The 57,671-nt window shown below is 60.0% G+C and carries 48 protein-coding genes and 1 pseudogene (1 of these 49 running past the window's edge); 25 read left to right on the top strand and 24 right to left on the bottom strand.

Annotated elements, in window-relative coordinates; genetic code table 11:
* Nucleotides 1–124: 124 nt before the first annotated feature.
* From gspG to B0B13_RS12535, 9 genes are all read left to right on the top strand, one after another.
* Nucleotides 125–589, top strand: a complete 465-nt coding sequence (gene gspG / locus B0B13_RS12575; RefSeq protein WP_076796730.1) for a type II secretion system major pseudopilin GspG — start codon at nucleotides 125–127, stop codon at nucleotides 587–589.
* Nucleotides 537–1,148: a GspH/FimT family pseudopilin gene (locus B0B13_RS12570; RefSeq protein WP_076797324.1), complete on the top strand. Its 612-nt coding sequence runs from the start codon at nucleotides 537–539 to the stop codon at nucleotides 1,146–1,148. The genes gspG and B0B13_RS12570 overlap by 53 nt, the downstream gene beginning before the upstream one ends.
* A complete protein-coding gene (gspI, locus tag B0B13_RS12565) occupies nucleotides 1,120–1,530 on the top strand; it encodes a type II secretion system minor pseudopilin GspI (protein ID WP_076785841.1) in 411 nt (136 codons plus the stop codon). Before B0B13_RS12570 ends, gspI begins: the two co-directional genes overlap by 29 nt.
* Entirely contained in the window at nucleotides 1,508–2,167 is a 660-nt protein-coding gene (locus B0B13_RS12560) for a PulJ/GspJ family protein (protein WP_076785840.1), read from the top strand. The genes gspI and B0B13_RS12560 overlap by 23 nt, the downstream gene beginning before the upstream one ends.
* The gene (gene gspK / locus B0B13_RS12555) at nucleotides 2,164–3,297 is read left to right on the top strand and encodes a type II secretion system minor pseudopilin GspK (RefSeq protein WP_076796729.1); all 1,134 of its coding nucleotides are present in this window, start codon (nucleotides 2,164–2,166) and stop codon (nucleotides 3,295–3,297) included. The genes B0B13_RS12560 and gspK overlap by 4 nt, the downstream gene beginning before the upstream one ends.
* A gap of 67 nt (nucleotides 3,298–3,364) precedes the next feature.
* The gene (gspL, locus tag B0B13_RS12550) at nucleotides 3,365–4,792 is read left to right on the top strand and encodes a type II secretion system protein GspL (RefSeq protein WP_076796728.1); all 1,428 of its coding nucleotides are present in this window, start codon (nucleotides 3,365–3,367) and stop codon (nucleotides 4,790–4,792) included.
* On the top strand, nucleotides 4,768–5,298 hold the full coding sequence (locus B0B13_RS12545; protein ID WP_139337419.1) for a type II secretion system protein M: 531 nt from the start codon (nucleotides 4,768–4,770) through the stop codon (nucleotides 5,296–5,298). Before gspL ends, B0B13_RS12545 begins: the two co-directional genes overlap by 25 nt.
* A gap of 16 nt (nucleotides 5,299–5,314) precedes the next feature.
* Entirely contained in the window at nucleotides 5,315–6,094 is a 780-nt protein-coding gene (locus tag B0B13_RS12540; RefSeq protein ID WP_076796727.1) for a type II secretion system protein N, read from the top strand.
* Between the two features lie 269 nt (nucleotides 6,095–6,363).
* Entirely contained in the window at nucleotides 6,364–7,908 is a 1,545-nt protein-coding gene (locus tag B0B13_RS12535; protein ID WP_076796726.1) for an efflux transporter outer membrane subunit, read from the top strand.
* Nucleotides 7,909–8,007: 99 nt separating this feature from the next.
* On the opposite strand, the gene B0B13_RS12530 is transcribed toward B0B13_RS12535, so the two are convergent.
* Nucleotides 8,008–8,376, bottom strand: coding sequence for a hypothetical protein (locus B0B13_RS12530; protein ID WP_139337418.1), 369 nt, complete (start codon nucleotides 8,374–8,376; stop codon nucleotides 8,008–8,010).
* A 201-nt stretch (nucleotides 8,377–8,577) separates the two neighbouring features.
* Between B0B13_RS12530 and B0B13_RS12525 the strand changes: the two genes are divergently transcribed.
* On the top strand, nucleotides 8,578–9,342 hold the full coding sequence (locus tag B0B13_RS12525; RefSeq protein ID WP_076796725.1) for a phytanoyl-CoA dioxygenase family protein: 765 nt from the start codon (nucleotides 8,578–8,580) through the stop codon (nucleotides 9,340–9,342).
* Nucleotides 9,343–9,419: 77 nt separating this feature from the next.
* Here B0B13_RS12525 and B0B13_RS12520 read toward each other — a convergent pair whose 3' ends face one another.
* Together B0B13_RS12520 and B0B13_RS12515 are read right to left on the bottom strand one after the other, a co-directional pair.
* Entirely contained in the window at nucleotides 9,420–9,623 is a 204-nt protein-coding gene (locus B0B13_RS12520) for a DUF3185 family protein (protein WP_041753951.1), read from the bottom strand.
* Nucleotides 9,624–9,843: 220 nt separating this feature from the next.
* A complete protein-coding gene (locus B0B13_RS12515) occupies nucleotides 9,844–11,268 on the bottom strand; it encodes an MATE family efflux transporter (RefSeq protein WP_235089950.1) in 1,425 nt (474 codons plus the stop codon).
* A 427-nt stretch (nucleotides 11,269–11,695) separates the two neighbouring features.
* On the opposite strand from B0B13_RS12515, the gene ada reads away from it, so the two are divergent.
* Nucleotides 11,696–12,823 carry a bifunctional DNA-binding transcriptional regulator/O6-methylguanine-DNA methyltransferase Ada gene (gene ada / locus B0B13_RS12510; RefSeq protein ID WP_076797322.1) on the top strand — a complete coding sequence of 376 codons (1,128 nt, stop codon included), beginning with the start codon at nucleotides 11,696–11,698 and terminating at the stop codon, nucleotides 12,821–12,823.
* Between the two features lie 80 nt (nucleotides 12,824–12,903).
* Here the strand turns inward: ada and gshA are convergent, their stop codons facing one another.
* Both gshA and B0B13_RS12500 read right to left on the bottom strand, forming a co-directional pair.
* Nucleotides 12,904–14,520, bottom strand: a complete 1,617-nt coding sequence (gene gshA, locus B0B13_RS12505; RefSeq protein WP_076796724.1) for a glutamate--cysteine ligase — start codon at nucleotides 14,518–14,520, stop codon at nucleotides 12,904–12,906.
* 29 nt (nucleotides 14,521–14,549) lie between these two features.
* The gene (locus tag B0B13_RS12500) at nucleotides 14,550–16,178 is read right to left on the bottom strand and encodes an ATP-binding domain-containing protein (RefSeq protein WP_076785831.1); all 1,629 of its coding nucleotides are present in this window, start codon (nucleotides 16,176–16,178) and stop codon (nucleotides 14,550–14,552) included.
* Nucleotides 16,179–16,581: 403 nt separating this feature from the next.
* Between B0B13_RS12500 and B0B13_RS12495 the strand changes: the two genes are divergently transcribed.
* Genes B0B13_RS12495 through B0B13_RS12485 form a run of 3 tightly spaced genes read left to right on the top strand, consistent with a single transcriptional unit; the run spans nucleotide 16,582 to nucleotide 19,304 of the window.
* Nucleotides 16,582–17,586: a sodium:calcium antiporter gene (locus B0B13_RS12495; protein WP_076785830.1), complete on the top strand. Its 1,005-nt coding sequence runs from the start codon at nucleotides 16,582–16,584 to the stop codon at nucleotides 17,584–17,586.
* A gap of 47 nt (nucleotides 17,587–17,633) precedes the next feature.
* Nucleotides 17,634–18,110, top strand: coding sequence for a copper chaperone PCu(A)C (locus B0B13_RS12490; RefSeq protein ID WP_235089941.1), 477 nt, complete (start codon nucleotides 17,634–17,636; stop codon nucleotides 18,108–18,110).
* Between the two features lie 39 nt (nucleotides 18,111–18,149).
* Nucleotides 18,150–19,304: a methyltransferase gene (locus tag B0B13_RS12485; protein WP_076785829.1), complete on the top strand. Its 1,155-nt coding sequence runs from the start codon at nucleotides 18,150–18,152 to the stop codon at nucleotides 19,302–19,304.
* A gap of 7 nt (nucleotides 19,305–19,311) precedes the next feature.
* Here the strand turns inward: B0B13_RS12485 and metE are convergent, their stop codons facing one another.
* Complete coding sequence (gene metE, locus B0B13_RS12480) at nucleotides 19,312–21,591, bottom strand: 5-methyltetrahydropteroyltriglutamate--homocysteine S-methyltransferase (RefSeq protein WP_076796723.1); 2,280 nt, start codon at nucleotides 21,589–21,591, stop codon at nucleotides 19,312–19,314.
* Nucleotides 21,592–21,696: 105 nt separating this feature from the next.
* Here metE and B0B13_RS12475 point away from each other — a divergent pair, with 105 nt between their 5' ends.
* Nucleotides 21,697–22,596 carry a LysR family transcriptional regulator gene (locus B0B13_RS12475; protein WP_076785827.1) on the top strand — a complete coding sequence of 300 codons (900 nt, stop codon included), beginning with the start codon at nucleotides 21,697–21,699 and terminating at the stop codon, nucleotides 22,594–22,596.
* Between the two features lie 2 nt (nucleotides 22,597–22,598).
* On the opposite strand, the gene B0B13_RS12470 is transcribed toward B0B13_RS12475, so the two are convergent.
* The 10 genes from B0B13_RS12470 to B0B13_RS12420 form a co-directional block, all read right to left on the bottom strand.
* Nucleotides 22,599–23,024, bottom strand: coding sequence for a PPC domain-containing DNA-binding protein (locus B0B13_RS12470; RefSeq protein WP_076785826.1), 426 nt, complete (start codon nucleotides 23,022–23,024; stop codon nucleotides 22,599–22,601).
* A complete protein-coding gene (locus tag B0B13_RS12465; RefSeq protein ID WP_212667366.1) occupies nucleotides 23,021–23,611 on the bottom strand; it encodes a PPC domain-containing DNA-binding protein in 591 nt (196 codons plus the stop codon). The genes B0B13_RS12470 and B0B13_RS12465 overlap by 4 nt, the downstream gene beginning before the upstream one ends.
* 589 nt (nucleotides 23,612–24,200) lie before the next feature.
* Entirely contained in the window at nucleotides 24,201–25,358 is a 1,158-nt protein-coding gene (locus B0B13_RS12455; RefSeq protein ID WP_076796721.1) for an iron-containing alcohol dehydrogenase, read from the bottom strand.
* Complete coding sequence (locus B0B13_RS12450) at nucleotides 25,355–25,663, bottom strand: putative quinol monooxygenase (protein ID WP_076796720.1); 309 nt, start codon at nucleotides 25,661–25,663, stop codon at nucleotides 25,355–25,357. Before B0B13_RS12450 ends, B0B13_RS12455 begins: the two co-directional genes overlap by 4 nt.
* Nucleotides 25,660–26,271, bottom strand: a complete 612-nt coding sequence (locus B0B13_RS12445; protein WP_076785821.1) for a glycerol-3-phosphate responsive antiterminator — start codon at nucleotides 26,269–26,271, stop codon at nucleotides 25,660–25,662. Before B0B13_RS12445 ends, B0B13_RS12450 begins: the two co-directional genes overlap by 4 nt.
* Before the next feature lie 9 nt (nucleotides 26,272–26,280).
* On the bottom strand, nucleotides 26,281–27,840 hold the full coding sequence (locus B0B13_RS12440) for an FAD-binding oxidoreductase (RefSeq protein ID WP_076796719.1): 1,560 nt from the start codon (nucleotides 27,838–27,840) through the stop codon (nucleotides 26,281–26,283).
* The gene (locus B0B13_RS12435) at nucleotides 27,837–29,516 is read right to left on the bottom strand and encodes a glycerol-3-phosphate dehydrogenase/oxidase (protein WP_076796718.1); all 1,680 of its coding nucleotides are present in this window, start codon (nucleotides 29,514–29,516) and stop codon (nucleotides 27,837–27,839) included. The genes B0B13_RS12440 and B0B13_RS12435 overlap by 4 nt, the downstream gene beginning before the upstream one ends.
* An 18-nt stretch (nucleotides 29,517–29,534) precedes the next feature.
* On the bottom strand, nucleotides 29,535–31,124 hold the full coding sequence (locus B0B13_RS12430) for an FGGY family carbohydrate kinase (RefSeq protein WP_076796717.1): 1,590 nt from the start codon (nucleotides 31,122–31,124) through the stop codon (nucleotides 29,535–29,537).
* The gene (locus B0B13_RS12425) at nucleotides 31,121–32,584 is read right to left on the bottom strand and encodes an MFS transporter (RefSeq protein WP_076785817.1); all 1,464 of its coding nucleotides are present in this window, start codon (nucleotides 32,582–32,584) and stop codon (nucleotides 31,121–31,123) included. The genes B0B13_RS12430 and B0B13_RS12425 overlap by 4 nt, the downstream gene beginning before the upstream one ends.
* 148 nt (nucleotides 32,585–32,732) lie before the next feature.
* The gene (locus B0B13_RS12420) at nucleotides 32,733–33,185 is read right to left on the bottom strand and encodes a hypothetical protein (protein WP_139337416.1); all 453 of its coding nucleotides are present in this window, start codon (nucleotides 33,183–33,185) and stop codon (nucleotides 32,733–32,735) included.
* A gap of 705 nt (nucleotides 33,186–33,890) precedes the next feature.
* On the opposite strand from B0B13_RS12420, the gene B0B13_RS12415 reads away from it, so the two are divergent.
* Nucleotides 33,891–34,796, top strand: coding sequence for a helix-turn-helix domain-containing protein (locus B0B13_RS12415; protein WP_076796715.1), 906 nt, complete (start codon nucleotides 33,891–33,893; stop codon nucleotides 34,794–34,796).
* On the opposite strand, the gene B0B13_RS12410 is transcribed toward B0B13_RS12415, so the two are convergent.
* The 3 genes from B0B13_RS12410 to B0B13_RS12400 form a co-directional block, all read right to left on the bottom strand.
* Nucleotides 34,765–35,544: an SDR family oxidoreductase gene (locus B0B13_RS12410; protein WP_076796714.1), complete on the bottom strand. Its 780-nt coding sequence runs from the start codon at nucleotides 35,542–35,544 to the stop codon at nucleotides 34,765–34,767. The two genes, B0B13_RS12415 and B0B13_RS12410, sit on opposite strands and share 32 nt — an antisense overlap.
* Entirely contained in the window at nucleotides 35,541–37,253 is a 1,713-nt protein-coding gene (locus B0B13_RS12405; RefSeq protein WP_139337031.1) for an ATP-binding response regulator, read from the bottom strand. Before B0B13_RS12405 ends, B0B13_RS12410 begins: the two co-directional genes overlap by 4 nt.
* 112 nt (nucleotides 37,254–37,365) lie before the next feature.
* Nucleotides 37,366–37,866, bottom strand: coding sequence for a putative pterin-binding protein (locus tag B0B13_RS12400; RefSeq protein WP_076796713.1), 501 nt, complete (start codon nucleotides 37,864–37,866; stop codon nucleotides 37,366–37,368).
* A gap of 772 nt (nucleotides 37,867–38,638) precedes the next feature.
* Here B0B13_RS12400 and B0B13_RS12385 point away from each other — a divergent pair.
* The 3 genes from B0B13_RS12385 to proA all read left to right on the top strand — a co-directional run bounded on the left by B0B13_RS12385 (nucleotide 38,639) and on the right by proA (nucleotide 46,578).
* On the top strand, nucleotides 38,639–38,902 hold the full coding sequence (locus B0B13_RS12385; RefSeq protein ID WP_076796710.1) for a helix-turn-helix domain-containing protein: 264 nt from the start codon (nucleotides 38,639–38,641) through the stop codon (nucleotides 38,900–38,902).
* Between the two features lies 1 nt (nucleotide 38,903).
* Complete coding sequence (locus tag B0B13_RS12380) at nucleotides 38,904–40,253, top strand: type II toxin-antitoxin system HipA family toxin (protein WP_076796709.1); 1,350 nt, start codon at nucleotides 38,904–38,906, stop codon at nucleotides 40,251–40,253.
* 379 nt (nucleotides 40,254–40,632) lie between these two features.
* Nucleotides 40,633–46,578, top strand: a complete 5,946-nt coding sequence (gene proA / locus B0B13_RS12375; RefSeq protein WP_076796708.1) for an anti-phage protein ProA — start codon at nucleotides 40,633–40,635, stop codon at nucleotides 46,576–46,578.
* Between the two features lie 122 nt (nucleotides 46,579–46,700).
* On the opposite strand, the gene B0B13_RS18500 is transcribed toward proA, so the two are convergent.
* The 5 genes and pseudogenes from B0B13_RS18500 to B0B13_RS18495 form a co-directional block, all read right to left on the bottom strand.
* The gene (locus B0B13_RS18500) at nucleotides 46,701–46,844 is read right to left on the bottom strand and encodes a hypothetical protein (RefSeq protein WP_170872434.1); all 144 of its coding nucleotides are present in this window, start codon (nucleotides 46,842–46,844) and stop codon (nucleotides 46,701–46,703) included.
* A gap of 58 nt (nucleotides 46,845–46,902) precedes the next feature.
* The gene (locus B0B13_RS12370) at nucleotides 46,903–47,343 is read right to left on the bottom strand and encodes a CesT family type III secretion system chaperone (RefSeq protein ID WP_076796707.1); all 441 of its coding nucleotides are present in this window, start codon (nucleotides 47,341–47,343) and stop codon (nucleotides 46,903–46,905) included.
* A 614-nt stretch (nucleotides 47,344–47,957) separates the two neighbouring features.
* The gene (locus tag B0B13_RS18035; RefSeq protein WP_139337415.1) at nucleotides 47,958–49,565 is read right to left on the bottom strand and encodes a hypothetical protein; all 1,608 of its coding nucleotides are present in this window, start codon (nucleotides 49,563–49,565) and stop codon (nucleotides 47,958–47,960) included.
* A gap of 224 nt (nucleotides 49,566–49,789) precedes the next feature.
* Nucleotides 49,790–50,597 (bottom strand): annotated as a pseudogene (locus B0B13_RS12365) (IS5 family transposase).
* 344 nt (nucleotides 50,598–50,941) lie between these two features.
* Nucleotides 50,942–51,091: a hypothetical protein gene (locus B0B13_RS18495; RefSeq protein WP_170872372.1), complete on the bottom strand. Its 150-nt coding sequence runs from the start codon at nucleotides 51,089–51,091 to the stop codon at nucleotides 50,942–50,944.
* Nucleotides 51,092–51,680: 589 nt separating this feature from the next.
* Between B0B13_RS18495 and B0B13_RS18030 the strand changes: the two genes are divergently transcribed.
* The 6 genes from B0B13_RS18030 to B0B13_RS12325 form a co-directional block, all read left to right on the top strand.
* Nucleotides 51,681–51,872: a PIN domain-containing protein gene (locus B0B13_RS18030; protein WP_139337414.1), complete on the top strand. Its 192-nt coding sequence runs from the start codon at nucleotides 51,681–51,683 to the stop codon at nucleotides 51,870–51,872.
* Nucleotides 51,873–51,952: 80 nt separating this feature from the next.
* Complete coding sequence (locus B0B13_RS12350) at nucleotides 51,953–52,369, top strand: contractile injection system spike tip protein (protein ID WP_076796696.1); 417 nt, start codon at nucleotides 51,953–51,955, stop codon at nucleotides 52,367–52,369.
* A gap of 305 nt (nucleotides 52,370–52,674) precedes the next feature.
* Nucleotides 52,675–53,148 carry a transposase gene (locus B0B13_RS12345; protein WP_076796694.1) on the top strand — a complete coding sequence of 158 codons (474 nt, stop codon included), beginning with the start codon at nucleotides 52,675–52,677 and terminating at the stop codon, nucleotides 53,146–53,148.
* A gap of 1,527 nt (nucleotides 53,149–54,675) precedes the next feature.
* On the top strand, nucleotides 54,676–55,125 hold the full coding sequence (locus B0B13_RS12335; RefSeq protein WP_076796691.1) for a phage tail protein: 450 nt from the start codon (nucleotides 54,676–54,678) through the stop codon (nucleotides 55,123–55,125).
* 53 nt (nucleotides 55,126–55,178) lie between these two features.
* A complete protein-coding gene (locus tag B0B13_RS12330) occupies nucleotides 55,179–56,393 on the top strand; it encodes a phage tail sheath family protein (RefSeq protein ID WP_076796689.1) in 1,215 nt (404 codons plus the stop codon).
* A gap of 68 nt (nucleotides 56,394–56,461) precedes the next feature.
* A protein-coding gene (locus B0B13_RS12325; protein WP_076796686.1) for a phage tail sheath family protein crosses the window boundary here: on the top strand, nucleotides 56,462–57,671 show its 5' portion. It continues 206 nt past the right edge of the window; only the first 1,210 of its 1,416 coding nucleotides appear in the window; it begins with the start codon at nucleotides 56,462–56,464; its stop codon lies off the right edge, out of view.

The following is a 57,671-nucleotide window of genomic DNA, read 5'->3' as shown; positions in this document are numbered from 1 at the left end:
GCCGTACGGACCGGTCGCCCGGACAGCGGCTTAAAATGGCTGCGGCACGAGGCTGGTCGATGAGCGTCGATGCACTGGCGCATCACGACGGCTTTTTTCAGTTAATTCGAGTAACGAGGTAGGAATGCAATACGCAAGACCAACGATTCGCCGCCAGGCCGGCACGTCGACGCGCCGCCAGCGTGGTTTTACGCTGATTGAAATTATGGTCGTGATCGCGATCCTTGGGATCCTGGCCGCCCTGGTAGTGCCCAAGATTATGAGTCGTCCCGATCAGGCACGCCGCGTGGCGGCGAGCCAGGACATCCATACGATTATGGATGCGCTCAAGCTGTACCGGCTCGACAACGGCCGGTATCCGACACAGGAGCAAGGTTTGCGTGCGTTGATCCAGAAGCCGTCGACGGATCCGGTGCCAAACAATTGGAAGGAAGGGGGCTACCTCGAGAAGTTGCCGAATGATCCCTGGGGTAACCCTTACCAGTACCTGAACCCGGGCGTGCACGGCGAAATCGACGTGTTCAGCTATGGCGCCGATGGTAAGCCAGGTGGCGAGGGCAACGACGCCGACATCGGCTCGTGGCAGTAGTGCGCGAGCCAGCGCGCAGCCCATGGCTCGTGTGATGGGCGTGGCGATGATCGCCCGTGGCGCCGCGGCGCGCGGCGCTGGCTGTGTGCAGCCGTGCCGAGGCGCGCGCGGGGCGGCCGGCTTCACGCTGCTGGAAATGCTGGTGGTGCTGGTGATCGCGGGCATCCTGGTATCGATGGCGACGCTGACGATGACGCGCAATCCGCGCACGGATCTGAACGAGCAGGCGCAGCGTCTGGCGTTGCTGTTCGAGTCGGCCGGCGACGAGGCGCAGGTGCGTTCCCAGCCGATCGCCTGGGTGCCGGTAGCAGGCGGCTATCGCTTCGAGGTGCGTACCGCGGATGGCTGGCGTGCACTGCGTGACGATCTGCTTGCGCCGCGTCGCTGGGCCACGGAAGTGACTGGGGTGGCGATACGTTATCCAGGATCGGACGAGACGGCCAGCCGGATCGTGTTCGGGCTGGAGAGCATCGACACGCCGGTGCAGGTCACGCTTTATTCGGCGATCGGTCAGGTCAGCATCGCCGGCAATGGCAATGGCCGCTTCGAGGTGCATTGAGATGAGGCGCGGCACACGTGGTTTCACGATGATCGAGGTGCTGGTTGCGTTGGCGATCATCGCGATCGCGCTTGCTGCATCGTTGCGTGCGGTCGGCGTGCTGGCCGTTAATAGCAGCGAGTTGAACAAGCGCATGTATGCGGGTTGGAGTGCAGACAACGAACTAGCCAGGCTGCATTTGACGAAGGCGTGGCCCAATATCGGCTCGCGCACGTTTGACTGTTCGCAGGGCAATCTCGCATTGAGTTGTACGGAGCGAGTATCGGCCACCCCGAATCCGATCTTCCGGCGCGTTGAGGTGTTTGTCGCCACCCCGGGGCAGCCGGGCTACCTGGTGCAAATGGTTACGGTCATCGCCAATGAAACCAGCCGCTCGCTCTGACCAGCAGCGTGGCTTCACGCTGATCGAACTGCTGGTCGCGATTGCGATCCTGGCGGTGATCGCCGTGCTGTCGTGGCGCGGGTTGGATTCGATCACGCGCAGTCGCGAGGCGATCAGCCGCTCAATGGAGGACGAGCGCGTCCTGGCGCAGCTGTTCGATCAGATGCGCGCGGACGCTCGACAGGCGGCCACCGATGACCAGGCGGGCACCGCGGCGGTGGCGATCGGTAATGGCGAGCTGCGCATCGTGCGTCTGCTGTTCGCCCAGGACAGTGCGCCGCGGTTGCAAGTGGTGCGTTACCGGCTCGACAATGGGCGGATCATCCGTCTCGCGTCGCCGCCGATCGCCACGCGGGGACAATTGCGCAGTGCGCTGCGTGGCGGCTTGGATGGCTGGAGCGAGGTGTCGCTGATCGGCGGTGTTAGCGCGATGCGCATGCGTCTGTTTGTGCCGCAAGTCGGTTGGACCCGTTCCATGGCCGATGTTGACGCGACCATCGCGAAGAGCATGAACAACCTCAGGGTACCCGGCTTGAACGCCGCGCCGCTGCTGCGCGCGGCCACAGGGCTGGAGGTGACGCTGCGCGCGCCGCAGGTCAGCGCGCCGCTCACGCGCGTCCTGTTGATCGGGGAATGATGATGTGCGCCCATCGCCGTCCAGATCTTCTGCGTTGCGCTCGGCCGCCACGGCGCACGCGCGCCGAGCGCGGCGCCGCGATCGTCACGGCGCTATTCGTGGTCGCGCTTGCGGCCATGCTGGTCTCCGCAATGCTGTGGCGGCAGCAGGTGCAGATCCGGCGGATCGAGAACCAGCGGTTGCTGGCACAGGCGCGCTGGATTTCGCGCGGTGCGACCGATTGGACGCGGCTGATCCTGCGCAGTGAGGGCGATACCACGCCGAGTTTCACATACCTGGGTGGTATCTGGGGCGTGCCCATCGCACGCACGCGCCTGTCCGACTTTCTCGGCCAGATCGGCGAGGTACGTGCCGAGGAAGGGGCCGCAACGTACCTGTCCGGTTCGATCGAGGATGCGCAGGCGCGCTTTAACTTGCGCAACCTGGTCACCATTCCACGCCCTGGTGTCATCGCGGTCGACTCGAACCAACTGCTGGCGTTCCAGCGACTGCTGTCGTCGCTGGGATTGGATGGACAATTGGCCGGCCGTGTCGCCAGTGCGGTGCGCGACAGCCTGGCGGGCTCCGCGACGCGCTTTCAGACGAATGCACAGGCGTCGCTTGGCGCGAGTGGCGCGTCCGTTCAGCAGGCAGCGGCCGGCTCAGCGATCAGCGGCGAGTTGACCGACAAGCCGGGACTCGAAGGCGGTGACGATGCGGCCGCGCGTCGGCCGATCCAGATGGTTGATGCAACCGCGCTGCTGGATGTGGCCGGTTTTACGCCGGAGATGGTCGCGCGCCTTAAGCCGTTTGTGATCGTGCTGCCAACCAGCACGGTGCTCAATATGAATACCGCCAACGCCGAAGTGATCGCCGCCACTATACCGGGTATGTCAATCGGTGCGGCGCAAGCGCTGGTGGCGCGCCGCAGCACGGTGTTCTTTCGCAATACGGGCGACGTGCAGCTCGCGCTACAGGCGGCTGGCATCCCCGCGGTGGGGAGGGACCTAAACACAATCGGCGTCGACACGAACTACTTTATCGTGCATGGCAAAGTCCAGCATGAGCGTGCCGAATTGATCCGTACGACTTTGATATACCGCGACGCGTTGACCAAGACCACGCGCGTCGTCAGTGTGAGGGACGAGTGATGCGCCAGCCTCGCGTCGCGCTTCCTTGCCTTGCAATTCAACCCCGTCATCGAACGAGGACTGCTTCTTGACCACGCTGATCGTCCAACTGCCGCCGCGCGACCCGGCGGTGCCGTCGCAAGAATGGCAACTGCCGGATCTGCCGTTTCTGCTGCTCGACAAGCAAGGCCGGACCCAACGCGCCGGCCGCGCGTCGCTGGCGTTGCTGCCACGCGCCACCCGTACCGTGCTGATACTAGCCGCGCGCGACCTGCTGATGCTGGCCGCGACAGTGCCGCCGCTCAAGGGCCCGCGCTTGCGCCAGGCACTACCCAATGTCATCGAGGATCACCTGATCCAGGATGCGCAGACCTGCCACATCGCGCTCGATCCGGCCGGGCCGATCGACGGCAAGCGCGTGGTCGCCGCGATTGACCGCAGCTGGTTCCGCTTTATCTGTGATGCGTTTCGCAGCGCTGGCCATACATCGCTGCGTGCGGTGCCGGTCACGCGATGCCTGCCGCAACCGGGCGCCGTGCAGCACGCACTGGACGAGGTTGACTCGCAGGCTGCCGCCGGCGCGGCACGGCCCCGGGTCGCGGCTGACGGCGGCGGCGCGGGCCTGTCTAATGCTGAGGTGGGTGATGAGGCCGGCGTTCCTGCGCATTTGCCGATCGTCGCCGCGATCCTCGGTGATGTCGTGCGCACGAAGCCGGCCACGCTGCTCGGCGAACCGGGTGAGCTGGTTGGCGCATTTGGGCCGCATTGGGAGCTGGCGCTGGCGCGCGGTGCGCTTGGCGAAGGCTTTGCGGTGCCGGTCGATGCGCTGGAGCCGACGCTTGCTGCCCTGGCCGCCGATGTGCCGGTTACCCTTTATCGGCTCACCGGGGTGCCGGGCAGCGAGCTGCACGCCAGCCTTGATGGCAATGACGCGGCGGCGCCGGCCACGCATATTGAGGCCTTGCCGCTGACGTTCGAAACGCTGGCACACAACGCGCTGGCGCAGGACTTCGATCTATGCCAGTTCGAGTTCGCGCCGCAATTGTGGAACCTGTCCGGCGCCACGCTCGCGCGCTGGCGCTTGCCCATCGCGCTTGCGCTCGCGTCGATCGTCGCCGTGGTGATTGGCGTGAACGTGCAATGGCTGATGTTGGCGCGGCAGCGTGATGCAATCAATACACAAATGACCGAGTTGTTGCTCAGCGCCTTTCCGAAAACCACGGTCGTGCTCGATCCGGCCGATCAGATGACGCGGCAACTGGACCAGTTGCGGCTGGCTGTCGGCGAGCCGGCGCCAGACGATTTTCTGTCGCTGGCCGATGCGCTTGCCCGCTCGCTGGGGCCAGTGCCGTCCAATACGATCGCGCAGCTGGACTATCGCAACCGTGCGCTGGAGGTGACGTTCAAGCCGTCGGTCGCCGTCGATAACGGACTGACGCAACGCCTGGCCCGCCATGGCGTAGCCGGCGAGGTAGATACCAGCACCGGCAAATGGACGATCAGGAGTGCACGATGAAAGGGAAAAGCGCCGTAGCGACGGCTCTGAGCGATTTTTGGGGCGAGCGGACGCCGCGCGAGAAGAAGTTGATCACGATTGGCGGCGCCGTGCTGGCACTGGTCGTGCTGTATTCGGTGGCGTTGGGCCCCGCACTGAGTGGCCGCGCAAAGCTGCGCGCTGACTTGCCCGCGATGCAGCGTTGCCTGGCGCAGATGACGGCCGACGCGAATGAGGCCCGCTCACTCGCCGTACAGGCGCAGGGCCGTGCGCCTACCGGCAATGCGCTTAAGGAGGCGTTGGCCGCGTCGCTCGCGCAACGCGGGCTAGCGGCGACGCAGTTGAACGTGGCCGGTCCCAACGTCCAGCTTCAATTGAAGAACGGGCAGTTCGGCAGTTGGGTTGCGTGGCTGGACGATGTGCGCCGGCAGTTCAAGGTTAAGGTTTCGCAGGCGCATGTCAGTGCATTGAAGGATGACGGCCAGGTGGACGTCACCGCGACGCTGCAGCCGGCTAATACAAAATGATCCGACGAGACCCACGATGAATTTTTTCTGGCACCGGATCGCGCGCGCGTTGCCTTGGATCGTCGCGGGCGGCGTGGCGGTGCTCATTACGCTGTTATGCATCGCGCCCGCCGCGTGGATCACGCCGCAGTTCGGGCGGGCTACCGGCGGACGGGTGAACTTGGTGGATCCGGCCGGCTCGCTGTGGCACGGGTCAGCCACGCTGCTGCTGGCGCCCGGCAACGATCGCGCCAATTCAACGCTGCTGCCTGGCCGGGTCGAATGGCACACTGCCTTTTGGCCGCTGTTCGGCGGCCGCTTGCACATGACGCTGCAGCATACCGAAGCCATGCACCAGCCGGTCACGCTGGACGCGTCGCGCAGCCAGGCCGTGCTCGGTGCTGGTTCACTGGCGTTGCCCGCCACGTTGCTCGAAGGGCTGGGCGCACCGTTCAATACGCTGGATTTGCAAGGTGACGTGCGGTTGTCCTGGACCGACATGCGCGTGCTGAACCAGCAGGCGTATGGACAGCTCACCGTGCGGCTGACCGACATGGCCTCGCGCATATCGCCGGTCCGGCCACTTGGCAGCTATCGTGCCACGTTGCTTGCGCAAGGCCCGGCGGCGGCGCTGCAACTGGCGACGCTGAGCGGCCCGCTGCAACTGGACGGCGCCGGGCAGTGGCAGCAAGGGCGCTTCTCGTTCAATGGCACCGCCCGTTCGACGAGCGAGGCCCGCGGCAGTCTGGCCGGGTTGTTAAACCTGCTGGGTCGCCGCATCGATGACGCAACATACGCGATCACCTTTGCGCGCTGAAACCTAGGCAGGTAGGTCAATGCAGCGAGAAAACATAGCCTAGGCTACCTTGAAGAAAAGATTGCATAGGCAATAAAATGGCGCTGCTGGTTTTTCGTTTTCGCCATCGAGGCCCTGTGTTGATCAGTCCGGCCGCGAGGTAGCGGCTTTGCAAGGGTCGTTTTGCCATGAAGTTCATCAACGCGCCGGCGTATTGGGCGGTTTATGCTTCGCATTGCGCGGCAGGCTGTTCAACGGGCCGAGCGCCGCGTCCGGTTATAGGAATTTCAATGCATTTGGACTTTTGCGATTTTCCGGCGGCGCAACGCGATACCGCCGCGCCTGACCGTACCTTCATTTTACGCTATGCGCTGGCGTTCGCACTATTGCTTAGCGGCTGCGCGGTGGGTCCCAACTACACGCGTCCGGGCGTCGTAGTACCGTCGAGTTTCAAGGAGGCCGCGCCCGGCTGGAAAGTGGCGCAACCAGCCGATCAGCAGGACCGTGGCAATTGGTGGGCCGTTTATCGCGATACGCAATTGGACGCGTTGATGGACCGGCTCAACGCCGCAAACCAGACCGTCGCGCAGTTCGCTGCGGCGTACCGGCAGGCGCGCGCGCTGACTGCCGAGGCGCGCGCAAGCTGGTTCCCGACCCTCAGCGGGTCGGCCTCCGGCAGCCGTGTCGGATCGGGCAGCGCGTCGCGCGGCACGACGACAAGCGGGGTGGCGACCGGCGGCTCGCGCGTATCGAACCACTTCAGTATGTCGCTGGACGCATCATGGGAGGCGGACTTGTGGGGTGGAATTGCCCGCGCAGTGGCGTTACAGAAGGCTGGGCAGCAGGCGGCTGCAGCCAATCTTGCCAATGCGCGACTGTCCGCGCAGGCGACATTGGCGCAGAATTATTACCTGCTGCGCACGTTGGACGCCCAACAAAAGATATTCGACGAGACCGTGGCCGCGTATCAGCGCACGCTCGAGTTGACCCAAAACCAATACAGGCAAGGTATCGTGCCGCGCTCGGACGTGATTCAGGCGCAAACACAATTGCAGTCGGCGCAATCCGCCGCGCTTGGCAACGGTATCGCCCGGGCACACTATGAGCATGCGATCGCCGTGCTGGTCGGCGAGCCCGCCTCGACATTCTCGCTGCCACCCACACCGCTTGACGTGACCCCGCCGGCGATCCCGGTATCGTTGCCCAGCGCGCTGCTCGAGCGCCGCCCGGATGTCGCCTCCGCCGAGCGCAAGGCTGCCGCGGCTAACGAGCAGATCGGCGTGGCGATGGCCGCGTTCTTCCCCTCGCTGACGTTGTCGGCACAAGGAGGATTCTCCAGTTCGGTGCTGGCGCAGTTGCTGCGGGCGCCGTCGCGGTTCTGGTCACTTGGCCCGGAGCTGGCCGCGACGATCTTCGATGCAGGCTTGCGCAGCGCAAAAGTCGACGCGGCACGTGCTGCCTACGACGAGCAAGTCGCGGTGTACCGGCAGACCGTGCTGGCGGCGCTCCAAGATGTCGAGGACAACCTGAGTTCTTTGCGGATCCTGGAGCAGCAGATCATGCTGCAGCAAGCCAGCGTCGATTCGGCTCAGCAGGCGCTGGACATCGTACTCAACCAATACAAGGCCGGTACCGCCGCGTACCTGTCGGTGCTCACCGCACAGGCGAGCCTGCTATCCGCGCGGCAGACATTGCAGTCGCTGGCTGGTCAACGCATGACTGCGTCGGTCGGACTGATCAAGGCACTCGGCGGTGGCTGGGACGTTGCGCGACTGGATATCGAAACCGGCTCGGTGGCGGCGCCGACCGCTGCTTCCGAGATCTGCGGCAGCTGATGCCGCGGCACGGCTCGACTGCAGGTAGGCGTCGCCGGCGGGCACGGCACGTGCGTCGCGCGCTGCCGGCGTGGCCCCGGTGTCCGGGGCCGGCACGGTTCAGCGGCTGCCGAAATACGGCGACCAGGGGCCGGATGGAGGGGCATGGCGGCGCGGCGCGCGCACCAGATGAAGGCGGGGCCTTTGGCGCGGATGGCGCAGCGCTCGCGCCGGCGCAACGCGCACCGAGCGGCCCAGCGAGGCACGCCAGATGCTGTGTAGACGCAGATGGACGAGCGAGTGCGCCCACGCGCGTACGCTGCTGCTGCTCCAGCGCTGCGCGATAGTGTGCGACAAATGCGCGGCCAGCGCGCGTGTGCGCGCGACATGATGGCGCAGTGAACGCGCGGCGCGCCGTTGTGCGATACGCGTGATGTGAGCGGCACGCCAGACGGTGGCGGACATGCGTTTAGACAAACGGGCTGACATGATCATTGACTCGATATTGAAAGCGCCGAAGCGCCATTTTGCAGCGGTAACGGACTCAGCTTACACCCGAAATAGCTTACCCAACAGTGGCACGGACCACGCCGCCGCGTGTGGGTTCAAGGGTAAAAACATAGGTTGGAAGCGTGCCACGCGTACTGCACGTAAAATCGTTGGAATCGAAGTCATTGAACCGGATATGCGATGGCGGAGCATTTCTCAAAGAGAGGGCAGGTCGAGTTGCTGAGGCAGCACGGTTTTGTCGTCGTGCACGGATTGTTGCCGGCCGAGCGTTGCGAAGCGATCAAGCAGGCGGCGCGAGCCGAGCTTACGCAGCCGCAGGGACCGGTGGAATTTGAGGCGGATCTGCGCTATCCCGGCGCACCGCAATCGCACGCCGCGCCCGGCGGCAATACGGTACGCCGTTTGCTGGACGCCTACGCGCGCGATGCATTGTATCGACAGTGGGCCACGTCAACGGCAATCCGCAACTGGATGGAATTGTATTTTGGCGAGCACGTGTCGCTTTCGCGCGCGCATCATAATTGCATGATGACCAAGCACCCAACATACGGCAGTCTGACGGGCTGGCACCGCGACGTCCGGTATTGGGCATTCGAGCGCGAGGATCTGGTATCGGTGTGGCTCGCGCTCGGTACGGAGACCGTGGAAAACGGCGCGCTGTGGTTCGTGCCAGGATCACACGCGGTAGATTTTGCCCCGGAGCGTTTTGACGAGGCGAAGTTCTTTCGCGCGGACGTGCCCGAGAATGCAGCGTTGATCAGCACGGCGGTTTCCCCGGTGCTAAATCCGGGCGACGTAGTGTTCTTTCACTGCAACACATTGCATTCGGCGGGCAAGAACCTGACTGACGACGTCAAGTTCTCGCTGGTCTTCACCTACCATGGCGTCAGTAATGCACCGGTGCCGGGCACGCGCTCGGCGGCCAAGCCGGAAGTGCCGCTGTGAGCGCTGACGGGCGGTGAGCACGCGTGGCATCCGGACCGGGTGCACCGCCGCGTGCTCACGCACCAGTCCTGCGTACTTTAGCGTCGCGAGCTGAGCGCGAGCCCGACGATGCCGGCAACCAATGCCACCGCGCCGGCGGCGAGCAGCGTGATGGTGCGCTCGGTCGGCGTGCCGGTGAACAGGCGTGACACGTCATTGCTGAATGAGTGCAGTGATGTGCCGCCGAAATACAGCAGCACGATACCGCCGACAATCAGCGCGATCGATACAGCGTTACCCATGAAAGTGTCCTCCGTTGTTGTGCGATGCGCGTCGAGCGTGACCCGATTATCGCCGACGCACCGTGCGCCGCGGCGCACTGGATTGTTTGATTGCGTATAGCCCTAGGGCTTTTCGCATAAGTGGCCAGGCTGCCGTACAACGCTATTCGTCCGGCACTGCAGTGCCGGACGTGCGGCCGCCGCGGTCTCATGCTATCGGCCTGTCGAGCGGGCTGTGGCATCACTTTGGCGATATTCCGCCCAACTGCGCGTCGATACGCGGCAACACGCACGCCAGCGTGATACCGCGCGCCGCCATGAACAGCAGCAGTGACGCCCATAGCCCATCGTTGCCGAACGGGCCGGGCAGCGTCACCGTCCCCAGTATGAACACGGCGAGCGATATTGCCATGGCCCACATAAGGTCCCGCGTGCGCGTCGCGCCAATGAACACGCCATCGAATAGAAAGCCCCAGACGGAGATCACCGGCAGCGCCACGGCCCACGGCAGAAAGCGTACGGCCGTATCGCGGACCGCATGCTGATCGGTCAGGCAGCCGATGATCCATGTGCCGCCGCTCGCGTAGACCAGCGAAAAAACCAGTGCGCCGAGCCCGCCCCACACCATCGTGGTCCGCACAGCCTGACGGAAGGCATCGCGTTGGCGCGCGCCGATGGCGGCCCCAACCAGCGTCTCGGCGGCATGGGCGAATCCGTCGAGCGCATAGGCCATGAAGGTCTGGAAGTTCAGCAACAGTGCGTTGGCTGCCAGCACCAGGTCGCCCTGTGCCGCGCCGGCGTGCGCGAACCAGCCGAAACATGTCAGCAGGCACAGCGTACGCACGAAGAGGTCGCGATTGAGCGCAACCAATCGCCGCAGCGCGCCGGTATCCACAAGCGTAGTCCAGCGCAATGGCGGCAGCGCGCGTGGCCGCTGTCGCCACAGCAGCCACGCGCCCAGCGCGAAGCCGCACGCGTCGGCCGTCGCGGTAGCCGCACCGATACCGGTGATGCTCCAGTTGAAGACATAGACGTACAGCAGTACCGCCGCCACATTGACGGCATTGATCAACAGTTGAATGAACAACGCGACGCGCACACGCTGGCAGCCCAGCAGGAAACCCAGTATCACGTAGTTGCACAGTGCCAGTGGGGCGGCCCAGATCCGTGCGTGGCAATAGTCGCTCGCATACTGCTGCAGTGCGTTGCTGCCGCCGATGAGGCGCAACGCGGCACTGATCAATGGCGTGCGCGACGCGAGCACGACTAGGCCAATTATGGTCGCCAGTGCCAATGCGCGCAGCAGCGTCGCGCGCAACGCGACGGTGTCGCGTGCGCCGAATGCCTGCGCCGTGAGCCCGGTGGTGCCCATGCGAAGGAAGCCGAAGCCCCAGAAAACGAAATTGAAGAACAGGCCTGCAGCGGCGACCGCCCCCAGATACGCTGGGTCCGATAGGTGGCCCGCGACGGCCGTGTCCACCGCGCCAAGGATCGGCTGGGTTAGGTTTGCCAGAATGATCGGTATCGCCAGCGCGAGTACACGGCGATGCCACCGAGCAGCACTGATCGGTGTATTGGACAGGGACGCGGACAGCGGTTGGCACGGCGGCAAGCGGTCGTTGGATTCGTTCGTGGACAGCGCCATGTTGGGCAAGGCCGTCATCATGACGGAGAAGGGCTTGGAACGACGGATTCGCGTCCTGCGCGTGACAGCGACATAAAAAAAACCCGCTCATCAAGCGGGCTGAATCCATATCAGGAGGAGACATGGAGGAGACGGTTCTCACTATACTGATTCGGGTGCTGCAATGCAACATCTTTGCGTGGAAATTTTAGAGTAAGCATTCTATCGATCGGCGGATGATCCGTTCCTAATAGTGTCGAACCAGCGCTTTGTCCTGCCGAATGACAGCGCAAGATACGTGGCGCCCGGGTACGGCGACATCGATAAAGTGAATCACACGCTATCCATAGTAAAGGTCAGGTCCATTATGAGTGATCGAGCCACCATGCCAGTTTATCCGGCACACCGGGCCGGTTCACCGCGTGCGGTCGCCCCCGCGTCCCTGCCGAAGACGTATCATTCGATCGTCATGACGCACGATACAGCCAGTCCATCCAGCGGCGCGCCGGGCGATTACGCGAGCGATGATGCGCGTTGGAACGCGGTACGCGCGCACGACCCGTGCGCCGATGGGTATTTCTTCTTTGCGGTCCGCACGACCGGCGTGTTCTGTCGGCCGTCGTGCAAGTCACGTCCGCCGCGGCGCGAAAACGTGCGCTTCTTCGCGTCCGCCGACGCGGCCATGGCGGCGGGTTTCCGCGCGTGCAAGCGCTGCCAGCCGCTACGTGTTCCCCGCGAGGTCGAATTGGTCGCGCGGGCCTGTTCGGTGCTAGCCGAACGGATCGACGAGCGCGTCACGCTGGCGCAGCTCGGCGACGCGGTCCACACGAGTCCCTATCATTTACAGCGCGTCTTCAGTCGCATGATGGGTATCTCGCCGCGCCAATATCACGCGAATTTGCGCGCTGAGCGGCTGCGCGAAACGCTGCGTTCGGCCAGCAGCGTGACCGATGCGGCGTTGGACGCCGGCTTCGAATCTGCGTCGCCGCTGCGCAATGCCGCACGAGGGCATCTGGGCATGACCCCGTCGGCGTACCGCAAACATGGCGCCGGCATGACGATCGCCTATGCGATCGCCTCGAGTCGGCTGGGTCCGGTACTAATCGCGGCCACCGGGCGCGGCCTGTGCAAAGTGGCGTTCGGTGACGACGAAGCCTCACTGTTACACGCATTGCACGACGAGTTTCGCAACGCGAAGCGGGTCTGCGATCCTGAACGCCTCGCGCACTACGTCGAGCGTATCGACGCCTACCTGGACGGACGTGCCGATCCGACGAACTTGCCGTTCGATGGGGTGGCGACTGCGTTCCAGCGCCGCGTCTGGGACGCGCTGCGCCGGATTCCGTACGGACAGACGCGCAGCTATACCGAGGTCGCGGCTGAACTTGGCGTGCCGAACGCGGTGCGGGCGGTCGCCGCCGCATGTGCCGCGAATCCGGTGGCATTGGTCATTCCTTGTCATCGCGTGGTCCAGAAAAGCGGTGCGTTGGCCGGCTACCGGTGGGGGCTGCAGCGCAAGGCGGCGTTGCTCGACGCGGAACGGCGCGGTGGCGCGGTCCGCGCTGCAACGCTCGGCGCGGAACCCATCGATGCGTAATGCGTTCACCACGCCGATCGCTTATCGGCCGCTGTACGACTGGCCGACGCCGAAGCTGTCGCCGCGCGCGGCGGTGGGCATCAGACGCTGATCCGGTTCAGCGTATACGCGCGGTAAGCTGCGACGAACTGATCAAAGTGGCCGACTTCGGTGCGCTCGATCTCGGCTTGTTGCTGCAGCGAGCGCGCTGCCAGGGCCGCGTAATGGGCATGCAGCTCGCGCGGCAGCGGTCGGGCACGCATCTGCGCAGCGTGCTGCGCACTGTGCTCGAGCGCGAAGCGTGTGAACGAGCGCCCGGTCGTGCGCATGTCTTCCAATACACGTGCCGAAGGGGTCAGCGAGAAGTCCTCGACCTTCGCGCGTTGCGCGGCCAGTGCGTCGCCATATCGGCTGCCGCCCTCCTGTGCGTCGAGCAACGCCGCGGCCGGCCCAATCCGCTCGAGCAATTCGACGGCCCAGTCCCGCAAGGGCACCGGGCGGCCGCCGCGGGACAATTCAAGTTCCGGACGCCGCCCCTGCGTCACCACACGGGTGAAGTTGTTGCCTGCTTCGGTGCACTCCGCCTCATGGAGCAACGGGCTCGCGTCCAGCGCGCAAAACAACAGATACGCTTCGACAAAACGCGCGGTGGTGGCCGAGATCCCGGTGGCCTCGAACGGATCGATGTCCAGCAGGCGCACCTCAATGTACTGCACGCCGCGCGACGCGAGCGCGTGCAGCGGCCGTTCGCCTGGTTGCGTGACGCGCTTCGGGCGGATCGTCGAGTAGAACTCGTTTTCGATCTGCAGCACGTTGGTGTTGATCTGCAACCACTCGCCGTCGCGCTGGGTGCCAAACTGCTCATACGGCGCATAGGGCTGGCTGACCGCGTTCGCTAAGTTGTGTAGATAACCATCCAGGCTGTTGTAGTCCGCGCGCAGTGCCGCCTGTGCGGATGTGTTCTGGTAGCCCAGGTCGCTCATTCGGAGACTGGTCGCGTACGGCAGGAACAGCGTGTCGGCATCGAACGTATCCAGCGCATGCGCGCGTGCGCGCATGAAGTTGCGTGACAGCGCTGGCGAGGCGCCGAATAGCAACATCAGCAGCCAACTGCTGCGGCGGAAATTGCGAATTAGCGCAAGATAGGCATCCGACTGGTACTGGAGCGGCGAGCCGTCGACTTGTTCGTGCTGTTGCAGCAGGCGCCAAATGTTCTCGTGCAACGAAAAATTGTAGTGAATGCCGGCGATGCACTGCATCGCCTTGCCATAGCGCAGCGCCAGTCCGCGCCGATAAACGTGCTTGAGCCGGCCAATATTCGACGTGCCGTATTGCGCGATCGGGATTTGTTCCTCGGGCGGCAGCACACAGGGCATCGACGCGTTCCACAGTAACTCGTCGCCGATTGATTCGTAGACGTAGCGATGCAGCGTATCGAGCTGCTCCAGCATTACATCGGCGGCGTGCCCGGCCGGCGTGATGATCTCGAGCAACGCTTCGGAATAATCGGTCGTCAGCTGCTCGTGCGTAAGCGCCGAGCCCAATGCGGCCGGATGCGGCGTGGGTGCCAGCGTGCCATCGTGCTGGACCCGCAGGCTCTCCTTCTCGACGCCACGCAGACCTTGCGCTAGCAACGGGCGATGCGCGGGCTGTGCCAACAACGCCAGGCGTTGGGCATACGCATCCGTCGTCGGGAGGGCGGGCGTGTTCTTGAGCATTATTCGGCCAGATAAGGCTAAGCGGGCGTTTAGCGTCGCGGCAGCCGCGCCGCAGCGCGGGCGGACATCACGACGATCAGCTTCATCGTGGCGCGGGTTGCCCCGACAAAAAGCTTGCGGGCGGCCCGCTCGTCGAATGCATCAAAATCTACCTCGGTCAGGATGACACAGGGCGCGGCTTGGCCCTTGAAGCGGTGGATCGATTCGTACAGCACGTCGCCGTCGCGGTACTCGGGATTGCCGAACAGATCGTAACGGCCGGTGAAGCTGCGCAGCCGGTGCGGCCCGAGCTGTTCCAGTGCGGCAAAGCGTGATTTCTCACGGCCGCGGAACGACAGCAGCGCGATATCCTGTTTGCGAAAACCCAGCGACAATGCCTGAGTGATAGCGCGCTTGGTCGGCTCAAGGGGATCGTCGCCATCATAGGTCGACACGGAAACGTCCGAGCCACCGAAGGGACTGCCGCTTTCGACGGTGAACGACGGGCCGATCACCTCACGCAAGTAGTCGAAGATCTCGCGTGGGCTGCGATAGTTGACGCTAGCATTCAACGTGACCCAACCTGGCAACGGGACTGGTTCGCGCATATACAAATTCTGCATCGGGTCTTCCAGCCACCACCATGCGCCGCTCGGCGCCAGTAGCCGTTGCAGCGCGGCGACCCAATGCGCGCGGAAGTCCTGTCCCTCGTCGACGATCAATACGTCAAAGCGCCACGCCTCACCGGGGGGTACGTCGGCAAAGCGTGCGTCGAGCCAACCGAAGACATCCGGTGAGGCAAAGTCCGGCTCTTGCCCGCTGTCGCGCACGACCCAGTCGCACAGCTGGTGGTAGGTCGCGACCTTCACGCCCGGCGGCGCGACGCGCGCGATATGGTCCGCCAGTGGACGGTTGAAGCATACGTACAGCGCGCGCCGGCCCTGTGCGAGCGCGTCCTTCATCACCTGGATCGCCAATTGCGTCTTGCCTGAGCCCGCCGTGCCGGTCACGCGCAGCCTGAACGGCTCGAACGACAGGCGCCGCGCCCATTCGGCTAGGCCGCCGGAGAGCCGCGTGACCAGCGTGTCTGCCTGCCCGACCAGTGCGCTGGCGTCCGGCGTCAGCGCAAGGTGATCGGACAGAAAATGATGCAGCTTGGCAGCACAGTCGAAGGGGGCCTCGTCGGGCGGCAACGCGCGCTGGATGACCGCGGCGAGTTGGTTTTTACGCGTCGCATCGACGATGCGCTCTGGGGCGACGCCAGCAATGCCCGGGTCGCGCACGATATAGTCCGGGCAATACAGCAGCGCCTCGATGCAATAGGTGCCGGCGCCGAACGCCGCGGTGAAGCGTCGATGCAGGCCTTCGATCGTGCGGGCCAACTGGACTGCGACATTGCGTTCCTTTTGCAGATAGACCTTAACTAGGCCCGTAGACGTTTCGCGCAGGAATCCCGACTTCTGCTCGATCACCATCAGGCGCCCCGACGGGCCCACCACGACGAAGTCCGCTTCGCCGAATACTGAGAAGCCCTGGTTCACGCGGGTCCAATGCACGCCGTGATAGACCGTGTAGCCGTCCGGCAGTTGCTCGGCCAGCGTGGTCAACGTCTCGCGCTCGCGGGCGGCGGCGCCTGCTGCGTCCAGGTGTTTCCAGTCGTCGGGAATGATGCGCGCCATGTTCAGCAGTGTCTCGGATAAGGGCTAGCGGGTACGCGGTGCTGTGCAGCATTCATTCTATGCGAGCCGCTGCGTGTCGGTTAGAATACGCCAGTCTTTGGGGAGTAGCCTTTCCTGCGTTGCCGGGTCGCGGATGCGATGCGGCGGCCGGCCCGGTGGCCGCGTCGCGTGAGTCCGATGCCGGTACGCTAGGAAGATCGCGCCAACAGTCTCCGGCTCATGCCGTGGCGCGCTCGGCCCACCCGGGTTTGGCCAGACCATCGACGCCGCGCCTCGTCCCGGTCGGACCGTTGCGCCGCGTCATGGTTCATGTGTCCGACCGTGGAGATATCGTGCAACATCCCCATTCCCCTTACCCGCCTGCCCGTTGGGTCATGCCGCCCGTTGCGACGGGAGCGTGCGCATGACTTGGCTCGTGCTCGAACTCGTGCTGATGCTCGCGGTGATCCTGATCGCCGCCGAATTGTTCACGAACGCGCTAGAACACCTGGGCGAGCGGATGAAACTATCCGAGGGCGTGACCGGCTCATTGTTCGCGGCGGTTGGCACTGCGCTGCCCGAGACGTCGATTCCGCTGATCGCCATTGTGTCGGGACGCGGCGAGCGGCTCAACGAGGAGATTGGCGTGGGCGCGATCCTAGGTGCGCCGCTGATGCTTGCGACGCTGTCCACGTGTCTAATGACCGTTGCGGTATTGCGCCAGCGTGGGCTCTGCGGACGGATACGGCCGGAGACCGGCGGCATCAACCGCGATCTCAACTATTTCCTGTTTGCGTTTGCGTTATCGGCCGCTGCGATGTACGTGCCGCATACGAATGTGCTGGTGCGGGCAGGGTTGAGCACCGCGCTCGTATGCGTGTATCTACGCTACGTGTATGCGACGTTGCACGCCTCGCAAGCGTTGGTAGCTGGCGGACACGGCACCGAGGCGCCACACGTCATGCATCTGTCGCGCTTTGGTGTCCCGACCCGGCTCGTGACGATCGTACTGCAGCTGGGTCTCGCGCTGGCTTTGCTGGTCGGCGGCGCGAAGGGATTCATCCATGGCGTGGACGGAGTCTCCCAGCTGCTGGGCGTGTCGCCGCTGCTGTTGTCGCTGCTGATTATCCCGATCGCCACGGAGTTACCCGAGAAGACCAACAGCATCTTATGGGTGCGTCGCGGCAAGGACACGCTCGCATTTGGAAACCTCACCGGCGCGATGGTGTTCCAAGGCACACTGCTGCCGGCGCTGGGCATTATGCTCACGCCATGGGAGCCGCGCATCGAGGTGCTGACTGGTATCGTGATCACACTGGTCGCGGCAGCGTGGTGCCGCGCGCTGTCGCGCGGTCGCGGCCTGCCGATCTGGGCGCTGCTGTTCAACGGCGTGCTCTATGCAGTCTATCTGGCCGTGACGTTGGCATAATGCTGCGATGCTGTTCGATTGTTCGCCGTTCGATTTCGGAGGTAGGAATGCAGGTTAAGTCTCTGATAGGCGCCACTGTGGCGCTGTTTGCCATGCTGGGCGCTGGCGTGCCCGCCGCCGCGCAGGCCACCACGCAGGCCGCTGGGCTGGCGGGGGTGCAGGTGAGCGGCTGCTGGGTGCGCACGATGCCGGCGACCCTGCCGTCATCCGCCTATTTCACGATAAGAAACAACGCAGACAAGCCGGTTTCGCTGCTGGGCGTCGATGCGCTGGCCTTCGGGATGGTCATGATGCACCAGACGCAGAGCAACGGCAGTACGTCGCGGATGGTCCATGTGGATGCGGTTGACGTGCCGGCCCACGGTACGCTGCAGTTTGCGCCGGGCGGTTATCACGTGATGCTCGAACAGCCCAAGAGCACGCTGAAAGTCGGCACGACGATTCCGTTGACGCTCAATTTCGGCGCTGCCGGCAAGCTGGACGTACAGTGCGAGCTTCGGCCTGCCTCGGCGTCGGCGCATTGAAGTCGCCGCGCCAACCGGTTTGTTGTCGCGGGTGACACGATGAGCGAACCTGAGTGCCCGATGCTGAACTGGACTGAAGGCGGCCAGACCCGCCATGCGCGCTGGCGCTCGCACGCTGGGCTGCCGCCGCCGCGGCGCGTCGTACCGGCCGATGACACGCTCAGTGCCGATCACGCTTATCGCCTGGCATGCGAGGGAACCGCAATCCTGTGGCGGGGCGACTTCAATAACGCGCGGCAGCTGCTGCAGGCCATCGCGCGGCGTGTTGAGCGTCGTCGGGCCAAGGGCGGTGCGACGCCACAGGAAATGTTCAACCTGCACCGGCTGGCGCAATCGCAACGGGCCCGCACGCTGGCGATGCTGCTGGTGCCGCTCGATGGGCATTACCGGATACCGCTGCGTCGTGCCCCGGACCTGAGTGAGGCGTGCGCGCACGCATACGGCCCGCCGCCCGGCGGCGATGCGGCAAGCGTCGTTTCGCTGCGTGAGTTGCTGGGGATAGTCGGCGCGTTCGAGTGGTATTGCAAGGGCGTGGTCATCGACGCGCTCGGCGGTGACCGGATCCATCCGCACTATGGCGTGTTTTCGCCCGTACGCGGCGAATACCTGGACCTGATAGCGCAGGCGCCGTTGCCAGAGGGTGCCGATGCGCTTGTTTTCGACATTGGCACCGGTACCGGCGTGATCGCTGCATTGCTGGCCCGGCGCGGCGTGCGGCGCGTGATCGCGACGGACGTTGATTCTCGCGCGCTGGATTGCGCGCGTGAGAATGTCGCCCGGCTGGGGCTGTCCGCGCAAGTGGAGGTCGTGCAGGCAGATCTTTTTCCGTTATCACGTCGCGCGCCGCTGGTGGTCTGCAATCCGCCGTGGGTACCGGCGCGCCCGAGCGCATCGATCGAGCATGCCGTGTTCGATCCGGACAGCCGCATGTTACGAGGATTCCTCGCCGGCCTGCCGGCGCATTTGACACCCGGCGGCGAGGGTTGGCTGATCATGTCGGACTTGGCCGAGCATCTTGGCTTGCGCCCGCGCGAAGCTTTCCTCGCGATGATCGACGCGGCCGGCTTACAGGTGCTCGACCGCGCCGATATCCGGCCGCGTCATCCCAAAGCGTCGGACGTCGCGGATCCGTTGCATGCGGCGCGGGCCCGCGAGGTGACGTCGCTGTGGCGCCTCGCGGTCCGAGGCCGTTGAGCGCGCGCTATGCAGTGCCGCGCAACGTATGCGCGGCGGCCACCATGTTGCGCAGCGCCGGGATGACTTCTGTCCATGCGCGTGTCTTCAACCCGCAGTCCGGATTAACCCACAGGCGTTCGGCTGGGATGCGCTCGGCCGCCTTGCGCATCAACTGGACGATGTGCTCCTGCGTCGGGATGTTCGGTGAATGGATGTCGTACACGCCCGGTCCAATCTCATTCGGATAGTTGAAGTGATCGAACGCATCGAGCAGTTCCATGTCGGAGCGCGATGTTTCGATTGTGATGACGTCTGCGTCCATATCCGCAATCGACGCGATGATGTCGTTGAACTCCGAATAGCACATGTGTGTGTGGATCTGCGTGTCGTCGCGCACGCCGTTGGCCGCAATGCGGAACGCGCCGACCGCCCACTGCAGGTACTCATGCCATTGCGACTTGCGCAGCGGCAAGCCTTCGCGCAAGGCCGCTTCGTCGATCTGAATCACGCGCACGCCCGCGCGCTCCAGATCAAGCACCTCTTCGCGGATTGCCAGCGCAAGCTGCTGACACGACACGGCACGCGGCTGGTCGTCACGCACGAATGACCAGTTCAGGATCGTCACGGGCCCGGTCAACATACCTTTCATCGGCTTGTGAGTCAGCGATTGCGCATATTGGATCCATTCGACCGTCATCGGCTTTGGCCGGCGGATGTCACCGAACATGATCGGCGGTTTCACGCACCGCGAGCCATACGACTGCACCCAGCCGAATTGGCTGAACGCATAGCCTTCGAGCTGCTCGCCGAAATACTCAACCATGTCGTTGCGCTCGGCCTCACCATGCACGAGCACGTCAAGCCCCAGCGCTTCCTGTTCGCGCACGCTGCGCGCGATTTGCTCGCGCATGGCCGCGTGGTAGCTCGCCTCGTCCAGTTCGCCGCGGCGGAAATGGCTGCGCGCCTGGCGGATGTCTTCGGTTTGTGGAAACGAGCCAATTGTCGTGGTCGGATACGGCGGCAGTTGCAACTGCTCGTGTTGTTTGCGCGCGCGCTCCGGGTAGTGGCTGGTGCGGCGTTCCATGTCGGCGTCGATGCGCGCGAGCGCCGCCTTGACGGCCGGGTTATGCACGCGCGCCGATACCTTACGCGCCGCGATGGCGGCCTGATTGTCCCGCAGGTCAGCCTCTACGGCCTGCCTACCGTTGTTCAGTGCCGTAGCAAGCACGTTGAGTTCGTCCAGTTTTTGCAGTGCGAAAGCAAGCCATGAACGTAGCTCGGCATCGAGTTCGCGCTCACTGGCCAGATCCACCGGCACGTGCAGCAGTGAGCACGACGGCGCGAGCCAGAGCCGCTGGCCGAGTTGCCGGTGGATCGGCTCGAGCCAGTCGAGCGTGGCGACGAGATCGGTTTTCCAGATATTGCGGCCGTTGACGACGCCGAGCGACAGCACGCGCTCGGCCGGCAGCTCCGCGATGACGTCGCAGACTTCATCGCGCGCATTGAGCGTGTCCACGTGTAGGCCTTGCACTGGCAATCGGCATGCAAGCGGCAGGTTCTCCTGCAATTGGCCGAAGTAGGTAGCCAATAGCAGCTTAACGCGATCGGTGCGCAGCGTGTCGTAGGCGCGCACGAACGCTTGCTGCCACTGCGGATCGAGCTCGGTGACGAGGATCGGTTCGTCGATCTGCACCCACTCGGCACCGCACGCGGCGAGTTCATCTAGCAATTGCGCATAGACCGGCAGCAGTCTTGGCAATAGCGCAAGTTTGTCCGAGTCGTCCTTGGCTTTGCCGAGCCACAGGTACGTCAGCGGCCCGATGATCACCGGCTTGGCTTTCACGCCAAGGCGACGTGCCTGTTCGAACTCACCGAGCAGGCGCGATGCATCGAGCGAAAAGGTCGTGGACGCGCTCAATTCCGGCACGATGTAGTGATAGTTGGTATCGAACCACTTGGTCATCTCGCCGGCCTGCACGCCGCAGCTGCATGCGCCGTCCGTGGCCGAACGCCCGCGCGCGATCCGGAAGTAGTTGTCCAGCGAATCGCCGTCCAGTTCGCGTACTCGCTCCGGCAGGTTGCCGAGCGTGAAGCTCATGTCGAGCACCTGGTCATAGAACGCGAAATCACCTACCGGCGACCAGTCCAGTTTCGCCTGGTCGGCCCAGTGCTGCTGGCGCAGTTGAGCGCCCGCTGCCTTCAGTTCATTTAGCGAGGACTGTCCCTTCCAGTAAGACTCGAGGGCGAATTTCAATTCCCGCTTCGCGCCGATGCGCGGAAAGCCCAGATTGTGCGTGATGGCCATAATTTGATAGAGGGTGGGTCAAGAGTGCGTCGATCATAGGGGTTGGGATCTATGAAAAAAAGTGGCATTATTTCATCGGCCCATTAGTTATTTTCATATTTCAATATGCTCGAACGTATCCACCTGGCGATCGTGCGCGAGGTTGACCGGCGGGGTTCATTGACCGCTGCCGCCGAGGTATTGTGCTTGACCCAATCGGCGCTGAGCCACACGGTCAAGAAGATGGAGCAGATGCTGGGCACGGCGGTCTGGCGCCGCGAAGGCCGCAATCTGCGGCTGACGCAGGCGGGCGAATACCTGTTATCGGTCGCCAATCGCGTACTGCCGCAGCTGGAGCACGCGCAGGCACGTCTGGTGCAGTACGCGCAGGGTGAGCGTGGCACGCTGCGCATCGGGATGGAATGCCACCCCTGCTACCAATGGTTGCTTAAGGTGGTGTCGCCGTACCTGGCACAATGGCCGGACGTCGATGTGGACGTGAAGCAGAAGTTCCAGTTCGGCGGCATTGGCGCGTTGTTCGTCTATGACATCGACATCTTGGTTACGCCCGATCCGTTGCACCGCTCGGGCCTTCGCTTCGAGCCGGTGTTCGACTACGAGCAGGTGCTGGTGGTCCAGCGCGGACATGCACTGACACGTGGCACGCACGTCGAGCCGGCGCAGTTGGCCGGCGAAGTGCTGATTACCTATCCGGTCGATATCGACCGGCTCGACGTGTATGCGCAATTCCTGGTGCCGGCCGGCGTGCGGCCGAAGCGTCACAAGACGATCGAGACCACCGACATCATGGTGCAAATGGTCGCCAGCGGCCGCGGCGTTGCCGCGCTGCCGCGCTGGCTGGTGCAGGAATATGCGGACAAGATGCCGATCGAGCCGGTGCGGCTGGGACGCGACGGCATCGACAAGCAGATCTTCGTGGGTATGCGCGAGGCGGATGCCGATACCGACTACCTGGCCGCCTTCGTCGCGCTTGCGCGGCATTCAGCCCGCTATGCGGCAGCGTAACGTCACGGCGTGGCGGGACCTTCGATGATGGAGTCGACCAGCCACTCCTGCAACGACACCTCGATTGTGATAAACGAGCGGTTGCCGCCTCGTTGCAAGCGTCCCGCGAACATCCGCCCGTTCGGGTCCGCGACCATGCCGCTGATCGACGACGCACAGCCCGTTGCGGCCATACGCGATATTTCGCCGGACAGGCTCAGGATTTCGACCCCGGGACCCTCGACCGTGATGGCCGCGCTCGTACTACGCTGCGGCAGCAGCAGTGTCGCGCCGAGTAGGCTGCCGACCGCACCGCGTACCAGCGCCCGCTCGACCCCGTGCGCGTCGCACAGGTGTTCCAGCGACGTGATCAGGTCCTCGTTAGGTTTGACGCGCGCGACGACCAGCCGCCCCAGGCGGCCCGATTCGATCATGACGTGGTCTTTCATACGAGCGGTGTCCTTATCGGTTGCAACAGGTCGTAGGTGGTTTCCGGATCATGGGAGACGACCAGTTCCACCTCGTCGAACAGGCATACCCTGACCCGCATCGGCTCATGGCCGACCACGGTCCGCTGCAGGTCCAAATGGCCGCCGTGGTGCCTGCCGCGGGCATCGATCATGCCGCCATGGCAATGCAGCACGCGGCTGCCGTCCTCGCACCGACCAATCGTGATCGTCGCATCCACTAGCGTGACGTCGCCGTCACAGACGATTGGCGGGCCATACACGTACGGTGGGCCAGCGTGCGCGGCACGAATGATGACGTGATATTCGACGTGCGCGCATACGCCGCCGCCACTGATGCGCGCACAGCCGCTGCGCTGCGTGAAGCCATCCAGTGTCCGGTGCAGTGCGGTTGCGAAGTTAGCGCCCGGCGGCAGCGTGATGAGTAGCTCGTGCGTGCTGTGATGAGTCAGCACTTGAGCGATGCGTGGCGATGTCGGAGGCCCCGGATGGACGAATGCTGGGGGATGATGTGCCGGGCGCGGATCGGCCAGTGACGGCCATATCGGCGCCGTGTCGGCAGGGGGCATCGTCGGATGCATGGTATCGACTCTCCTCGGCCTTCTTCGACAGACGTCGATGGTCGTGCGCAAGTTCGATGCCGGCTCGGGGATGGGCCTGGTCCACCGCCTTTTCCGACAGCCCTTTTGCGCCGGGCGCGCGCCCCTGCCGTCCCGCCAATCCCGTGGCCGACCAGCTTGATGATAGTCTGCTAATAGCGGTTTTCGGGCCGAATCTTCAGCGTGAAGCCGCATCGTTTGTAATGTGTGAGGATCGTATCGTAAAGGTACGGCACTGTCTGGCGCGGCGATATCAGAAACGACTCCCGGTGCAGCTCGGTGACATCGACCGTCGAGTGGTGCGCAAGCGGATGCTGCGCGGGCGGCGCTGCGCTACGTATGCGTGTTAATGAAACGAGATTGGCGTGCGTAGCCCGGCCGTGCATGAGGTCGCGGTACTCGGCATGCCCGACTGCGCGCTACACAGGTCCGCGCTTATTCGTGTTCTGGAACGCGCTGCCCAAGTCGGCCTATGGCAAGATCGCAAAGAAAGGCGTGCGGGCCGAGCCCACGGTCGCAAAGAAAGACATGTGGGCCAGGTCCACGAAACGTGGGCGTCCTACCAAGCCTGCTCGTAGATGGCGAGGGCGTCGGCTTCGCGGACTTCACGCGGATTGTTCACGAGCAGACGGGTCTGCAGCATCGCATCAGCGGCCATTCTCGGCAGATCGTGCCGGCCGACGCCGACTTCGCGCAGCGTCCTCGGGATCCCGGTGGCGGCAATCAGCGCGTCGATCCGTGCAATCCATACCGCGGTCCTGGCTTCGTCGCTGCCGCGTGCGTCGGGTGCGACGATCGACGCAAGCTGCGCATACTGCTGTGCGGCTGCGTTCGCGTTGAAGCGCAGCACGTGGGGCAGTACGAGTGCATTGCACAAGCCGTGTGGCACGTGAAACAGGCCGCCGATCGGATACGCGAGCGCGTGCACGGCGGCCACCGGTGCATTGGCGAAAGCCTGCCCGGCCAGCATCGCGCCGAGTAGCATTGCCTCGCGCGCCGCGCGGTCCTGCCCGTTGTCGCACGCCGGCAGCAGGTGGCGGGACAACAGCTCCAGCGCCTGCAGCGCGAGTCTGTCTGACAGCGGGTTCTTCAGGCGTGCCGACGTGTACGCCTCGATCGCATGCACCATGGCATCGATGCCGGTGGCCGCGGTCGTCGCACGCGGCAGGCCAAGCGTGAGTTCCGCGTCCAGAATCGCGACGTCAGCGAACAGCTGTGGCGCGACCACGCCCATCTTGCGCGCCTCGTCGAGCGTGACGATCGACACCGCGGTGACTTCCGAGCCGGTGCCCGCGGTGGTCGGCATTTGCACCAGTGGCACGCGCGTGCCGCGTACGTTGCCTACGCCGTACATCTCGGCCAGCGGTTGCTGCCCGGCCACCAGGATGGCGATCAGTTTGGCCACGTCCATTGACGAGCCGCCGCCGAGTCCGAGCACGATTTCGGCACCGACGGCCGAAGCACGCGCGGCGGCGTGGAGCACCACCTGTTCGGGCGGATCGGCCACCACGTCATCGATGACAGTGACATGCCAGCCCTGCGCGGTGAGGTCCGCCAGCGCGGGCCCGAGCAGTCCGCTGCGATGCAGGAACGCGTCGGTGACCACGCACAGTCGGCTCAGTGTGCCGAAGTGCTCGCGCAGCAATGCGCCGAGCCGGCGTGCCGCGCCGAACTCCACGATCACGGTCGGCACGGTCTGAAAGAGGAAGGGGGTCATTGGCTTGCTCCGTGAACCATGTGGCTTCTGACCTCGCGGCGTTCAAGCATCGGAATGATCTGACCGTAACCGAGCTGCTGAAAATGCGGCGTTTGCCGATGCTCGTCCAGCCCCGTTGCATCAGTATACTGCTCGAGGATCACAAAATGGTCAGGATCGTGCGGCGAGCGGAAGAACTGGTAGTCCAGGTTCTTCGGCTCATCGCGCGTGGCGCGCGCGAGCGCGTCGAGCAGCGTTAGCACGCGCTCACTCTGCCCGGGCTTGGCGAAATAGTGGGCAATGACCTGCAAGTAGGGCGGCTTCACTGTTGATTCCCTCTTCCACGGTTCGTCGCGCGTTCCGCGCGGCGATCCAGGTTCCACAATTGACTGTCGCTGGTGGACACTGCCACCGCGCCGTGCGCCTGCGCCTGGCGCACATCGTGCTCATTGCAGACGAAGCCCGACGCGACGATCGGTGGCAGCGCCGCACGGTTTTGCTCACGCAGGTGCGGCAGCATCGGCGCCGGCATCAGCTGCACCAAATTGGGATCGCTCTGCTCGATCGCCTTGATGCTGCGCGGCCACGTCGAGCGGTCCGTCACGAAAACCTTCTGCATTGTCATCAAACCGGCGCGGTTGGCGCGCTGCACCGTCGCCACGCGCGTGGACACTAAGCTGGTGACGCCAATATCGACGAGATATTCGACGCCGCCCTTGTCCTGCGACAGCCCATCGCAGCTGTCGATATTGACGATCACGGACTTGCCGGCCCGCGTCAGCGTGACCACGACCGCCTGCAGCTTGCGCAGCTCGACGTTGGCCACGATGCCGACTTCGGCCGCGCTGCCGATGAAGCTGTCAAGCTGCTCGGTGCCATACAGCGTTGCAATCACAGGATGTCGGGCCAGACGCGCTCCGAGGGACTTGTCCATATCAAAATATCAGCTTGCCGGCGGGACGATGTCGTCATCCAGGCCGAGCTTACCAGGGTTGAGAATGTTCTTCGGATCCAGCGTACGCTTGAGCGCTTGTAGCACGGGGAACGCGCTGCCCAGCGAGTGGCGCATGTAGGGCGCGCGCAGTAGACCTACACCATGGTGGTGGCTCAGCGTCGCATTGTATTGGATCAGCACGGCATTGGCCGCGTCCCACGCACGGCGGTACCACGCGGCGCGCTGCTCGATGGCCACTTCGCCGCGCAACGAGAAGTACAGGCATGCGCCGTCCACATAGGCATGCGACTGATGCGCGGAGCCCGCCAACGTACCCGGCACCGATTGCAGCGCATCGACCACATCGCGATAGATCGCGGCCAGATCGCGCCAGCGCCCCGCCATCTCCAGCGTGTCGGCGACGAACCCCGGGCTGCGTTTGAAGCCCTCCGCGCTTTTGCCGGTCAGGTACCGCGTGTCGAGCCACTTCTCAAAGATCGCTTCCCCGGCCAGCGGCTGCCCTTGCGGCTTGCACACCTGCTCGCAGACCGCAATCCCCGCATCCACAATCTCGCGCGTGCCCTCGTCGGCGATCAGCAGCACATTCGTGTCTGGCAGGCCGAACTGCACGCCGCTTTCGAGCGCATCGTACAGACGCAGCGCCGCTGGTTGGGCGCCGCGCTGCATGATTTCGCGGCATGCGTGCAGGCCGGCGGCGAACGAGTCGAAGCCATAGGCAATCGCCCGACCGTAGTCCGGTAGGCGGTGCAGCTTCAATCGTGCGCGCACGATGATGCCCAGCGTGCCTTCGCTGCCGATGAACAGCTGCTGCAGGTCCGGCCCGACCGCTGCGCGCGGATAGCCGCCGACGCTGATCAGCGAGCCGTCGGCCAGCACGACGTCCATGCTGTATACCATGTCCTCGATCTTGCCGTAGCGCGTGGACAGCTGTCCGGCGCCTCGGCAGGCGATCCACCCCCCCACGGTGCTGATACCAAACGACGACGGCCAGTGTCCCGTCGTCAACTGGTGCTCGCGCTGCAGCGACGCCTCGAATACGTCGCCGAACATACCCGCCTCCACCTCGACGAGCTGGCTTTCTTGATCTACGCTGAGTAGCCGGTTTAGGCCGCATAAGTCCAGCACGATGCCGCCACGCACCGGCAGCGCCGCGCCGGTGACGTTGCTGCGCCCGGCCGACGCCGTCACCGGGATCGACGCCGCATGCGCAATGCGCATTACCGCCTGGACCTGCGCGACGCTGGACACGCGTACGACAACGGCGTGCGGCGAGGCCGGCCGGCCGGCGGTTTCCGTGACCATCGAGGCAGCCCACCAGTCACGGGTCCACGCGACCACTTGTGCCGGCTGTGTGATCACCTCGTCGGCGATTTCCCGCAGCGCGTCGCATTGCCGCTCCGAGACCTGCACCGGTGCGCGTTGCATGCTGCCGGCCGGCGCGTCGTACGGCACACTGGGCAGGTTCAGCGAGTACGGTGGCGGCGTGTGAGCGCCGACGACATAATTGCCGCGGTTGTAGCCGCGCTGAATGGCTTCCTTGCTGATCATCCGTTATCTCCGATGAGGACCGATTTCTCGTATTGGACGGCCGCGACGTAGTCGCGCACCTGGCTGGCGACGAGCGCGTCGGACAAGCCGAGCTCCGCCTTTAGAATCTGACCCACGCGCGGTGCGGCGCGGGCTGACGCATCGCGCGCCATCAATCGTGCGCGCGTGCGCCGCGACAGCACGTCGTCTACGCTGCGCGCCAACTCATGGCGCGCAGCGTAGACCACTTCCGCTTCGCTGTACGGCAAGCCCTCGACGATCGGGGCGAGCAGTGACGGGCGTGCATCGATCAGGTCGCTGACGAAACGCGCCTCAGTGCCGTAGCGCTCGCCCAGATGCGCGGCCAGCCCGCCCGAGGCGACGATCGCCTGCGGGTCGTAGCCGGCCGCGCCCAGCAGGTAGGCCGATTTCGTGCGGCATGGCGCGCGTTTGCCGATGACTGTCTGCGCCGCGTCGATGGTCTGCTCCGCCATGTGCCGGGAGGTCGTCAGCTTGCCGCCGACAATCGTCACCAGGCCGTCGGACGCGATGTGGATCTCATGGTTGCGGCGCATCTCGATCGTCTTGCCGCCGGGGGGGCCGACCAGCGGCCGGCAGCCGGCGATGCTGCCCACTACGTCGTGCGGCTGCAGGTCCGTCTTCAAAGCCGAGCGGGCGCCTTCCAGCAGGAAATCAAGTTCTTGCCGTGTGCAGTACACGTTGTCCAGGTTGCCGTCGTAGTCTTCGTCGGTGGTACCCAGGTACGAGACGTTGCCCCAGCGGGTGATCGTCGCACGCCGGTTGCGGCCCGGCACCGGGATCGTGACGGTGCAGTCGTTGCGAATCTTCAACCACGGAATCGCCACATGCACGCCCTTGGCTGGTCGTACCTGGAGCGCTGGTGCATCCCCCTTGCGGCGCCCGTCCCAGTCGCGCAGCCAGACGCCGGTTGCCATGATCACCACGCCGGCGCGCACGCGGATCTCGCGGCCGTCGGCATGCACGATTGCACCATCGACGCGTCCTTGCGCATTACGGGTAACCTCGGCCACGCGCGCATGATTGGCCAGCGCCGCGCCGTGGAACGCCGCGGTGCGCGCCAGTGTCAGCGTCAGCCGCGCATCGTCCACGCGCGCATCGAAATACATGAAGCCGCCGGTTAAGTACGCTTCGTTGAACGTTGGGCAGTGCGACAGCACTTCAGCCTTGGTCAGTTTCTGGTGCAGGATGCCTTCGCGCCAGCCGCCGGCGAGGTCATACGTCCACAACAGGCTCTCGAAGGCCTTCGCCAGGCGCTTGTCGAATACGCCGCCGCGCTCCATCACTGGGAACAGGAACGGCAGCCGTTGCACTAGGTGGCGCGCATTGCGGCGCAGGCGCTGCCGCTCCAGCAGCGAGTGGCGTACCAGGCTGAGATTGCCCTGCTCGATGTAGCGCAGGCCGCCATGAACCATCTTCGAGGATTTGGATGACGTTCCGGATGCGAAGTCACTTTTCTCGACCAACGCGACGCGGTAGCCGCGCAGGCTCGCGTCCAGTGCCGCATAGGCGCCGGTGACGCCGCCGCCGACGATCAACATGTCGAATGTGTCGCCGCCCAGGCGCGCGAGCTGTTCCTCACGCACTACGTGCAGTGGCGATGTGGCTGTCATCGCAGCCCGATCCTGCCTGGGCCGTCTGGATGGTAAGAAAATCATACTGGTGAATCTCCGTACTCAACCGTGATCGAAATCGGCCGCATGGGCAAGTTCAGATTGGATGCGCGCGTGCCATCTCGCGCGCCGCTGTTGCCGCAAGCCGGTGTCGGGCGACGGTTCGAACACCGCGTCGGTAACCAGCGTGGCGCGTGCCGCGTCCAGTGAGTCCCACAACAGGCCCGAGGCGCCGGCCAGGAACGCCGCGCCGCGCAGGCTCGCGCGGTCGCTCTCGCGGATACGCCGCACCGGCAGGCCGCTCAGATCTGCCTGGATCTGCAGCAGCACGTCGCTGCCCGATAGGCCGCCGCCGACCACCAGCTCATGCACGTCGATACGTGCCACCGCTTGGTTCGCCTCCATGCATGACGTCACCGAATGGCCAATGCCCTCGAGGAGAGCGAACGCGACCTCTTCCCGCGTGGTCGCAATGGATATCCCGGATAGCGATGCGCGGGCGCAGGGTTCCATCTGCGGCACGCGCAACCCAGTCAATGCGGGGACGAACAGCACGTCGCGCGCCGACGACACGGTGCGGGCCAGGGCGCTGATCTGCGCCGGATGGTCGAACCAGCGCAACGTGTCGCAAACCCAATTCAGTGCGCAGCCCGTCGTGGCGACGAAGGTTTCGAGCGAATAGTGTGAAACGCCGCCATGGCGGCGCGCTGTTATGGCCAGCGTTGCGCCGTATGATGGTGGGTGCTGGTGCTGGTGCTGGTGCTGGTGCTGGTGCTGGTGCTGGTGCCCATGCTCATCCATGAGCGTGGTGCACGGTAAGGCCGGGCCCGTCAGCAGGTCGACGAAGCTGCCCGTGCCGTGTACGCACATCGATTGCCCACGGTCGAGGCACCCGAGTCCGATCGCGCCGGCAAGCTGGTCGCCCGCGCAGGCCAGGATCGGCACGTCGATCCCGAGTAACTCGGGCCGGGTGCGGCCGAACGTGTCCGCGTCCTCGCGCAACGCCGGCAGCAGCTCACGCGGAAAGCCCAGCGCATCGATCCAGGCGTCGAAATACCGATGCTCGCCCAGCAAATAGGCACTCGCCGAAGTCGCATTGGTCGGCGTGGTCACGCATGTACGCTCGGTGGATAGGTGCCATAGCAGCCAAGTGTCGATCGTGCCGAACGCGAGGCGGCGGGCGCGGAACGCGTCGGCGATCGCCGGCACCGTGCGTAGTTGATGGGCCGCCCATAGATACGGCGAGCGCACGCCGGCGGGTCGGCCTACGCCTGCCACCAACCTGCGGTCCCAGGTGGCGGCCAGGCGCTCGAGATCGGCCGCATGACGCGTATCCTGCCAGACCATCGCGGGGACCAGTGCCCGTCCCGTGTGCGTGTCCCATAGTACGGCCGTTGCCCGCTGGGTGGCGATGGCCACCGCGACGATACGCACCTTTTGCTGTGCAGCCTGTGCCAGCGTCGCGTAGCAGACCGCGATGGTCTTGTCCAGGATCGCATTCGCATCTTGCTCGACGACCCCTGGTTGCGGACTGTCCACGTGTAGCGGCAGATATTCGAGGCAGGATACGTGTCCACTGGCGTCGACTAGCGCGGCCCGTGTGCCAGACGTGCCTTCGTCGATCGCAAGGATGGCGTTTCGATGCGCGGTCATGGTTGGGTCTTCTCGATGGCGGGGTTCGTCAACGCTGGCTTGGACGACGGGGCATTCTTGAACTGGGGTGCGTCCGGCTCGTTATCCGGAGTGATCGTTGTGCGCGTGGGATCCCAGCGAATCGTCAAGCAGATCACACTGGCGACAAACGGCACGACGGCCAGGATCAGGAAGGTCTGCTCCAGGCCGTATCGTTCCAGGAACAGCGGGAAGACGAGCAGTCCCAGCGCCGCACCGATCGAGCCGAGCGCGCCGACAACGCCGTTGGCACTGGCGCGCAGTTCGCCGCGGAACGACAGTGACGACAGACTCTTGCCATTCGCTCCCGGCCCGCCGGAATGAAGCAGAATGAACAACGATGGAATAACCACGCATGCCCATAGCGGCATCTGGGCATGGAACAGGCCTAGTATCAGCAACATCGCGAAGACCGCTGCAAATCCCATGGCTGATGCATGCCGCAAGCCCAGTCGGCGCGCGATCAGCGGCGAAGTGAAGCCACCCGCGATACCAAATACGTTGAACACTAGTGCACCGAGCGTCGCGTACACGAAATCCTTGCCGAACAGCGCCGCGCTGATCAGCGGCAAATACCAGCCGATGGCGAAGTACTCGATCGATTGTCCGATCTGCACGGTGGCCGCCAGGACCGTGCGCGGCAGGTACACACCGCGAAAGATCAACAGCACGTTGGCCAGCCCGCGCGTTGCCGGGTTAACCAGCGGCACGCGCTCATGCAGCGGCGCAGCGACGAATGGTCGACCATAGATTTGCGCCATCGCGCGGGCCGCGTCATCCAGTCTGTCCCTGCGAGCGAGCCAAATCGGGCTTTCAATCAGGAATGCAAACTGCATGAGCAAAATGGCGACGCCAAATACGGCAGTGGCCGCAACCGAGTAGCGCCAGATCGAATCCCCAACGTTCCATGAGTGGAACAGCAACGCCAACAACAAGTTCGTGCATACCGCCGTGTACCACATGCCTTGCCACGCGTTCAGGCGGCTTTTCAAGCGTGCTGGTGTGAACTCGGCCAGCATGGCCATGGCGATCGCGAAATCGATGCCATACGCCATGCCAACGAAGAAGCGCCCCAGCAGGATCACTTCAAAGCGCGGCGCGAATACCACCAGCACTGCGCCGAGCACTGACAGCAGTTTCGCGATGACTAGGGGGCGGATCCGGCCCCAGCGGTCGGCCATCCAACCGCCGATTGGATTGAATGCAATCGCCACCCATGATGCGAACGATGTCATGAGCGCCACCTGCGCCGCCGTCAGATGGAGATCGCGCGTCATCGGCCCGAGGCCCGCGCTTAGCGCTGAATTCGAGAATGCGTCGAGAAACAACCCACCGAGCGACAGCCACCAGATGAGGCCGGCTCTGCCCGCGATGCGGGGCTGTGAGTCGAGGAACGATATGATGTCTTCAATGCCACGAATCTTGATCGCGATGGCTTGCACTGCCGGCCTCCATTCCCATGATTCTGTAAGAGGCCTGAACAGACAACACGATCGATGCGCGCAAGAGACCATCTTACAGATAGTCTCTTGTCTAGATCTGTGCGCTCACTTTACGGCGAGTGCGGGCGGCGTGTCAAGCGCGGATGAACTAGCCGGATCCTACGCTCATGGATTGGCGATAACGCTGTAAGACGTCGATGTCATGGCCCGTCAACGCGCGTGGCTCGTCCTGGATGGCCTGGCAGTAGGCCTGCACTTGCGCGTCGTGCCGCATCCCCTCCAGCAGCAGCGTGGCAGCCGGTTCGTCATCTTTGCCCAGCGGCCGATATCGATTGCTGCGCATCGCGCGCAAAATGGCCCAGAGCACGGCCAGATGGCCGATCAACAACGCCGCGGCGATTTTCCACTGTCCGCCGTGGCCTGCGTCGATATCCTGCAGCGCGCGGTAAATAATCATCATGCACAGCAATACGATGACCGCCGCCGCGCCGATATGCAGCCATTTGGCCACCTCGAACGCGACAGCATGGCGGCTGAGCTCGTCACGTGTCAACGGCCGTTCCAAGGCGGCGTTCGCGCGTGGACCTGACTCGAAGCTCATGCCGCCACCTCCGATGCCGCTGTGTCCCGCCTTCGACACCCGTGGCACCTAATCCGCAAAGGTGGGACCGGTCCGTTCGTGTCTTGCTGTACTGTCGCCTGCTGTCCAGGCCTGCCTGCACTACGCTCGTTCATTGTCAGCGTTGTTGCCTCCACGTTAAGGGAAACGGCCACGTGGCTTTTGCCTTCACATTGGCCAGCATGATCGAACCGTACAGATAGGGCTGCGCGCCATCGGGAGCGGTTCGATGTCGTAGACGCGCCTCGTGGTTTGGATGAACCCGGCGGCGCAATGCGGCGATTACTGCCATGCAATGAATTGCATGGCCTTTTGCGTTATCAATCGTTTGAACTGCATGGGATTCGTCAATTGAGGGCAACCGGCTGACCAGTCCGTTCAGGCGTACGTCTTACCGTTGCAATATCGGCTCATCGAGTCCGCGACAAGCAACGCTGAATTGACGCGGGCATAGGCCATTCAATCCATTGCGTTTGCCTGAACCTATGCACCATGTCGGATTTATTACGTTCATGGCGGATACCCTTTACCCCATCAATGGCAAGTCAAATCGTTGTACGGAATGCAAGTATTAGCGGCTAAACATCGTATGTCAAGCAATATTTTGCTGGGTTTCTTAAAAGAACATTGCATGTGATGCGCGTTTTCTCCTAAAGTTGGGGCCGAGCAGAACGATTCGGACATTACATGTTTTCAAGCGAAGACAAGGTTTCAGAAGAGTCGCTGGCGATTGCCATGCGAATTCATGATTTACTGAACCGCCATGGTGTTGGCAAACGCCAACATGCGGTGGAGGTACAGCGCATCCTTGGGCTGAGTTATTCGCAGGCTCACCGGAAGATGAAGGGCGCCAATCCATGGACCATTGCGCAGGTCAAGGCTGTGGCGCAAGCGTATGGTGAATCTGCGGCGATGCTGCTCGATGGGCTGGACTCAGGCGAGCCGGTTGGGGCGCTGGCCGCGAAGATGCAAGAAGCGGTGTTTTATGTGGGAGACGCTGAGTATCGTTGCCTAGCCGATATTGGAGAGAGGGCGCATGACGTATCGGGGCTGGAGTTCGTTGCGCTAAGGGAGGGCAGTCGCTGGAAGGTGTATCCGGTGGAGTCGGCATCGGGTGGCGACTATTTCGTGGTGGAGCAGATTCTGATTCGCCCTCGTGACGCGCCTGAGTCGAGCCCGGTCATTGCGATAGTGGACGACGATCCGCTATTGACCGCAGAGATGTGCTCGTACTTCCATTCGCATGGCTATATTGCCCGGCCGTACAATACGGAGGCCACGTTCCGCGCGGCGCTTGGGGAGAATGTGTTCGACGGGTTCATCGTTGACTGGCTACTGGAGACGGGCACGGCCGAAGCGATTATCCAGTCGATCCGTCAGTCGCGTCACGGCGACGCACCCATTTTGCTGCTCACGGGCAAGCTGGTGACAGGCGAGGCGAACGAGGATGAGGTGGCGCGGGTCATTCAGCAATACGACGTGAAACCCTTTGAAAAGCCGGCGCGACTGAATTGGGTGGCCGTGGAACTGGCGCGTCGGCTCAAGGCGGGGGGCCATCCGGCTAGGGCCGCGGGGCGCGATGCAGATAGATGACGTCCTGCTGCACGGGTATCAGGTTCTGGCCGCTATCGATGACGAAGTCGGTGCCGTTGTAGGCGGGGGAAGCCAGCAGCAGGACCGCCGCTGCGACATCGGCCGGGCCTGCCACCCTACCCAGCAAGTTGGACTGGCGGGCCGCGTAATGAAAGTCCGCATCGGTCTGGCTGTCGCTGGGCAACATCAACCCGGGAAAAACCGCGTTAATGCGTAAGACCGGTGCGGCCGAGATCGCAAGCATTTGCGTCAGGTTGCCCAGCGCTGTCTTTCCGACCGTATAAGTGAAGTGGTCGCGGTGGAAGTTGCCTTTCACCTTCTGGTCCACAACATTGACCACTGCGCCGGTTACACCCGTGGCTCTCGCGCAGTCGTGGAAGGCCCGCGTTAGCAGGATCGGAGCCCTGCAGTTCACCGCCCATGCCTGATCCAGCGCCTGCACGGAGAAGTCGACGAAATCGTCTTGCCAGAAAACCGCCGCGTTGTTGACCAGCAGGTCCAACCGGCCGAAGTGCGCGAAGACATCCTGGATGAGCTGGTCGATCTGCGCGGCGTCCCGCAGGTCACCGCTGAAGGCAAGTGCGTCATACCCGGCATGCTGCAGCGCCAATGCGGCCGTTTCCGCCTCATCGCGCGATGTGCACGCGTGTACGGCCACGCGATATCCATTCTTCGCGAGATGCTCCAGGATCTGTCTGCCGGCCCGCTTGGCCGAACCGGTCACCAGTGCTACCTTATCGACGCTCATGAAGACGCTCCATCCAGCAAGTTTTCGAATGCGGCGCGCAGCGCGTCAATCCGGACCGGTTTCATCAAAAGTTCGTCAAACATGGCCAATTGCGTTTCACTGAGTAGCTCCGGTGCCGATGCGCTTACGCCAATCAATTTCGAATGAGGTGCGCCGGTTTTCCGGATCCATCGCGCTAATGAAGCGCCGTCTTCCCCCGGCATTTGCAGGTCAATGAGCGCGACATCCACTTCCCGCTGGCTAAGCATGACTCTGGCGTCCCATGCCGAGTCCACGGCAGTAACGGCCAGGCCCAAGCTGCGCATGAGCGCGACCAGCGCATCCCGCATCTGGGGCTGATCGTCCACCACCAGCGCCTGTTTGCCGCACAGCGGCGTGTCCGGCAGCGCGCTTCGGCTGTCGCCGTCGGGCTGCGCGCGACGTATCAACGAGTCGGTCGATTCGCGAAACGTGACTTCGAACGTCGATCCAACACCGAGCGTCGACGTAACGGTGATATGGCCGCCGAGCAGTCGCACCAGCCCGTCGACAATGGCCAGACCCATGCCGATGCCCGTGTGGCTTCGCGTGTTGCCGTCGTCAAGCTGCACGAACGGCTCGAACAGCTTTTCCTTGGCCTGCTCCGGGATGCCAATGCCGTGGTCGGTCACCGCGATCCGCGTGACGCATTCCGATGCAGCAATGTGCTGCGTCGCACGGATCAGCACGTCGCCTTGGGTCGAATACTTGATTGCGTTGTCGACCAGGTTGAGCAGGATCTGCCGTATCCGTTGCTGATCGGAATGAATCAACCAGACGATGCCGCGCGTGTCGATTCGTACAGACAGCCGCTTGAGCGCAGCCATCGGCCGCATCTGTGTGGCGACCTGCTGCACGATATCGATCAGATCCACCGGCGCAATGCGCAACTTGAGCTTGCCCGCGTCAAGCCTTGCATAATCGGCCAGGTCTCGCAGTTGCGCGTCGATCTGTTCGGCCGCCTGCTCCATTCGCAACACAGCGCGCATACTTCTTGTCGACAGTTCGGCGTCCGCGAGACTCGAAAGACCGGCCGATATGGTTTGTAGTGGCGTGCGGATCTCGTGCCCGATCGCTCCTAGAAACGCACTCTTGGCTTTTAATGATGCATTGGCTGCCGCCGTCGCGCTTTGCTCGGCGATTCTCCAGGTTCGCTCCCGCCAGGCGGCGCGCATGCCACGATATGTGGCGATGGCCAACACGATCAATAGCGTGCTCGTCAACGAAGCTGCACTGATATAGCTCGCCCACAGCACTCGCCGTTTGTGTCGGAAGTCCTCCAACGCAATGTCGCGACGTTTGTTTTCCGCTTCGCCGATGCCTTGCGCCAATCGAAGTGTTGACTCGTCCAGCGCGTGCAGGTGGCCGGCGATGACGCGCGCCGTCGACCTGTCGCCTGGCTGCAGATCGACGATGAGCGGATCGATCGTTTGCAAGCAATGTCGGATTGCCGCGATGGCCTGCACGTAGTCCGGCACGCTCAGCTGTACCTGGGTAGTATCCGACGGCTTCGAAATAAGCGAGAACTTTGACACCAGGATCTCATAGGAACGCTGGATCTCATCCAGGTCCTGGCTGTCGCCGCTCGCATACCGCAAAAGCAGGTTTTCCAGGCGATCTGCATTGAACTTGAACTGAGCGGGTGCCCAGTAGTAGTTTTCCTGCGGACCGGCTAGCTTGTACACGGACATGGGTTCCGTGCTGGTCCATTGAAGTGCCGTATAGCCCCATGCCGCTATCACCAGCGCGAGCGCCACCCCCAACAAGGTGCCTGCCCGCGACCAACGAAGCCATTGACACGTATCATCTGACCTCAATCGACTTCACCTGCCACACGAACCGCCCGGCGATCTCTGAGCGATTCAACTCCTTTGGGAACCGGTCGCGGGGATAGACAAGAAACAGCGGGCCGAAGTCCCTGAGCGTCAGCTGTTTGCCGTTGATCTGGTCGGCTAGAATCACGCCGTACCGGTGCGCGTCGCTGATCGGGACCGCATACGATACATAGCCATCGTGTGCTGTCACCCGGAGCGTTGTTCCCTTTGCGCCCACCTTCGATAGCACGTCGCTCAAAAGCACGCCGGAAAACTGCGACGAGGGCGTCCAGTTCGTGGCCGTGGTGAACTGGGCACGCGGCATTGACCGCCATTCCTGCTCCGTGAAACGGTACATGTGAGTACCTGGCACATTCGTGCGTTGAATATTGCCGGTGACATCCAATTGCATCGGCGTAGCCTGTGCAAGGCCACCGAAGACGAACAGGATGAGCGCGAGGCCTCTCGCGAGCGTTGCAAACTTGTTCATGCAGGTTCTCCTGACGAGCCCATTGGCTCAAGCGGTATCTCGGGATTCACATGCTAGACAAGCGGTCCAATTGGTAGCCACGGCGACTGGCTGTGGAATGCGACATGCAAGCTGTCGCTCAAATGATTAAACGCGTTCGTAAACAGCCGACCGCGTTGACTGCAGTGCATATAGGGTATCGACAGTGGGTTTGCTTGCGTGCCCGTCGTTGCGGGATCGACGCAGCTTTTCAAAAAACCAGCGTACCCGTCCAGAACAGTCGGTGCGCCGCATACCTTGCAGTGACAAACGGCCACATCGCTATCGATATCAGATAAGCGGACCCTCGGTGCAGCCATTAATAAATGGACAGATTTGTCTGGACGAGGTTGGAAACCAGGTCAGCATATCGTCGGTGTCCGTGTGTCGCAATGCTTGCGTCCGACCTTTTTACAAACAGACGGAATGCTTGCTTTTTATGACGAGGTGGTGGGTTGAGTGATGCGGTGGCTAGCCCACGCTACACCAGCCCTTTTGCGTGCTGGCCGCGGCTGGCGTATCGGTGAAGCGTTTAACGAAGCATTGGTGTATTGCCAATGTGCTGCTGGGACGTTGCGCGCGGTATCGGTGGTGCAAAGCTGGGTAATTGTGAATCTGACGCGGCGTCAGCGTGCTGAAGGGCTCAATTTTATCTGAATTTCAGATATTTTTTAGGTTATCCGTTTTTCGGATATATTGCAAATATCCGGATTGCAGCTAAAATTAAAATAGCTGATTTTCGGGTACAAATCGTATGTCTCACACCCCGCCGTTCCAACTGCTTGTGACTGCTTTGCAGCTAGGTCAACTGCTGAAGGCGGCTCGCAAGCGTAGCAAGCTGACACAGGCCGAGGTGGCGGCCCGATTGGGGCTGAGCCAGAACCGCGTTTCCTATCTGGAACAACATCCGGACCAACTGAGTTTCAAGCAGTTGCTGGGCTGGTGCGCGGCCGTCGGCCTGGAACTGCGGCTGGGCGAGCGCGAGCGCCTCGAATCGACCAACAAGACGCAGTGGTGAGATGGGGCAGCGCTCGCACAGTCAAACCCTGACGCTTTGGGCCAACGGCGACTACGTAGGCCGCTGGACTATCACGGCCCGCGGCGACATGGAGCTGCAATACGATGGGGGCTGGCTTGCCTCTGCGCATGGACGGCCAATATCTTTGTCGCTGCCCTTTAACCTCAACAACGAGCCGTTGAAAGGCGAGCGCGTTGCCCATTACTTCGAAGGCCTGCTGCCTGATAGCGATGCCATCCGCAAGCGCGTTGCAGCCCGCTTCAAGACGGGGTCTACCGAAGCCTTCAACCTGTTGGCCGCCATCGGACGCGATTGCGTAGGCGCACTACAACTCCTGCCGGAAGGCGAGACACCTTCTGGTGTTGACCGTATCGACGGCGTTGTCGTGGACGACGAAGCCATCGAACGCCATCTGCTCGAAGTCGTAACCCCGGACCGCTTCGCCGGTGCGAGGGACCCTGACGACGACTTCCGGTTCTCGCTAGCCGGCGCTCAGGAGAAGGATGCTTTCCTGTGGTGGGATGACAAGTGGATGAAGCCGCGCGGCGCAACGCCCACCACGCACATCTTTAAGCTGCCGCTTGGCCTGGTCGGTGGTCGGCAGGCCGACTTCAGCACCTCCGTGGACAACGAGTGGCTGTGTCTTCGCTTGTTCAAGGCGTATGGCCTATCCACGGCAAAAGCTCACATCGCCACATTCGGCAAGCGGCGGGTACTCGTTGTCGAGCGATTCGACCGCGTGGTGTCGTCCGACGGCACGCGGTTGTTCCGGCTCATACAGGAAGATTTTTGCCAAGCCACTGGAACATCGCCGCTCGTAAAGTACGAGAACGAAGGCGGGCCAGGCCTCAAGCAACTGTTCCCCCTCGTGCAGCAGTCGCTGGATGCCGAGCGTGACCTGCGCGCCCTCATGGCTTCGCAAATCCTGTTCTGGATGCTGCGCGCGCTGGACGGGCATGCCAAGAACTTCAGCATCCAACTACAGGCCGGGACAGCTGGACGGTTCCGGCTCACGCCGATGTATGACGTGATGTCTGCGTATCCGGTCATCGGCGAAGGACCGAACCAGTGGGCCGAGCAGGACCTTAAGCTTGCTATGGCGCTGCTGGGCAAGAACCGGCACTATCGTATGCACGCCATCCAGCGCCGGCACTTCAATAGCACGGCCCAAAAGCTCGGCTATGGAGGAAACGCCGAGCCATTGCTTCAGGAACTGGTCGCTCGGACGCCAGAGGTAGTCGCGCAAGTGCAAGCGGAGCTGCCGCAAGGCTTTTCGCAGCAAGTGGCCGACAAGGTACTGGGCGGGCTATTGGATGCCGCTCGGGCGCTCGAAGGGATGCCGCCAGTGTGACGCCCGCGGCAGTCGTAGCAACGGGTAAGGACAGGCGACAACCACGCGAATTACCTTGTCGTGAAAGCTCCTTACGCCACCGGCCGCACTTCTGCCGCGAGACGAAAGAAGCGATGCCGCCAACGCTGGTCTCAGCACTTGCAAGCCCGCCGGAACAATGATGCGAAACTGACTATGATCGCCATGTTCATCCGTACGGTGACGCATGTCGCTTCCAGGTTGCCGTTCTTGATCAAGGGGACAAATTTCCGCGCACCCGGCATTGGCGAGGAGAGAATAAAATCTTTGCGAAAGACTCGCAGGTTATCGCGCAATCAAGGTCCAATCTAGCGCCTGCAATAATGAGAACTCGGTTGAACACAGTAGGGGGAACGGGGTGATGATGCAGGAACAGGCAGACAATGCTAAGGATCTGACGACCGATACCGATGTGAAGCTACCTGACGTTCAGGTGATTGCCGACCTGACGATAGGGTATGCGGCGATTCAGAACAATGTTCCGGTCATCCGTGAAATTCGGGTCACAAATGAGGGTGAAACAACGCTCTCTGATATTGAACTAATGGTCAAATGTGTGCCGGCTTTTGCTGAAAGTGCCCGTTTCCGTTTCGACGCATTGATGCCTGGAGAGAGCCGTCGCCTTGCACCGGTCGACCTACGCCCTGATCATCAGTATTTCAGCCAGCTCGACGAATCTGAGCGAGCGGTCATCACAGCAACGCTGCATGCTCGGAAAACGGCACTCGTAACGGCAACGCACAACATTGATGTGCTCGCCTACGACCAGTGGGCCGGCACACGGTCGCTACCCGAACTGCTTGCCGCGTTTTGCATGCCGAACTCGCGGGTCGTAGACAAGCTTCTCGCACGAGCATCTGGGTTGTTGCGCCAGACGTCGGCCGACCTGTCCATGGACGGATACCAGTCCAAGAATCGTGAGAAGGTCTGGAAACAGGTGTCGGCTATCTACAGCACGATAGTTGCTGAGGATATCCAATATTCCAACCCGCCGGCGTCGTTCGGCAATGACGGTCAGAAAATCCGGACGCCGGAACGCATTCTGGATGGCAAGCTCGCGACGTGCCTAGACCTCGCCATGCTGTTTGCGTCTTGCTTGGAGCAGGCGGGCCTGCATCCCGTTGTGCTGTTCAAGGAAGGTCACGCCTGGATCGGTGTCTGGCTGATAGAGACCAGTTTCCCGACCGCATTGGTAGACGACGTTCAGGCTGTTCGCAAGCGGGTGAAATCCGGCGAGTTCATGGTTTTTGAGACCACCAGCGTAGCAGGCGGACATAAACCGTCCCTTCGCTGGGCCTGCGCTCGTGGTCAGGAACACCTGAATGATGAGGACGAGTTCGTGTATGCAGTAGATATTCGGCGCGCACGTGAAGTCCAGCTTCGTCCCCTGCCATCGCGCTCGTCGCAGGTCGATGCGTCTGCTGTCCCGATTGGCAAGACCGAAACGCCCATCATCGAAGACATGCCGCAATTGCCGCCGCTGGACCCGGTCGTCGTTCCACTGCACGATAATGTTACATTCGATACACCCGAAGGCCGACTGGCGAAATGGAAGAGCAAGCTGCTCGACCTGACGCTCCGCAACAAGCTTCTGAATTTCAAGCCGACCAAGTCGACGCTGCGCGTCATCTGCCCTAACCTGGGTGCGCTAGAAGACCGGCTGGCAGGCGGAAACGCATTCCGCGTTCGTGCGAAACCAAAGATGATGTCCGGTTCGGATGGTCGCGATGCCGATGTGTACACCGGGCGGAACGGTACGGCTGCAATGGATGACCTAGCGACCGACGCGCTTGGTCGCAACGAAATCATCACAGACATCGACGAGGAAGCGCTGGAAAGCAGGCTTCTCGAGATATTTCGAACGGCCAGCACGGGCATGGAAGAAGGCGGGGCCAATACGCTGTTTCTGGCTTTTGGAATGTTGGAGTGGCAAGGGAGCCAGGATGCCGAATCTAGCCACCTAGCTCCTATTTTGCTCATCCCGGTCACGTTGTTCCGCCAATCCGTCCGGAGTGGTTTCCGCCTGGCTCGTCACGACGACGACGCGCTCGTGAATCCGACGCTGCTACAAAAGTTGCAGCAAGATTTCAGCCTGAGTCTGCCGTCATTCGACGTTTTACTGACCGATGATCGTGGTATCGACGTCAACCGGATTCTGCAGATCTTCCGGCTGCATGTGAGCGAAATGAAGGGATGGGAAGTCAAGGAGCAGGTGCATCTAGGCATCTTTTCGTTCATGAAGTATCTGATGTGGAAGGACCTCCAGGACCGCCAAAAGCAGCTTCAGGAAAACAGCGTTGTCGCTCATTTAATTAACCATCCCGGCAAGGCATTTGCTGACAGTGCGACTGGATTCGAGCCCAGTACCCTGGATGAGAAGTTCCGACCTCAAGACCTATTTACGCCGTTGCTATCGGATTCGTCGCAGTTGCGTGCCGTTTGCGTCGCTGCCGAAGGCAAGAATCTTGTCATCGAGGGTCCGCCAGGTACGGGTAAGAGCCAGACCATCTCGAACCTGATTGCGCACTTGTTGGCGACTGGGAAGACCGTGCTGTTTGTCTCGGAGAAGATGGCCGCGCTGGAGGTAGTACATCGTCGGCTCAGCAGCCTCGGTTTGGGGCCATTTTGTCTTGAGCTGCATTCGTCCAAGGCTAAAAAAGGGGAGGTTCTGAAGCAGCTTGGCGTCGCGCTTGATGCTGCCAGCACACGTACGGTGAAGGATTGGGAGCGGGAGTCAGAACGGCTTCTAACGCTTCGTGCAGACCTCAATGGTGTCGCGCGTGCACTACATCACATCCATCCGAACGACCTGACCATTTACGAGGCCATCGGAACCAGCCTGCAGTATGCGCAGTGGCGGCCTGGCGCAATGCCGTGGGCGGATGCAGATGTACATGATCGTGCCCGGCTCGAGGCACTGCGTGAGCGTTGTCGCCAGATGGGCGCTCTGGCTGGCCAGCTGACCGGTTTGCAGAACCATCCTCTGGCAGCCGTCCACAAAACCGAATGGATGGCGTCCTGGCAGCAAGAGTTTCTCGACGCGGTTTCGGCGTTTGAAGCCCAAATCAAGAAGCTGGATGAGGCTGCATCGAACCTGCTGGATCAATTGGGCCTTCCTAAAATTGCTTTTTCCCTGAATGGGCTGGGCCAATTGGATGTACTGGCCGACGTGCTCTCTGCCGCGCCCACCGTTCCTATCGAGGTCGCCCGGTCGGCGCATGACGAATCCACGCGCAACCGACTTGCCAACCTGCGGCGCCATGGCCTCGCGCGCAATCAGGCATGGGAGCCGCTGAGCAAACACTACGTGGAAGACGTTGCCACCCTAAATGCGTCGGAGCTGAAACTGCAGTGGGCGGCGGCGACCCATACCTGGTGGCCGAAGCGCCTATTTGCCCGGCGTGCGGTTACCGGACGATTGCGACTGTATCGACAGGACCAGCGTCGCCCACCAGGTGGCGATGTTCCGTCCATCATTACGGCATTGACCGCCGTCAATGCCGAGGACAAGATCATCGAGTCTATGTCTCATGACGCGTCGCAATTGCTGCATGAAGCGTTCGCCGCGTCGAAGACGGATTGGAACGCCGTCGAGTCGGCCGAGCGGTGGGCGACGTCATTTGCGGACGCGGTAGCGGCAATCGCGGACAACGACATCGAGCTGGCCCAGACGCTCCGCGCAAAGCTGCAGCCGTTTGTTTCCGACAACCGGGGCATGCTGAAGGCAGGCATGCCTCTCGGCTCCAGTTTGTTGGCGTACCGCGATTGCTATCGGAACGTCATGACTAAACTCCGCCAGGTCATTGAGCTTGGACACTGTCAGGCTGACTTCGGACTCGATCCAACTGCCGCCAGCGTGATTCCTCGGCTGTTGAACTTGCTCCAAAGATGGCAATCTGCTTCGCGGCAACTGCAGCCGTGGTGCCTGTGGCGGAAATCCCGCGCCAATGCAATCAACAGCGGGTTGCAGGGTATTGTGGATGCACTGGAGGCTGGCGAGGTGCCATTGTCCGCTGTGGCGACGTTCTTCGAATACAGCTACCAGAGCTGGTGGCTGCGCAAAGCGATTGACCGGGAGCCGGTGCTCTGCAACTTCTCGAGTGCCGAGCATAACCGCAAGATTGCTGAGTTCAACGAGGCTGACGAGCGGTTTCAGAAGCTGACCCAGCAATATATTGTGGCCAAACTTGCGGGCCAGATTCCGGCGAGCCTCGAGGTTGTGCCCGGTGCTGATTCTGAACTGGGGAAGCTACGGCGCGAATTACAGAAGCAGCGCAAGCACATGCCGATTCGGCAGCTGGTGCAAAACCTGCCGACTCTGATGACCCGGCTGAAGCCATGCCTGCTGATGTCACCCTTGTCAGTCGCCCAGTATCTGGACGCGTCGCACGCTCAGTTTGATGTGGTCATCTTCGACGAGGCCTCTCAGATTCCGGTGTGGGACGCCGTCGGTGCAATGGCGCGCGGCAAGCAGCTCGTCTGCGTCGGCGACCCGAAGCAACTGCCGCCGACCCGCTTCTTCTGCCGGTCAGATGACTCGGAAGTCGGGGCGGATAGCGACGATGTTCAGGACCTTGAGAGCATCTTGGACGAGTGTCTCAGTATCGGCCTGCCTGAACTGCGGTTGAAATGGCACTACCGAAGCAAGCATGAAGGGCTGATTACCTTCAGCAATGTCACGTACTACAATAACGAATTGGTCACGTTCCCGTCGCCGATGACAAATGACCAGAGCGTGCGCTTTGAACGCGTACTGGGTGTCTATGATCGCGGCGGTTCGCGAACTAATCGGGCGGAAGCCGATGCCATCGTCAAGGCAATTGAGCGGCACTATCTGGACTCGGCGAAGCGGCATCTGACGCTCGGCGTAGTGACCTTCAATCAGGCACAGCAAAGCCTGATTGAGCGGATGCTGGAGGAGCGCCGTCGAGCGTCTCAGCAACTAGACCAGGCTATTGCACAGGCGGCGCAGGAGCCGCTGTTCATCAAGAACCTGGAAAACGTCCAAGGTGATGAGCGGGACATCATCTTCTTCTCCATTACCTACGGCCCCGATGCATCGGGCAAGATCAGCCTCAACTTTGGGCCGTTGAATCTAGAGGGCGGCCATCGGCGTCTCAACGTGGCCGTATCACGTGCTCGTGTCAGCGTCGTGATTTTTAGCACGCTGCTTCCCGAGCAGATTGACCTGTCGCGTGTCCGGGCTGCCGGCGTACGAGACCTGAAGAACTACCTGGAGTTCGCCATTCGAGGCCCACGCGCCCTGGTGGAGCAAAATGTGCCGACTGGACGGGAGCCCGATAGCCCGTTCGAGCAGCAGGTGATTTCCGCACGTCGTGAGAAAGGTTGGACTGTCCACCCGCAGGTCGGCGTGTCCGGATACCGGGTTGATATTGGCGTGGTCGACCCGCGTGCGCCGGGACGCTATCTGCTGGGCGTCGAATGCGATGGCGCCATGTATCACTCCGGCGCCACTGCGCGCGACCGTGACCGGCTCCGCCAGCATGTCCTTGAAGGGCTGGGTTGGGAACTGTATCGTATATGGTCCACGGACTGGTGGTTGAATCCGCAAGAGCCGATACGAAAGCTTGTGGCCCGACTGGAAGAGTTGGTAGCGACGGTGCCGACCGAGAGCGAACCGCCTGTTGAGCTGCCGGAAGAGGAGAAGGATGAAGAAGCGCCGCATGCTTTGTATGCCCGGGCCGGATCGGTCGTCGAGTCGATTGCGCCTGCTACTCAGTTGCCCGAATACGAACTGACCTGCTTGGACAGGGGCAACCCCCACCTCTTCTACGAGAGCCGCTCAATGCCGATTTTGGTCGAGCAGTTACTTAAGGTAATCGAAACGGAAGGACCGGTATCGCAGGCGATAGTGTTCAAGCGTGTGACGCGGGCTTGGGGGTTGTCTAGGGTGGGTAGTCGCATCGAGGCTCATTTGATTGCAGTGGTGCCCAAGCAGGTGACCCGTACGACGGACAACGACATCACTTTTTATTGGCCTGGGCATGCTAACCCAAGCACCTGGGAAGGTATCCGGGTACCAGGAGGTGACCCCGAAACGCGCCGCAGTATCGACGAGATTAGCCTCGAAGAATTGGGCAATGCGGCTATGTATATCTTGATGCAACAGGGTGGTACGTCGCAAGAGGGATTGGTAAAAGCGGTTTGCCGACTACTCGGTGTGGCTAGGACAACGGCCGATGCCGGCATACGGATTTCTCGGGCGCTGACCCACGGGCGAGTCCAGGCAACAGTGGCTATGGAGGGCGGTTCTGTTCGGTTGCGGAACGGAGTTAGCGTAGGGTAGGCGTTGTTTCAGGGCCGCGTTGATGTTCAGAATTGGGTCCACTCGCCGAATAGGCGGCTGGTTACTGGGTCGAGAATGGCCGCGCTTACCGACGATGATAAGCGGCGCGACCAGCGCTTTGTTCATCGACTGCCGAGCGAAATCCGCGCATCGCAGCGCTCCTCAAGCCCTACAGTAACGGCGTCGTTGAGGGCCATGTCAATCGGCTCAAGTTCCTCAAGCGCCAAATGTATGGCCGCGCCGGCTTCCAGCTGCTTCGTATTCACAGTCTTATGCCTACCCGCTATTGTAAGTGGCAGAGTGTGTCCGGACTTTCAAAGGATGTCAAAGTTGCCGGATTTGTCGAAACCGTTGAGCGAGGCGCTGGCGTTCTTCGATAAATTTTTCGATTGCTTGCTCAAGCGCATCGGGCTTAAGCGTCTCGGCAGGCAAACCGAGATGATAGACGAATGCGTCCATCGGCTCAGAAACTGAAATTACACCGCCACGCGTGCCTACCTCCAAACAATTCAAACGCAACATATCGGCAAGAATTTGCCCATCCTGAGCATCATTCAACGGCGCAAAGGGTGCATATATATACAGTTTGTTTGATTCAGCATTGAACCTTAGGTACAAACGCTCCCCCCACGCTAGCTCGATCCCTGCCTCGTTATTGGCATCCAGTGTCAAGCCGGCGATGCGGTGACGTTGACCAAGTGCTTCAAGACACCTGCGCACGCGTTCTTTAGCTTGAAAGTGCACGACTGCAAAAAAATGATTCATAGTATTTTTACTATCAATAGATGCAATAGCACATGACCGCTCAAAGAGTGAAGTGCTGTTTTGAAAATATGGAAAAAACTTTTTTTGGATATTTGGCCATAATTTGCGAAAATTCCATCAAGACAGATAGTTTATGTTGGAGAGCTTGCTTTATACTAAGTATTTTTCTGAAAAAATTAATTTTACGGCATGTAAACGCTAATTTCATTTCCGTGGATTAATCGGTGATCATGTACATAATTTCTGTGCTGCTCAGAATAACAAAGCGCAAAAATGTGTTAATTTTATTAGTGACTGGTTACGCTGCTTAATAGCCGGCAGTCGTGTAAAAAATATTGCTTAAATATTTGTCAAAAATAAACGCTCAGATAGCTCGCGGCATCAATGTCGATGTGCATTCTCTCAGTAACCCACTTACACCCGTGCGGCCTCACTTGTTTATGCGTTTTGTCCTATAATTTATTCCATGTTAAATATAGGTTTTAGTATTTACCTGCGCGGCCGAAACCTTTTGTCAAACTTAATGCGGTTGTGGCATTTTGCTCTAATCCAAAAAACGTTTTTGTTGGATTATGCGCACTGAAAGCGCAGTTTAAAATTAGTCAAATCATTGTTTATTCAGAATAATAGCGAGAGCGCCCAGAAACGCGGAGGCGCTCGGATTTTTGAAGAGCCGATAGTGGTGAACTAATTGGGTCGGACTTTGAAACTGCTGATGGAGCTTTGGTTGAAGTCGCTCCTTCAAGGGGGCTCTTGGTCCAAGTATTAAAAATTGTATTAGATTGATTGTCGGAGGATTTTTGTTTATGATAATCTAATATAATGCGCTCTATAATACATGCTGCGACGTTGTGTGATTCCGGGCTTGGGTGTTGCTCAATATATCCTTGATCTTTAAAATGCTCCATGAGTTTATTTAAGCTCATGGTTTTCCCGTCAAATTCAACTTGGGTATCCTTTTCTGCTTCAAAAAGCTTCTTAAGGGTTTCGGGGCGCATTTTTTTCCAATAGTGATTGAGTTCATCCTCCTGGCCCTTGAGTTCCTTCTTCACAATTTTTCTTTCCATTAAAGCGATATTTTTGACAATAGGTCGACCGTATTTTTGTTTAAATTTTTGGATTAAGCCTTGCTGTATTCCCATAAGCATGTCTTCTCCGCCTGCAACCATATACGCAGCATAGATTCCATCTTCCCCTTTTTTGCGAAATGGAGATTTTATAGAAACGTATTGTTGTGCTGGCGATAGAACTGGTCGCTCGTTTGCGGCTTTTGGTTTTTTGGGTGAATATTCATTTTTTTTGAATCCAAAGTGTTTTGGAGGATCTTCGCGTGTAGGATAACCAACTCCAAGTCCGATGATAGATTTTTGAGTATTTTTATGTTTATTGTTCAATTGAGTTTTTATACCAGGATTGGTGTGTCTAGTATTTTCGGTTAGAGCAACGTCCTGATCCATCATTATAATTTGCTGAGGACGATATGGTAGTGTATCTGCAAACGCCAAGGCTGCAGCGCGCGCAGCGCCGAAACCGGTCAAGCTACCGCCGTACCACCCGACAAGATGCAAATTTTTATATTGCTCCATCATTTCGTTAAGAGCAGCCTCATAGCATTTGAACTCTGTCTCATGAACAAGCAAATAAATTGATTCATCTCGCATGTATTTTGGATGCCATGCGAGGCTGCCGCCTGTTTTGCTTTTAAGGTCGCCTGCAATTTTATTTGCGCTCCCGCCGCTTATAACAATAATTGGCACTTCATTTGACTGCAGATCATGTTCTTGCCCGTTATGTTCTTGTGTGCCCTCTCTTTTCCTGAATGAGAGCCAGTCAGCTGAATTATCTTTATAATTGCCTTGATAAGCGAGTTCTTTACATGTGGCAATTCTTTTTTCTAACACTTCTTTCATGTATTCAAAATTTTTATTTTTATCACCTGATACGGTGACGGGAGCATATTTGCAGCTTGGTCGCGTTTTTTTGTCAGCCCATCGAGGGTTTAAATCTATCTTAATTGCAGGTTTCCCTGCAGGCGCAGTGCCAGAATTATTTTTTATATCAGGAGCGCTACGATCTCCAGTAAGATGAAGTTTAGGGGTATAGTATCTTGAATTTTTTAAAGAACTTTGGTGACCTTTCGAAACAGAAGCGTGTGCTTCCGCCGATCTGGACGACCTAGAAGGATTTGTAGAATTATTTTTTAGCTCTTTGCGGCCAAGCATAATTTTCCCTCTATTTTAATTAATTAAAATTATTGGGGTATAGCTATATCCCAATTATCGAAAAACAAATTTCTTCCTGGCATCTTTCTTTGCGCAATGCACAGAGCATTTGGACTGTCAATCAACGGTCAAACCCTCAATGTAGAATAATTTGAGTGATCTCTATTTATTTTGGCGGCAATCGACTAGGTTATGTCTGATGGATCAAAATTATCTAGAGCGTGTTATGCACTTTGCGAGATAGGCGCGGCATGAACGTGCATGAGCATGGCAAAGATGACGAAATGCAAGCCGACGAGCGTTTCAGGCAAACGCTCGTCGTCGCGAGCGAGTCTTTGAAAGCGATTGAGCTATCCAAGACTGCGCTCGACGACCCATCGGCGCGGCAGCAGGATAAAGCCCTTCGTTGCCTCTGACCGTTTGATAACCTGCAATTCGATGCCTTCATCTTACGCGGCTTGCGCAGGTTCTTCTCCTGTATAACCTTGGTCGGCAAAGGCAAGCTTCACGCTCTGCCTGCTAACATGTTGTACCTCTTGTGCCAACACCTGAACCTGTGCGCGTGCTTGCTCATTGGCCGGCGTAACATGGACCGCCAGCCAATGCCCGGGCGTATCGACGGCCCTATGCACCTTGCTTCCCCGTTTGCGCTTGTAGCCGTCGTAGCCTGCGCGTGGGCCGTTCTCGCAGCTCGACTGCAACATACGCCCGTCCAGAACCACCGCACTAGGCTGACCTTGGCGACCCTGCGCAACACGCAGCACCGAACGCAAATCCTGAACCATCGCTTCGAAGCCGCCCGCTCGCAGCCAGCGTTGAGTTTGCTGATACACCACGCTTCCCATGGCGGAAAGTTCGCCGGCAGCATGCGCCATGCAGCGCCTGCATGAGCCAGCCAACGCAGCGTGTTGCACAACTCGCGCAATTCATACCATCTTGCGGTGCGTCTGGCTCCATCAACGTCAAATACGGAGCAGCGAAGCGCCATGCTTCGTCCGTCACGCCGCTCGGATAGGGTCTGCGTTTCTCCATCTTGATTCGGCCCTGAGCCTCGATAAAATTGCATAACACGCTCTAAATCCGCAAGAGCCTGGCTTGCCACCCGTTATGGCATACGGTGTCAGCAATGATGAAGAGCGTAATCTGCGCGTCCCATGCGTCCCAGTGCGTAACCTGTCAGAAGGTTGTAAATTGCCAGAGTCTTCTACACAACGGAAGCAACGTAGATGGGACCGCAGTGTGCTATATCCAAAAGGAAGCTCACCGACCAACACATAGAAGTTCTGTTGCATTAATGCGGCGATGCCGCCAGTTGCCTGGACAAGTCGATCAGGGACCCCGCGAGAATCATCATGTGTGGCATGGGGCCCTCCGGCTCACCGGGTCGCGGCGCATCCGCCGACCGGGACAGTACGATAGCACATATACGCATAGAGCGTGCTCTTGGGAATGTGCAGCCGTTGTGCAATCTGCTCAACGCTGAGCTGCCACTCGCGGTACAAGGTCTCGGTGGCATATGCTGTCATGCAGCAGCCCGCGCGCTTTGGAATACAATCACCTCTCGCAGGCAACAGTTACTCTTCGCCAACGTCTGGTGTACCCGATGTCGCGACGTAACAACGATCGTCGATTTTAGTGGTCGGACTGAACGCAGGGATTTCGTGCTGCAGGGGCGCTGCAAAATCTGCGGTGGTGAAGTCGCACACTCCTGCAACTGCCCCTTCCATTCCGTGACCTGATTCGGGCGCACATTGAATGGGTGCGCCAATCCCGCCAGCGCTTGCTCACCCTTGACCGCCGACGAGTGCTTCCGTCTCGTTCTCTTCATCATTTCTTGGGATCCTTTGCCTGCATTATCGCCGGCTTAGGCCCGGACATGTCACTTATCAGGCTGTCCGATTGCAAGGCCACCTATGCTAACTTGGAACCCAAAACGTCACACGATATGTGAGAGCCAGCTTTTGAAAAGCGTTGACTGGGCGAGTTAGGATGGACTAGTATGAACTTAAAGTGTGTTATGAACTTTCAGCGAGACTCGTCGCAGACGATGTTTTGTCAGCAGCGCGAGTATTCGCGGCCAATCTAGGCAAGCTTGATGCTAACGTGAGTCCGCTCGTGTCAGAAATTGAGGCTGGCGGCTTTTTAGAACTGTCGGTAGCTTACGCTGCAATGGCTCGCCATCTACCGGCTATCCATCATGACCTGTTCGATTGGCTTCTTGCTGCACAGGCGTTTTTTGAATCGTTGCGCGTATTGATATCCGATGGCCATTTACCGAAATACGCTGATTTTGTGATTTCCCTATAGGGAAAAGGATCTATTTTAGATTTCGCGGGGGCTTGGTAATGGAACGGTCGATTTTTGGCTGAAGGCAATGGAGATCATCGATGGGCAAGCTGATCGTCGTGACGGGCGCCATGCTGGTTTTTCCGGTTCAGATTCAGGATGTACTATTCGTGCCCCCGATTCCTCCACGGCCCCTGTCGGGAAGCGGCTTTGCCAAGGTAAAGGGGCGGCCGGTTTGTCAGCTTGGCGATGAAAAGAAAATCATCGTGACAACTAGCTATCAGACGGCATCGGCCTCCATTCCAGGCGTCGCTATTCTGACGGTCACGCAGGCCGAAACCGCCAAGCGAACAAAGAGCCCGCTGCCTGTCATTATCGCGCCCAGCTGGGACATATTATGTACTATCACGGTTCCGGCACAAATACCGGGTGCGCCCCCTGTTCCACAACCCCATCCACCCGTTTCAGGCAAGGCTACCGTGATGGCTAATCCCAATATCAATGTGATAGCGAATTAGGCATAGGTTGCTTATCTATCTAAAAACCACTTCATTTCTACACCATTTTTTCCTTAAATATCGTGATGGCTTTATCTGAATCACAGCAAGCATGCATTCAGGTTTGCAACATATGCGAAACAACTGGCACAATCGCATGCACTTCCTTAATAATCCTTATGGGGAAAATAAGACTTTAGTGTGGTATGATTTTTTCTATAAAAATGAATCGATCTTTATTTCGATAGCAGGTAGTATCCGATAGGACATGTGATTGTGTGCCGCAATTCATTTTTCATGCTGTTCAACGATAGGAATAACATGACGTGAGGAACCATAAGCTCAATGCGACTGAAATCATAGCGGTGTTACAAGCACTCCGTGAGGGCGAGACGGTACCTCAGGTTTGTTGCCGATGGGGTATCAGTGCAACGACGCTTTATCAATTAAAAAAAAGTTATGATGGTCTGAGTGCACCTGTATTTGAACGTATCACCGCACTGACGCGGGAAAACGCACGGTTGCGCCAGCGTGTGAAATCGCTTGAACGCGATAGTGAAGTACTGAGCGAGGCGCTTCGAGCGCAGAGTCTCAGCACACACAAGCGTCGCAGGTTAATCGATCACTTAAGGCAGCATTTCACCGTGAGTCTGGCGCGTGTGTGCCGCTTAGTGGGGATGTCGCGCACCCTTTATTATTATGAACGTGGCGAACTAGGAGGAGAACAAGATGGCCCGGGCTTTGACCGAAGCTCGGTAAAATCGTCTGGAAACGGCCTTACTCAATCGGACAGGCCTTGAAGAAATGAGCAAGAAGGCAAGAGAATCTTTAAGAAATGCCTTGCGCAGGTTGCAATGAGACGCCAAATTCCGCCAGACGCCAAATTCCGCCGCTCGCCGATGTCATTGTTTGATGACTCGCTCCCTGTAGCACCGTCCGTAACGATCTGCTCCGGGGGCCGCGGACGTCATGCCGAAACGCATCGTGTTGTAGAGCAGCACTGCAATCTTCCGGGCGGTGGCTGTTAATACCTTTGCTTTACCGATACGCGCTGCTAAACGACGATAAAACGCCCGAGCGCCGTATTGGACTTGTTCACAGTGACGGCCGCCAGCCGCAGCAGTGCGGCCAGGCGATTAGTTGCCTTGCGCGTATGCGACAACAATACCTTGCCGCCGCTGATTTTGCAGCCGGCGACAATGTTAGTTAAGCACGAGGTAAAGTGCTTAGCCGTTGGTCAGCAGCTCAGATTGGCACCGCACTTGGCAACTAGGCGTCTGGTCAGATACGGTCCGAGTCCGTGGATCTGCGTCAGGTCAACGCCATCAAGCTGATAGATGACATCGCGTACATCAAAGCTCCGTGCGTTCTGTTGCTTCGTGCGGCTCCGCGTATCGGACAAAAGCTTCTGCGGTATTGGCTTATCGGCAGTCAGGACATCCAGATCACGCTCTCCTGGCTAATAGAATCTGATGCGTTGCATCGACAAGCTATATCTGGCGTTTGCATTTGCCGGGGCGCGGATGCTTGCGTGCCTGCTGCGCCGGAAAGGCCATGAGGTGGCCGGTGACGCGTGCGCACATTGATGGAACGGGTGGGCGTAGAAGCGTTGTACCACCGCCCGAACACGAGCCGGCGCAACATGCAGCACAAGGGTTCGCGCTACGGCAGCCCAAAACCGCGAACACAAACCAAGGCAGTCAGTTCACAGCGAACGCGTTCATGGAGGCCGTGCCGGGCTGGGCCAGAGCATTCGAGTGTTAATAATGAGCAAAAGAAGTGGGCGCGACAATGTATTTGCTGAACGAATGTGGCGGAAAATCAATAAAATTGTCCGAATAACTGAAGCCAACTCGGTCATCTATTACAAGAATAAATTGTACTAAACTATTTTCCACACTGAACTAAAATTTTAGCCACGGCGATACATTGCCGACTGCGAACGAAGCATCACTCGGGCGGTGCTGATGCAGGAACCGAGTCAGAAGTGAAGGTCCAGCGCAAACCGGATGAATTGTCAGAATCACGAAGCATAAAAAGGATACGAAGATGACAGCACTGAGTTAGCCTTTATCGCTTGTTCAGCCGCGGGCGGGTGTCGATATTCGAAGCGTTGAAGCTCGACTTGCTTAGCCGGTCAATCCATTCTCTCAATGAAGCGACGTATAACCGCCGATGAGTTGGGCGCGTCTGTCAGCGGATCAAAATATCGCTGAGCGGCACGGTAAACGTCGTGTCCACTGTACGTAATATGTGCTAGTCAAACGGCACGGGCTCATGATGCAATCGGGACGCAAGGTTTCCTAATACACAATAAAGGAGAAGTTATGGCAACCACGGCAGATCAAATCGCAACAACTTACCCGATTCCGGTTTACCGGTTCAAAGTGACGATGGGCAAAGACGAGATGGCATTTAGCAATGTCTCGGGGTTGGATTTGGGATTTGAGACGATTACCTATAAGGATGGAGCGGGACATGTGTACCGGATGCCCGGGCAGGCCAGTGAGTTAAACATCACATTGCGGCGGGGCGTGATTAAGGGTAAAAACGAGCTGTATGACTGGATTAGCAAGATATCGAAGAACTTGATCGACAAACGAGACCTCTCAATTAGCCTGACCGATGAGGCGGGCACCGCGTTGCTGGTGACGTGGAATGTGACGGATGCATTCCCGAGCAAATTGTCGGGGCCAAGCTTTGATGCGACAAGCAATGAGGTGTCGATCGAGGAGTTGACGCTTGTAGCCGATCGATTGACGATAACATTCCACTGAAAGCGCGATCAGCGGCGCATGCCGCCAGTGTCTATCCTGATTGAGGTGAGAACATGGCTTACGATTGGCCGGGCGTCTATGTCGAAGAAGATAAAGGTCTGTCCTTGGCGATTACCAGCGGGGCGACCGCGGTGCCGGTGATTGCGTATGACCCTGACGGTTCGACTAATAAAGATAAAGATAAGGCTGTTAATAAAGACCTAATCTCGACGCCGGCCCGTATCGATTCGTGGATGGCGTTCATGAATTTACCCGGTGTTCAGACCGTGGCAAAGGCTGAGACAGAAAAACCTCCTAAAAAGCGTCTGCTTGATTGCCCGCTTTATATTGCGTTAAAAACCTATTTCGACAATGGTGGTGGCTATTGCTATGTGTGTCCGACGAACGGAAAAGGTGATCCTGCTGATACTTTAATTAAGACCGTACCCGAGCTGGATGACGTGACGTTAATTGTTCAAGCGGGAGTACCCAAGTTGGCGGAAGCGGTTTTTACGTCAGGTACAGGTTTATGTGCAGAAGGCAAATCGCGCTTTGCAATTCTGGATGGCCCCTTAGAGGCGCTTAAAGGAGACGCTAAGGACATGGACACATATCCTAATACGTCATATGCGGCTGCGTACTATCCTCCTTTGAGGGCAGAGTGGGCAACGTACGTCAAGGAGGATAAGGGTACGAAGGTGACAGTAACACTGGATATCCCGGTGAGCGCGGCGGTTGCCGGCGCATACTGTTCTGTTGACCGTGACCGCGGCGTGTGGAAGGCGCCAGCCAATGTTCAGTTACAAGGCAAGGTCGTGCCTAAGTTTGTCGTATCCGATGCAGTCCAGGGAATCTACAATCAGTATCCCAAACCCCTGAACATCATTCGCTGCTTTCAGGCAGGCGTGCCATTGGTGTGGGGTGCACGCACGCTGGCAGGCGACAGCGAAAAGGAGCGTTGGCGATACGTGCCGGTGCGGCGGCTGTTCGGTGCGGCGGAAAAAGATATCAAACGGGCGATGGCGTTTGCGGTGTTCGAACCGAATAACCAGCCGACGTGGGAGAAGGTGCGGGCGGCAATCGATGCGTATCTGCATGGTATCTGGAAGGCGGGCGGGCTCATGGGTACGAAGCCGGAGGAGGCGTACTTTGTGCGGTTAGGGCTGGGGGTGACGATGACGCAGGACGACATCGATGAAGGCAAAATGATTGTCCAAGTTGGCATGGCGCCTGTGTTTCCTGCGGAGTTTATTATTTTGCGCTTCACTCAGGACATGGACACCGCGTAATGCGGATGGGTGGTCGAGCGGATAGGACGTACTAAAAATTAAGAAATGTAGAAATAGTGAGGATAGTGATGGGCGGACCCTATAAAGTTCCTGGCGTGTATATTGAAGAAGATCATTCGTTGTCGCTGAGTGTGCTGTCTGGTGCAACGGCCATCCCAGTGTTTGTTGGGCAGTTTTTTAAGCCCGGGGCGAACCAAACGGATGATCCAATACTAGTGACTACAGACCCTGTAGCCTGCATCAGAGTGAATAACTGGGCTGAATTTGCTAAGCAGTTTGTTAGCACGCTTGATTTAAAGGAAGCCAAGCTCACAGTGACTAACGATACCATTAAAGGTACGTGTAAAGTTGTACCCGACTCCGCCAGCGCCGTATCGGTACAAGCGTATTTCGAAAATGGTGGCGGGCCGTGCTATATTTTGTCAATACAGGCGACAACAAAACAAGAAGATATTGAAAGTGCAATTCTGGCCTACCCTGACATTTCGCTACTGTGCTATTGTGGAAATCAATCATCGGAGCCGGAAGTTAAAAAAGCCTTTAAAAGTTTAATCGATCCGCAGAAAAACCTCGGCTATTTTGTGTTGACGGACAGCGATTTTGATAATATAAAGGATGTAGATTTCGGTAATAAGGAGCAGGTTGCGATTTACTATCCGGCATTGCAGATGAACTACCAGATGACAATACCTGATGATAATAAGATTACATTAAGTGGAAGTTTTAAAAGTTTTTCATCTTCCGGTACACCCTTGCCGTCAACACTTAAATTGCTGATTGATTATAAGCCAAAAAATGATGCGGAACAGAGGGATAAAGATGAACTGATTGGAAAGATTAGGTCGTTGTCAGCCATTCCTCTGCGTGCAAGTGGAGTCATGGCGGGAGTCTATGCGCGTACCGATGCATTGCGTGGAGTATGGAAGGCCCCGGCAAATGTGACTTTGTCGTCGGTAAAAGGGACGGTGTGGCCTTGCCCAACACCCCAGCAAGTACTCCAGGACGCACCTCAGCCCGTGACGGTTACCGATGAGCTTCAGGAGAAACTGAATCCAGTAGGCATCAATGCAATCCGATATTTCACGAATCAACAAGCTTATGTAGTCTGGGGAGCCCGGACGCAGAACGGTACCGACGAAAATCCTGATAGGCGTTGGCGGTATATCCCAGTGCGGCGATTATTTAATGCGGCTGAACGGGATATCAAGGCCGCGATGAGGCAAGTCGTGTTCGAGCCAAACAGTCAGCCGACATGGGAAAAAGTTAGTGCGGCTATTA

It is taken from the genome of Burkholderia sp. b14 (genome assembly GCF_900156195.1).
Taxonomy (GTDB): Bacteria; Pseudomonadota; Gammaproteobacteria; order Burkholderiales; family Burkholderiaceae; genus Mycetohabitans.
Note: the sequence above shows the minus strand (reverse complement) of the source record. Positions and strands in the feature narration are given on the sequence as shown.

What these genes read in the sequence shown, in the direction of transcription:
- gspG (WP_076796730.1), top strand. Translation starts at nt 125, where the DNA reads ATGCAATACGCAAGACCAACGATTCGCCGCCAGGCCGGCACGTCGACG.
- B0B13_RS12570 (WP_076797324.1), top strand. Translation starts at nt 537, where the DNA reads ATGGTAAGCCAGGTGGCGAGGGCAACGACGCCGACATCGGCTCGTGGC.
- gspI (WP_076785841.1), top strand. Translation starts at nt 1,120, where the DNA reads ATGGCAATGGCCGCTTCGAGGTGCATTGAGATGAGGCGCGGCACACGT.
- B0B13_RS12560 (WP_076785840.1), top strand. Translation starts at nt 1,508, where the DNA reads ATGAAACCAGCCGCTCGCTCTGACCAGCAGCGTGGCTTCACGCTGATC.
- gspK (WP_076796729.1), top strand. Translation starts at nt 2,164, where the DNA reads ATGATGATGTGCGCCCATCGCCGTCCAGATCTTCTGCGTTGCGCTCGG.
- B0B13_RS12545 (WP_139337419.1), top strand. Translation starts at nt 4,768, where the DNA reads ATGGACGATCAGGAGTGCACGATGAAAGGGAAAAGCGCCGTAGCGACG.
- B0B13_RS12540 (WP_076796727.1), top strand. Translation starts at nt 5,315, where the DNA reads ATGAATTTTTTCTGGCACCGGATCGCGCGCGCGTTGCCTTGGATCGTC.
- B0B13_RS12535 (WP_076796726.1), top strand. Translation starts at nt 6,364, where the DNA reads ATGCATTTGGACTTTTGCGATTTTCCGGCGGCGCAACGCGATACCGCC.
- B0B13_RS12530 (WP_139337418.1), bottom strand. Translation starts at nt 8,376, where the DNA reads ATGTCAGCCCGTTTGTCTAAACGCATGTCCGCCACCGTCTGGCGTGCC.
- B0B13_RS12525 (WP_076796725.1), top strand. Translation starts at nt 8,578, where the DNA reads ATGGCGGAGCATTTCTCAAAGAGAGGGCAGGTCGAGTTGCTGAGGCAG.
- B0B13_RS12520 (WP_041753951.1), bottom strand. Translation starts at nt 9,623, where the DNA reads ATGGGTAACGCTGTATCGATCGCGCTGATTGTCGGCGGTATCGTGCTG.
- B0B13_RS12515 (WP_235089950.1), bottom strand. Translation starts at nt 11,268, where the DNA reads ATGATGACGGCCTTGCCCAACATGGCGCTGTCCACGAACGAATCCAAC.
- ada (WP_076797322.1), top strand. Translation starts at nt 11,696, where the DNA reads ATGACGCACGATACAGCCAGTCCATCCAGCGGCGCGCCGGGCGATTAC.
- gshA (WP_076796724.1), bottom strand. Translation starts at nt 14,520, where the DNA reads ATGCTCAAGAACACGCCCGCCCTCCCGACGACGGATGCGTATGCCCAA.
- B0B13_RS12500 (WP_076785831.1), bottom strand. Translation starts at nt 16,178, where the DNA reads ATGGCGCGCATCATTCCCGACGACTGGAAACACCTGGACGCAGCAGGC.
- B0B13_RS12495 (WP_076785830.1), top strand. Translation starts at nt 16,582, where the DNA reads ATGACTTGGCTCGTGCTCGAACTCGTGCTGATGCTCGCGGTGATCCTG.
- B0B13_RS12490 (WP_235089941.1), top strand. Translation starts at nt 17,634, where the DNA reads ATGCAGGTTAAGTCTCTGATAGGCGCCACTGTGGCGCTGTTTGCCATG.
- B0B13_RS12485 (WP_076785829.1), top strand. Translation starts at nt 18,150, where the DNA reads ATGAGCGAACCTGAGTGCCCGATGCTGAACTGGACTGAAGGCGGCCAG.
- metE (WP_076796723.1), bottom strand. Translation starts at nt 21,591, where the DNA reads ATGGCCATCACGCACAATCTGGGCTTTCCGCGCATCGGCGCGAAGCGG.
- B0B13_RS12475 (WP_076785827.1), top strand. Translation starts at nt 21,697, where the DNA reads ATGCTCGAACGTATCCACCTGGCGATCGTGCGCGAGGTTGACCGGCGG.
- B0B13_RS12470 (WP_076785826.1), bottom strand. Translation starts at nt 23,024, where the DNA reads ATGAAAGACCACGTCATGATCGAATCGGGCCGCCTGGGGCGGCTGGTC.
- B0B13_RS12465 (WP_212667366.1), bottom strand. Translation starts at nt 23,611, where the DNA reads ATGCCCCCTGCCGACACGGCGCCGATATGGCCGTCACTGGCCGATCCG.
- B0B13_RS12455 (WP_076796721.1), bottom strand. Translation starts at nt 25,358, where the DNA reads ATGACCCCCTTCCTCTTTCAGACCGTGCCGACCGTGATCGTGGAGTTC.
- B0B13_RS12445 (WP_076785821.1), bottom strand. Translation starts at nt 26,271, where the DNA reads ATGGACAAGTCCCTCGGAGCGCGTCTGGCCCGACATCCTGTGATTGCA.
- B0B13_RS12440 (WP_076796719.1), bottom strand. Translation starts at nt 27,840, where the DNA reads ATGATCAGCAAGGAAGCCATTCAGCGCGGCTACAACCGCGGCAATTAT.
- B0B13_RS12435 (WP_076796718.1), bottom strand. Translation starts at nt 29,516, where the DNA reads ATGATTTTCTTACCATCCAGACGGCCCAGGCAGGATCGGGCTGCGATG.
- B0B13_RS12430 (WP_076796717.1), bottom strand. Translation starts at nt 31,124, where the DNA reads ATGACCGCGCATCGAAACGCCATCCTTGCGATCGACGAAGGCACGTCT.
- B0B13_RS12420 (WP_139337416.1), bottom strand. Translation starts at nt 33,185, where the DNA reads ATGAGCTTCGAGTCAGGTCCACGCGCGAACGCCGCCTTGGAACGGCCG.
- B0B13_RS12415 (WP_076796715.1), top strand. Translation starts at nt 33,891, where the DNA reads ATGTTTTCAAGCGAAGACAAGGTTTCAGAAGAGTCGCTGGCGATTGCC.
- B0B13_RS12410 (WP_076796714.1), bottom strand. Translation starts at nt 35,544, where the DNA reads ATGAGCGTCGATAAGGTAGCACTGGTGACCGGTTCGGCCAAGCGGGCC.
- B0B13_RS12405 (WP_139337031.1), bottom strand. Translation starts at nt 37,253, where the DNA reads ATGTCCGTGTACAAGCTAGCCGGTCCGCAGGAAAACTACTACTGGGCA.
- B0B13_RS12400 (WP_076796713.1), bottom strand. Translation starts at nt 37,866, where the DNA reads ATGAACAAGTTTGCAACGCTCGCGAGAGGCCTCGCGCTCATCCTGTTC.
- B0B13_RS12385 (WP_076796710.1), top strand. Translation starts at nt 38,639, where the DNA reads ATGTCTCACACCCCGCCGTTCCAACTGCTTGTGACTGCTTTGCAGCTA.
- B0B13_RS12380 (WP_076796709.1), top strand. Translation starts at nt 38,904, where the DNA reads ATGGGGCAGCGCTCGCACAGTCAAACCCTGACGCTTTGGGCCAACGGC.
- proA (WP_076796708.1), top strand. Translation starts at nt 40,633, where the DNA reads ATGATGCAGGAACAGGCAGACAATGCTAAGGATCTGACGACCGATACC.
- B0B13_RS12370 (WP_076796707.1), bottom strand. Translation starts at nt 47,343, where the DNA reads ATGAATCATTTTTTTGCAGTCGTGCACTTTCAAGCTAAAGAACGCGTG.
- B0B13_RS18035 (WP_139337415.1), bottom strand. Translation starts at nt 49,565, where the DNA reads ATGCTTGGCCGCAAAGAGCTAAAAAATAATTCTACAAATCCTTCTAGG.
- B0B13_RS18495 (WP_170872372.1), bottom strand. Translation starts at nt 51,091, where the DNA reads ATGACAGCATATGCCACCGAGACCTTGTACCGCGAGTGGCAGCTCAGC.
- B0B13_RS12350 (WP_076796696.1), top strand. Translation starts at nt 51,953, where the DNA reads ATGGGCAAGCTGATCGTCGTGACGGGCGCCATGCTGGTTTTTCCGGTT.
- B0B13_RS12335 (WP_076796691.1), top strand. Translation starts at nt 54,676, where the DNA reads ATGGCAACCACGGCAGATCAAATCGCAACAACTTACCCGATTCCGGTT.
- B0B13_RS12330 (WP_076796689.1), top strand. Translation starts at nt 55,179, where the DNA reads ATGGCTTACGATTGGCCGGGCGTCTATGTCGAAGAAGATAAAGGTCTG.